Genomic DNA, 48,464 nt, shown 5'->3' on the forward strand with positions numbered 1-48,464 from the left:
GGTCCACTGGGCGTCGCCCTCGAGCGCCTTCAGCGCCGAGACCTTGACGACCGGGACGTCGTCGCCCGGGAACTCGTACTCGGAGAGGAGCTCACGGACCTCGAGCTCGACGAGCTCCAGGATCTCCTCGTCGTCCACCATGTCGGCCTTGTTCAGGGCGACGACGATGTACGGAACGCCGACCTGGCGGGCCAGGAGCACGTGCTCCTTGGTCTGCGGCATCGGGCCGTCGGTGGCGGCGACCACCAGGATCGCGCCGTCCATCTGCGCGGCACCGGTGATCATGTTCTTGATGTAGTCCGCGTGACCCGGGCAGTCGACGTGGGCGTAGTGACGCGCCTCGGTCTGGTACTCGACGTGCGCGATGGAGATGGTGATACCGCGCTGACGCTCCTCAGGAGCCTTGTCGATGTTGTCGAACGGGGTGGCCTCGTTCAGGTCCGGGTACGCGTCGTGCAGCACCTTGGTAATGGCGGCCGTGAGGGTCGTCTTACCGTGGTCGATGTGACCGATGGTGCCGATGTTGACGTGCGGCTTAGTCCGCTCGAACTTCGCCTTCGCCACTGGGGTCCTCCTGTGGAGTGGTTCTGTACGCCTTACTTCATCGGCGCCAGGTGATCTTTGCTGTAAAGGCCCGGAACCCGGGGGCATTCCGTCCGCGATTGCGGGGGAATGCCCCTGGAGGCTCCGGAGTCAAGCCTACGGCGTGGGAACGCGGAGCGTTACTCGCCCTTGGCCTTCGCGATGATCTCCTCGGCGACGTTCCGCGGAACCTCGGCGTAGGAGTCGAACTGCATCGAGTAGCTTGCGCGACCCGACGTCTTGCTGCGGAGGTCGCCGACGTAGCCGAACATCTCCGACAGGGGCACGAGGCCCTTCACGACGCGGGCACCAGCCCGCTCCTCCATGGCCTGGATCTGGCCACGGCGGGAGTTGATGTCGCCGATGACCTCGCCCATGTAGTCCTCGGGCGTGGTGACCTCGACGGCCATCATCGGCTCGAGCAGCACGGGGCTGGCCTTGCGCGCGGCCTCCTTGAAGGCCTGCGAACCGGCGATCTTGAAGGCGAGCTCGGAGGAGTCGACCTCGTGGTAGGCACCGTCGTGCAGGATCACGCGGACACCGGTCATCTCGTAACCGGCGAGGATGCCGAACTGCATGGCCTCCTGCGCACCGGCGTCGACCGAAGGGATGTACTCCTTCGGGATACGACCACCGGTCACCTTGTTCACGAACTCGTACGAGGTGTCGCCACCCTCGAGCGGCTCGATGCCGATCTGCACCTTCGCGAACTGACCGGTACCACCGGTCTGCTTCTTGTGGGTGTAGTCGACGCGCTCGACGGCCTTGCGGATCGTCTCGCGGTACGCCACCTGCGGCTTGCCGACGTTGGCCTCGACCTTGAACTCACGGCGCATGCGGTCGACCAGCACCTCGAGGTGCAGCTCGCCCATACCGCCGATGATGGTCTGGCCGGTCTCCTCGTCCGAGTGGACCTGGAAGGACGGGTCCTCCTCGGCCAGGCGCTGGATCGCGACGCCGAGCTTCTCCTGGTCGCCCTTCGACTTGGGCTCGATGGCGACCTGGATGACCGGCGCCGGGAAGTCCATGGACTCCAGGATGACCGGGTTCTTGTCGTCGGACAGCGTCTCACCGGTGGTGGTCTGCTTCAGACCCATGACGGCGACGATGTCGCCGGCGCCCACCGACTCGATCTCCTCACGCTTGTTGGCGTGCATGCGGTAGATCTTGCCGATGCGCTCCTTCTTGCCCTTGACGGAGTTCAGCACGGCGGTGCCGGACTCCAGGCGGCCGGAGTACACGCGGACGAAGGTGAGCTTGCCGAGGTGCGGGTCGCTCATGATCTTGAACGCCAGCGCCGACAGCGGCTCGTCGTCGGACGGCTTGCGCTTGACGACCTCCTCCGGGTCGTTGACCGCGTGGCCCTCGATGGCCTCGATGTCAACGGGGGAAGGCAGGTAGCGCACGACCGCGTCGAGCAGGGGCTGGACGCCCTTGTTCTTGAACGCGGTACCGCAGAACACCGGGGTGATGGTGGTGCCGGTGCCCTTGCCGGACGCGATGGTGATACGACGGATCGCGGCGTACAGCTGCTCCTCGGTGGGCTCCTGGCCCTCCAGGAACAGCTCCATGATCTCTTCGTCGTTCTCGGCGACGGCCTCGACCAGCTTGCCGCGCCACTCCTCGGCGGCCTCGACATGCGTGTCCGGGATGTCGACGACGTCGTACATCTCGCCCTTGGTCGCCTCGGCGGACCACACGAGCGCCTTCATGCGGACCAGGTCCACGACGCCCTTGAAGTCGGCCTCGGCACCGATCGGGAGCTGCATGACGATCGGCTGCGCACCCAGGCGGTCGACGATCATGTCGACGCAGCGGTGGAACTCGGCACCGGTGCGGTCGAGCTTGTTGACGAAGCAGATACGCGGAACGCCGTAGCGGTCCGCCTGACGCCACACGGTCTCGGACTGCGGCTCGACGCCGGCGACGCCGTCGAACACCGTCACGGCACCGTCGAGCACACGCAGGGAACGCTCCACCTCGACGGTGAAGTCGACGTGACCCGGGGTGTCGATGATGTTGATGGTGTGGTCGACGTTCTCCAGCGGCCAGTGGCAGGTGGTGGCAGCAGACGTGATCGTGATGCCACGCTCCTGCTCCTGCTCCATCCAGTCCATGGTGGCAGCGCCGTCGTGGACCTCACCGATCTTGTAAGACACACCGGTGTAGAACAGGATCCGCTCGGTGGTGGTCGTCTTGCCCGCGTCGATGTGGGCCATGATGCCGATGTTGCGCACCTTGGCCAGGTCAAGCGAAGTGGTAGCCATAAGGCTTCAGTCTTCTCTCGGTCTCGATGTGGACTGCGACTACCAGCGGTAGTGCGCGAAGGCCTTGTTGGACTCGGCCATCTTGTGCGTGTCCTCGCGCTTCTTGACGGCCGCACCGAGGCCGTTCGAAGCGTCGAGAAGCTCGTTGAGCAGACGCTCGGTCATGGTCTTCTCGCGACGGGCGCGGGAGTAGCCGACGAGCCAGCGCAGCGCCAGGGTGTTGGCACGGCCGGGCTTGACCTCGACCGGAACCTGGTAGGTGGCGCCACCGACACGGCGGGACTTGACCTCGAGGGTCGGCTTGATGTTCTCAAGAGCGCGCTTCAGCGTGATGACCGGGTCGTTGCCGGTCTTCTCGCGCAGGCCCTCCATGGCGCCGTAGACGATGCGCTCGGCGGTGGAGCGCTTGCCGTTCAGCAGCACCTTGTTGATCAGGGAGGTCACCAGAGGAGAACCGTAGACCGGGTCGATGATGACCGGGCGCTTCGGGGCGGGGCCCTTACGAGGCATTCTTACTTCTCCTTCTTGGCGCCGTAACGGCTGCGAGCCTGCTTGCGGTTCTTGACACCCTGGGTGTCGAGCGAACCGCGGATGATCTTGTAGCGAACACCCGGCAGGTCCTTCACACGGCCGCCGCGCACGAGCACGATGGAGTGCTCCTGCAAGTTGTGTCCCTCACCCGGAATGTAAGCGGTGACCTCGATGCCACTGGTCAGACGCACACGCGCGACCTTACGCAGGGCCGAGTTCGGCTTCTTCGGGGTGGTCGTGAACACACGCGTGCAGACGCCACGACGCTGAGGGGAACCCTCGAGTGCGGGCGTCTTGTTCTTCTCGACCTTGTCCTGCCGGCCCTTGCGGACCAGCTGCTGGATCGTAGGCACTACTTCTCCGGTTTCTGTGTGCCGATGGGTACAGCTAACCTGGAACGTCGCCGACCCACGCGGTCGGGTGTGTCGAATCCGTCAGGCCCTTGCCGCCAGGCGAAAAGGGGCACGGATTACGGTGGCCGATCACGGCTCGCTGCACGGAGTGAAGGCACGCGCAAGAGCCAGGGCACACCCCAGGCACAAGGTCTGAGCGTACCTACCTCATTCGCTGCGGTCAAAACAAATGGAACCGACCCCGCGCCAGGCTGCGGCCGCTGTCAAGGGCGCGTACCTTAGTCGATCTTCGTTCCGGCCGCCTCAGGCCCCCCGGCCGCCTCAGGCCCCCGGCCGGCCCCGACGACCTCACCGGACCTCCGGGCCGCCCTGGAGCGGCTGGAGGCGGCACAGCGGGCCGTACGGACGTCTCCTGGACGCCCCGGGAGGTCCACCGAACGCCGAAGGGCGGTCACCCCCCCAACGGGAGTGACCGCCCTTCATGCTGCTCGCTTACTGGTTGTACGGACCGTAGTCGTAGTCCTCCAGCGGAACGGCCTGGCCGGAGCCGGTGCCGAACGGCGAGTAGTCGATGTCGTCGTAGCCGACGGCCGAGTACATCGCGGCCTTGGCCTCCTCGGTCGGCTCGACCCGGATGTTGCGGTAGCGGGACAGACCCGTACCGGCCGGGATGAGCTTACCGATGATGACGTTCTCCTTGAGGCCGATGAGGCTGTCGGACTTGGCGTTGATCGCCGCGTCCGTCAGAACTCGGGTCGTCTCCTGGAAGGAGGCGGCCGACAGCCAGGACTCCGTCGCCAGCGAGGCCTTGGTGATACCCATCAGCTGCGGACGACCGGAGGCCGGGTGACCGCCCTCCTGGACCACACGACGGTTCTCGGTCTCGAACTTCGAGCGCTCGACCAGCTCACCGGGCAGCAGCTCGGCGTCGCCGGACTCGATGATCGTCACACGGCGGAGCATCTGCCGGATGATGATCTCGATGTGCTTGTCGTGGATCGACACACCCTGCGAGTTGTAGACCTTCTGGACCTCGCCGACCAGGTGGACCTGGACGGCACGCTGACCCAGGATGCGCAGCACGTCGTGCGGGTTGGTGGCACCCACGGTGAGCTGCTGGCCCACCTCGACGTGCTCGCCCTCGCGGACCAGGACCTTGGCACGCTTCGAGATCTGGTAGGCGGTCTCGTCGCTGCCGTCGTCCGGCGTGACGATGATCTTCTTGGTCTTCTCGGTCTCCTCGATGCGGACACGACCGGAAGCCTCGGAGATCGGGGCGACACCCTTCGGGGTACGGGCCTCGAAGAGCTCGACGACACGCGGCAGACCCTGGGTGATGTCGTCACCGGCCACACCACCGGTGTGGAAGGTACGCATCGTCAACTGGGTACCGGGCTCACCGATGGACTGGGCGGCGATGATGCCGACCGCCTCACCGATGTCCACCAGCTTGCCGGTGGCCAGCGAACGGCCGTAGCACATCGCGCAGGTGCCGACGGCGGACTCGCAGGTCAGGACCGAACGGGTCTTGACCTCCTCGACGCCACGGGCGACCAGCTCTTCGATGAGCACATCGCCCAGGTCGGTGCCGGCCGGGGCCAGCACCTGGCCGTCGACCACGATGTCCTCGGCGAGGCAGCGCGCGTACACGGAGGTCTCGACGTCCTCCGCCTTGCGCAGCACGCCGCCCTCGTCGCGCCCGGCGATGCGGAGACGCAGACCACGGTCGGTGCCGCAGTCCTCCTCGCGGATGATGACGTCCTGGGAGACGTCGACCAGACGACGGGTGAGGTAACCCGAGTCGGCGGTACGCAGAGCGGTGTCCGCCAGACCCTTACGGGCACCGTGCGTGGAGATGAAGTACTCCAGCACGGACAGGCCCTCACGGAAGGACGCCTTGATCGGACGCGGGATGGTCTCGTTCTTCGCGTTCGACACCAGACCACGCATACCGGCAATCTGACGCATCTGCATCATGTTGCCTCGTGCACCCGAGTTCACCATCATCGAGACCGGGTTGGTCTTCGGGAAGTTCGCGTTCATGGCCTCGGCAACCTCGTTGGTCGCCTTGGTCCAGATCGCGATGAGCTCCTGGGTGCGCTCTTCCTTGGTGATCAGACCGCGCTCGTACTGCTTCTGGACCCGCTCGTCCTGCGCCTCGTAGCCGCGGACGATCTCCTTCTTCGCGTCGGGGACGACGACGTCGGAGATGGCCACGGTGACACCGGAACGGGTCGCCCAGTAGAAGCCGGCCGCCTTCAGGTTGTCGAGCGTCGCCGCCACGATGACCTTCGGGTAGCGCTCGGCGAGGTCGTTGACGATCTCGGAGAGCTGCTTCTTGCCGACCTCGTAGTCGACGAACGGGTAGTCCTCGGGCAGCAGCTCGTTGAAGAGCGCGCGGCCCAGCGTGGTGTTCAGGCGGAAGCTGTCACCCTGCTGCCACTCCGGCTCGCCCTCCTCGCGCACCGGCGGAGTCCAGCCGCGCGGCGGGATGGTGCCCACCGGGAAGCGGATGTCCACGCGCGACTGGAGCGACAGCTCGCCGGCGTCGAACGCCATGATCGCCTCGGCCACGGACGCGAACGAACGGCCCTCGCCCTTGACGTTGCGCATCTCGCCGTCGGTGGTGAGGAAGAACAGACCGAGGACCATGTCCTGGGTCGGCATCGTCACCGGACGGCCGTCGGCCGGCTTGAGGATGTTGTTCGAGGACAGCATCAGGATGCGGGCCTCGGCCTGCGCCTCCGCGGACAGCGGCAGGTGCACGGCCATCTGGTCACCGTCGAAGTCCGCGTTGAACGCGGTGCAGACGAGCGGGTGGATCTGGATGGCCTTGCCCTCGACCAGCTGCGGCTCGAAGGCCTGGATGCCGAGGCGGTGCAGGGTGGGCGCACGGTTCAGCAGCACCGGGTGCTCGGCGATGACCTCTTCGAGGACGTCGTACACCACGGTGCGGCCGCGCTCGACCATGCGCTTGGCCGACTTGATGTTCTGCGCGTGGTTCAGGTCGACCAGGCGCTTCATCACGAAGGGCTTGAAGAGCTCCAGCGCCATCGCCTTCGGCAGACCGCACTGGTGCAGCTTCAGCTGCGGACCGACGACGATCACGGAACGCGCCGAGTAGTCGACACGCTTACCGAGCAGGTTCTGACGGAACCGACCCTGCTTACCCTTCAGCATGTCGCTGAGGGACTTCAGCGGACGGTTGCCGGGGCCCGTGACCGGGCGGCCGCGGCGGCCGTTGTCGAAGAGCGCGTCGACGGCCTCCTGGAGCATGCGCTTCTCGTTGTTCACGATGATCTCGGGCGCACCGAGGTCGAGAAGGCGCTTCAGGCGGTTGTTGCGGTTGATGACACGGCGGTACAGGTCGTTCAGGTCGGAGGTCGCGAAGCGGCCACCGTCCAGCTGCACCATCGGACGCAGGTCCGGCGGGATGACCGGGACGCAGTCCAGGACCATGCCCTTGGGGCTGTTGGACGTCTGGAGGAACGCGGAGACGACCTTCAGCCGCTTGAGGGCGCGGGTCTTCTTCTGGCCCTTGCCGGTGCGGATGATCTCGCGGAGCTTCTCGGCCTCCTCCTCGAGGTCGAAGGACTCCAGGCGCTTCTGGAGCGCCGCGGCACCCATCGAGCCGTCGAAGTACGTGCCGAAGCGGTCGCGCAGCTCGCGGTAGAGCAGCTCGTCGCCCTCGAGGTCCTGGACCTTGAGGTTCTTGAACCGGTTCCACACCTCGTCGAGGCGGTCGATCTCGCGCTGCGCACGGTCACGCAGCTGCTTCATCTCACGCTCGGCACCCTCGCGCACCTTGCGGCGCACGTCGGCCTTGGCGCCCTCGGCCTCCAGCTCGGCCAGGTCGGACTCGAGCTTCTTGGCGCGGGCCTCGAGGTCGGCGTCGCGGCGGTTCTCGATCTGCTGGCGCTCGACCGAGACATGCGCCTCCAGGGAGGGCAGGTCGCGGGTGCGGCGCTCCTCGTCGACGTACGTGATCATGTACGCCGCGAAGTAGATGACCTTCTCCAGGTCCTTCGGGGCGAGGTCCAGCAGGTAGCCCAGCCGGGACGGGACGCCCTTGAAGTACCAGATGTGGGTCACGGGAGCGGCCAGCTCGATGTGGCCCATCCGCTCACGGCGCACCTTGGCGCGCGTGACCTCGACGCCACAGCGCTCGCAGATGATGCCCTTGAAGCGGACACGCTTGTACTTGCCGCAGTAGCACTCCCAGTCCCGGGTAGGACCGAAGATCTTCTCGCAGAAGAGTCCGTCCTTTTCGGGCTTCAGGGTGCGGTAGTTGATGGTCTCGGGCTTCTTGACCTCACCGTGGCTCCACTGACGGATGTCGTCAGCGGTGGCCAGGCCGATCCGGAGCTCGTCGAAGAAGTTGACGTCGAGCACTATGCGTCAATCCCTCTCAGGGTCGAAAGTCTGTGGTCTGAAACGGGGGCCTGGGGGTCGGCGGGGGCCTCACACGGTGGCGAGGCCCCTACCGGACTCCCGTCAGACCTCTTCGACGCTGCTCGGCTCGCGCCGGGACAGGTCGATACCGAGCTCCTCCGCAGCGCGGAAGACGTCCTCGTCGGTGTCGCGCATCTCGATGGACATACCGTCGCTGGACAGCACCTCCACGTTCAGGCAGAGCGACTGCATCTCCTTGATGAGCACCTTGAAGGACTCGGGGATGCCGGGCTCGGGGATGTTCTCGCCCTTGACGATGGCCTCGTAGACCTTCACGCGGCCGGTGACGTCGTCGGACTTGATGGTCAGCAGCTCCTGGAGGGCGTACGCGGCGCCGTAGGCCTCGAGGGCCCACACCTCCATCTCACCGAAGCGCTGGCCACCGAACTGCGCCTTACCACCCAGCGGCTGCTGGGTGATCATCGAGTACGGGCCGGTCGACCGGGCGTGCAGCTTGTCGTCGACCAGGTGGTGCAGCTTCAGGATGTACATGTAGCCGACCGAGATCGGGTCCGGGAACGGCTCACCGCTACGGCCGTCGAACAGCCGCGCCTTGCCGGACGGGAGCACCATGCGCTCGCCGTCGCGGTTCGGGATGGTGTGCTGCAACAGACCCGCCAGCTCGTCCTCGCGGGCACCGTCGAAGACCGGGGTCGCGACGTTGGTGCGCGGGGCGACCTTGTCGGCGCCGATCGCCTGGAGGCGCTGGGCCCACTCGTCCGCGAGGCCGGAGACGTCCCAGCCGCGGCTGGCGAGCCAGCCGAGGTGGATCTCCAGGACCTGTCCCGGGTTCATTCGGGACGGCACACCCAGCGGGTTGAGGATGATGTCGACCGGGGTGCCGTCCTCCAGGAACGGCATGTCCTCGATCGGCAGGATCTTGGAGATGACACCCTTGTTGCCGTGACGGCCGGCGAGCTTGTCACCGTCGGTGATCTTGCGCTTCTGCGCGACGTAGACGCGGACCAGCTGGTTCACGCCCGGCGGCAGCTCGTCGCCCTCCTCGCGGTCGAAGACGCGCACGCCGATGACCTTGCCGGTCTCGCCGTGCGGCACCTTCAGCGAGGTGTCACGGACCTCACGGGCCTTCTCACCGAAGATCGCGCGCAGCAGGCGCTCCTCGGGGGTCAGCTCGGTCTCACCCTTCGGGGTGACCTTGCCGACGAGGATGTCGCCGGCGATGACCTCGGCACCGATGCGGATGATGCCGCGCTCGTCGAGGTCGGCGAGGACCTCCTCCGAGACGTTCGGGATGTCCCGGGTGATCTCCTCGGGGCCGAGCTTGGTGTCACGGGCGTCGACCTCGTGCTCCTCGATGTGGATCGAGGAGAGGACGTCGTCCTGCACGAGGCGCTGCGACAGGATGATCGCGTCCTCGTAGTTGTGACCCTCCCACGGCATGAACGCCACGAGCAGGTTCTTGCCGAGGGCCATCTCGCCGTTCTCGGTGGCCGGGCCGTCGGCCAGTACCTGGCCGGTGATGACGCGGTCGCCCTCGTTGACGATGACCTTCTGGTTGACCGAGGTGCCCTGGTTGGACCGGGAGAACTTGGCCAGGCGGTACGTGATGTACGTGCCGTCGTCGTTGGCGGTGGTGATGTAGTCCGCGGAGACCTCCTGGACCACACCGTCCTTCTCGGCCTTGACCACGTCGCCGGCGTCGACCGCGGAGCGGTACTCCATGCCGGTGCCGACGAGCGGGGCCTCCGACTTAATCAGCGGCACGGCCTGACGCATCATGTTCGCGCCCATGAGGGCACGGTTGGCGTCGTCGTGCTCGAGGAAGGGGATCATGGCGGTCGCGACCGACACCATCTGGCGCGGCGAGACGTCCATGTAGTCCACGTCCTCGGGGCCGACGTAGTCGACCTCGCCGCCACGGCGGCGGACCAGCACGCGGGCCTCGGCGAAGTGGAGCTCGTCCGTCAGCGGCGCGTTGGCCTGCGCGATGACGAAGCGGTCCTCCTCGTCGGCGGTCAGGTAGTCGACCTCGTCGGTGACGACACCGTCGACGACCTTGCGGTACGGCGTCTCGATGAAGCCGAAGGGGTTGATCCGGCCGTACGAGGCGAGCGAGCCGATCAGACCGATGTTCGGGCCTTCCGGCGTCTCGATCGGGCACATGCGGCCGTAGTGCGAGGGGTGCACGTCACGGACCTCGAAGCCGGCCCGCTCACGGGAGAGACCACCCGGGCCGAGGGCGTTCAGACGACGCTTGTGCGTCAGCCCCGACAGCGGGTTGTTCTGGTCCATGAACTGGGACAGCTGGCTGGTGCCGAAGAACTCCTTGATGGAGGCGACGACCGGCCGGATGTTGATCAGGGTCTGCGGCGTGATCGCCTCGACGTCCTGGGTGGTCATGCGCTCGCGCACGACGCGCTCCATACGGGCGAGACCCGTACGGACCTGGTTCTGGATCAGCTCGCCGACGTTACGGATACGACGGTTGCCGAAGTGGTCGATGTCGTCGGTCTCGACCATGATCGTGCGACCGCTGGCGGTCACCGTCTCGGTCTCGCCGGCGTGCAGCTGCACCAGGTACTTGATGGTGGCGATGATGTCGTCGGTGGTGAGCACACCGGCGTCCAGCGGCTCGTCCGCACCGAGCTTCTTGTTGACCTTGTAGCGGCCGACCTTGGCCAGGTCGTAACGCTTCGGGTTGAAGTACAGGTTCTCCAGCAGCGTCTGCGCGGCCTCGCGCGTGGGGGGCTCGCCCGGACGCAGCTTGCGGTAGATGTCGAGCAGCGCGTCGTCCTGGCCCTGGGTGTGGTCCTTCTCCAGGGTGGCGCGCATGGACTCGTACTCGCCGAACTCCTCGAGGATCTGCTCGGTGGTCCAGCCGAGCGCCTTCAGCAGAACGGTGACCGACTGCTTGCGCTTGCGGTCGATGCGGACACCGACCATGTCGCGCTTGTCGATCTCCATCTCCAGCCAGGCACCCCGGGACGGGATGATCTTGGCGGAGAAGATGTCCTTGTCGGACGTCTTGTCGATGGAGGAGTCGAAGTAGACACCGGGGGAACGGACCAGCTGAGACACCACGACACGCTCGGTGCCGTTGATGACGAAAGTGCCCTTGTTCGTCATGAGCGGGAAGTCGCCCATGAAGACCGTCTGGGACTTGATCTCACCGGTCTCGTTGTTGGTGAACTCGGCGGTGACGAAGAGCGGGGCGGCGTACGTGAAGTCGCGCTCCTTGCACTCGTCGATCGAGTTCTTCGGCGGCTCGAAGCGGTGGTCCCGGAACGTCAGCGACATCGACCCCGAGAAGTCCTCGATCGGGGAGATCTCGTCGAAGATCTCCTCCAGACCGGACGTGGTGGGGACGTCCTGACCGTTCTCCAGAGCCTCCTCGACCCGACTCTGCCAGGCGGTGTTGCCGAGCAGCCAGTCAAAGCTCTCGGTCTGCAGCGCGAGCAGGTTCGGAACCTCGAGAGGCTCCTTGATCTTTGCAAAGGAGATGCGCAGCGGGGCGGTGCTGGCGCCGTTGTTCGTATTCGCGGTCGAGGCAGTGCGCGAGGCGGCCAAGAGGGGGTCCTTCCGAGGGCTCGGACTCACTACGCGCGTACCGGTCCCTCTCCCGTACGCAGAGACGGAAACCCCAGGTCAGAGGTGCTTCGGTCGTCTGTGCTCGAGTGAGGGCAGACCCCTGGTGACGGGCAGGGGACAGCTAACAGGCAGCGCAAAGGGTCAGTGTAGCCACTTGGCACACTGATGTCCAGTGCGGGTTTTCGAGACCCCTCGTCGTGCTCACCGCTGTTGTCAACGCCCTCCGGCCTGCTGCCCTCAACGCACGTTGATACTGCCCTCTCCGTCGTCGATCCATGCCTCGGATTCGGATCCTTGTGACGACGCGTCCTGAGAATTGCGCGCTGCGTGCGGTTCGTCAAGGGCCCCCAGCCGGAACCGCGCCGTCCGGAGACACGACGAAGATCACCATACCCCTCGCCACAGCGAGCGCAAGGCAACCGCGGTCGGCCTCCCCGAGACGCCGAAGAGCGACCACCCGGATGGATGATCGCTCTTCGGTGCGTTCGCGTTACAGCCCGGCAGGGCCGCTCTCAGCGCGCAGTCGAGTCCGTGGGGACCCGGAAGGTGTTACTTGACCTCGACGGAGGCGCCGGCGCCCTTGAGGGCCTCGGCGGCCTTGTCAGCGGCCTCCTTGTTGACCTTCTCGAGGACCGGCTTCGGGGTGCCGTCGACGAGGTCCTTGGCCTCCTTCAGACCCAGCGAGGTCAGCTCACGCACGACCTTGATGACCTGGATCTTCTTGTCGCCGGCGCCGGTGAGGATGACGTCGAACTCGTCCTTCTCCTCCTCGGCCTCGGCGGCGGCGCCACCAGCGGCACCACCGGCGACGACGACCGGCGCGGCAGCGGCGGCGGTGACGTCGAACTTCTCCTCGAAGGCCTTCACGAACTCGGAGAGCTCGATGAGGGTCATCTCCTCGAACTGGGCAAGCAGCTCGTCCTGGGACAGCTTCGCCATGATGGCGGTCCTTCCACTCAAATCGGCAGGTGCCGGATGTACTGGGTAAGGCGGGCGTACGTCGGCCCGCTGCGACCCGAGCCGTACGGCCGGGTCAGAAAGCGAGCCGAATTACTCGGCACCGCCCTGCTCGGCCTGCTTGGCGCGCAGCGCGTCCACGGTGCGGACGAGCTTCGACGGCAGCGCCTGGAAGACGGAGGCAGCCTGGGACTGCTTCGCCTTGAAGGCACCGGCCAGCTTGCTGAGCAGAACCTCGCGGGACTCGAGGTCCGCAAGCTTCTTGATCTCGTCGGCGGAGAGGGCCTTGCCCTCGAGCACACCGCCCTTGATAACGAGATTCGGGTTTTCCTTGGCGAAGTCACGGAGACCCTTCGCCGACTCCACCGGGTCACCGGTGACGAAGGCGACGGCCGTCGGGCCAGCGAAGAGCTGGTCCTCCAGCGTGATCCCGGCCTCCTGGGCCGCGATCTTGGTCAGCGTGTTCTTCACCACGGCGTACTGGGCGTTCTCACCGAGAGAACGGCGCAGCGTCTTGAGCTGCGCCACGGTGAGACCGCGGTACTCGGTCAGCACGGCGGCGTTCGAGTTGCGGAACTTGTCCGTCAGCTCGGCAACCGCGGCAGCCTTGTCGGGCCTCGCCATAGAGCCTCGGCCTCCTTCCGGGTGATTCGGACCGCGCGGACCCGAAGGAGGACTGGGTAAAACGAAACGCCCCGGCGCAGGCGCTCGGGGCGGACTCGACCGGCCGTACACGCGCTGAGGCGCGCACTCCGGGAGTTCTTCCACTGACACCTGCGCGGGTCGCCCACTTTTCAGCGGATCCTTCGGCCACCGCACCCTCATTCGAGCGCACGGCAACGACCAGCGGTCTTTGGCTTCGGGAAGGAGACTACGGGACCGCCCCACCACAGAGCAAATCGGGCCCTACGGCGCTACGGCGCTACGGTGCAGGTCGGTGGGCAGGGGCAGCCGGCGGGCGGCCCAGGACGTGCCCAGGAGGGCATGGGACGGCCCGTGCGGGCGCGGGAAGGCGCCGGCACGGGCCGCTCTGCGATGCGCCGGGGCGCGGCAGCTCAGGAGCTGAGGCCGGTGCCGCCCGCGGTGGCGCCGCCGGTGCCGCTGCCGCCGCCCGCCGTCATGCCGCCGGACTTCATCAGGTCGGCGAAGTCCATGGTGTCGCCGGCCGGCGGGGCCTCGGCGCTGACCTTGACGCCGTAGTCGCTGTAGTAGGCGGTGTTGACCATGGTGCCCTGGGTCATGTCCGCCTTCTCGGTCTTCTTGACCAGCAGGTTCTGGTCGTTGATCCAGATGTCGACGGTGTCGGTGGTGACGCCGGCCTGGGTCAGCTGCTTCTTCAGGGCCGCCAGCTGGTCGGGCTTGAGGTTGCTGGACTTGCCCGCCAGGTCGGCCACGTTCACCGTGCCGGAGTAGTGCGTGGTGTGGACGCCGGAGAGCGTCTCCTCGCCGACCTTCTTGACGTCCCCGGAGGCCAGCAGCATCTTCACGGACTGGTTCGGCGTGGCGGTGCGCAGCTGGTCCTTCATGTACGAGCCGGAGGCGCCGCCGAACTTGGCGAGGTCGTCGTACGAGTACTTGAGCCAGTGCTTGCCGCCGGTCTGCTGGGCGAAGGCGTCGCTCATCTTCGCGTAGTAGGCGTCCGGCAGATAGCGGGCCTGCATCGACGTGTTGCCGGACTTCTTCATCATCTCGGCCATCTGGCCGCCGGTGTACGTCAGCGTGAGGTTGCCGGTCAGGCCGTGGCCCCAGGTGAGGGAACCGGTCGAGGAGATCGACATGAGGTTGCCCACGGACATGGTGGAGCGCACCTTGGCCGAGTCGGCCTTGTCCGTGGACTGCTCGGCGGAGCGCAGGGCGGCGATGGGGCTGACGTTGATGACGGTGTCGCCGGCCGCCTTGTCGCCCTTGGCGCCCTTCCCGGAGCCGGAGGTGCCGCAGGCGGCCACCCCGGTGAGCGCGGCGACCACCGCGATGGACAGGGTCATCCGGCGCACGGTCGTGCTCTTCATTCTTGTCCCACCCCTATTGCGAGTCCTGTGCCTGCACCGTAACCCAGGCCGCTGACAGTCGTACGAAAGGTCGCACAAAGAAAGGACGGACCCCGCAACCGGAAGGTTGCAGGGCCCGCCCTTTCTTACGCGTTCCTGACGCGGCTACCGGGTGAGCGCAGGGCTCAGACGGCGGCCGGGTCCTCCTCGACGAGGAGGTTGCGGGTGCGGTTCGGGTCGACCGGGATGCCGGGGCCCATCGTGGTGGTGATGGCGGCCTTCTTGATGTAGCGACCCTTGGCGGCGGACGGCTTCAGACGGAGGATCTCCTCCAGCGCGGCGCCGTAGTTCTCCACCAGCTTGTCGTCCTCGAAGGACGCCTTGCCGATGATGAAGTGCAGGTTCGAGTGCTTGTCGACGCGGAACTCGATCTTGCCGCCCTTGATGTCGGTGACGGCCTTGGCGGTGTCGGGGGTGACGGTGCCGGTCTTCGGGTTCGGCATCAGACCACGGGGGCCGAGGACGCGGCCGAGGCGGCCGACCTTGCCCATGAGGTCCGGGGTGGCGACGACGGCGTCGAAGTCCAGACGGCCCTTCGCCACCTCGTCGATCAGCTCGTCGGCGCCGACGATGTCGGCGCCCGCGGCACGCGCGGCCTCGGCACGGTCGCCGGTCGCGAAGACCAGGACCCGGGCGGTCTTACCGGTGCCGTGCGGAAGGTTCACGGTGCCACGGACCATCTGGTCGGCCTTGCGCGGGTCGACACCCAGACGGAAGGCGACCTCGACGGTGGCGTCGAACTTGGTCGTGGAGGTCTCCTTGGCGAGACGGACGGCCTCGAGCGGGGCGTACAGCTTCTCCCGGTCGACCTTGGCGTCCGCAGCGCGGAGAGCCTTGCTGCGCTTGCTCACAACTTGCTCCTGTGTGTTCTGAAAGGAGTCGTGGTCCCTGGGCCGAGCAGGCCCTGCCACGTGCGACCGGCTACGGCCGCATGACTGCTACGAGGTTTGAGGTCAGCCCTCGACCGTGATGCCCATGGAACGGGCGGTGCCGGCGATGATCTTCGACGCGGCGTCCAGGTCGTTGGCGTTGAGGTCGGGCATCTTGGTCTGGGCGATCTCGCGGACCTGCGCCTCGGTGATCTTGGCGACCTTGGTCTTGTGCGGCTCGCCGGAGCCCTTCTCGACGCCAGCGGCCTTGAGGATCATCTTCGCGGCCGGCGGAGTCTTGGTCACGAAGGTGAAGGAGCGGTCCTCGTAGACCGTGATCTCCACCGGGATGACCCAACCACGCTGCGACTCGGTCGCCGCGTTGTAGGCCTTGCAGAACTCCATGATGTTGACGCCGTGCTGACCGAGCGCGGGGCCGACCGGCGGGGCCGGGTTCGCCGCACCGGCGTTGATCTGGAGCTTGATGAGCCCCGTGACCTTCTTCTTCTTGGGAGGCATAGCTCTCCGGGTCCTTTCATTCGGGTCCATGCCCGCGCACGGATCGCGATCCAGACGCAGGCATACCGCACAACGATAACGGGTATAGATGCGCGGCTAAAAACCGAGCAGGTCAGGCGCCCGGTGACGGCCTGCCTGACCTGCTCGGAAGCACGAAGTCCAGCGGAAACTAGTTCTTCTGGATCTGGTCGAAGGAGAGCTCGACCGGCGTCTCGCGGCCGAAGATCTCCACCAGGCCCTTGACCTTCTTCGAGTCGGGGTTGATCTCGTTGATGGTCGCCTGGAGGGTGGCGAACGGGCCGTCGGTGACGGTGACCGAGTCGCCGACCTCGAAGTCCAGCACCTGGACCTCGACCTTGCGCTGCGGGGCGGGCTTGCCCTCGGCCTCGGCGGCCTCGCGGGCGGCCTTCTCCTCGGCCTCCGGGGCGAGCATCTTCACGATCTCGTCCAGGGTCAGCGGGTACGGGTCGTAGGCGTTGCCGACGAAGCCGGTGACGCCCGGGGTGTTGCGGACGACGCCCCAGGACTCGTTGGTCAGGTCCATGCGGACCAGGACGTAACCCGGCAGCTTGTTCTGCTTGATCGTCTTGCGGTCGCCGTTCTTGATCTGGACGACCTCTTCCTGCGGCACCTCGGCCTGGAAGATGTAGTCCTCGACGTTCAGCGAGACGGCGCGCTGCTCCAGGTTGGTCTTCACGCGGTTCTCGTAACCGGCGTAGGTGTGGATGACGTACCACTCGCCGGGCAGCGAGCGGAGTTCCTCGCGCAGGGCCTCGATGGGGTCGACGGGCGCGGCCGGCTCGGCCTCGGCGGCGGCCTCCTCGGCCTCCTCCTCGGCTGCCTCGGGCTCCTCGGCGCTCTCGTCCGCGTCCTCGACGTGCAGGGCGGCCTCTTCGGCCGGCTCGCCCGACTCGGCCTCGGCAGCCTCGAACTCGTCCTGCTCGTCCGCGCCCTCGACGATGTCGAGCTCGTCGTCCACCATCTCGTCCGGCTCGATGGCGTCGTTCAGGTTCGGGTCAGACACGATGGCTGCTTCTTCCTGGATACATAGGGGTGGAACATGCGAAAAGGGGCGCCGGTACCACGGCGCCCTTCGCTCTTGGCTCAGCCGAAAACGTACTTGGCCGCGTGGTTGAGCCCATAGTCAATCACGGTCACCAGCGCGATCATGATGGCGACGAAGAAGATCACCACGGTGGTGTACGACGTCAGCTGGTTGCGAGTCGGCCAGACGACCTTGCGGAGCTCCGCGACGATCTGGCGGTAGAAGGTGGCGAGGCGCTTCAGCGGGCCCTTCTTGGCGCGCTTGCCGCCCTTGCGGGCCTTCTTCTTGGACTCGGGCAGCTCGTCCTGGGCGTCAGGCGTGTCGATGGAGCCCACGGCGTCCGTCATAATCCTCACCTGATCCCGGGTCGTGGCCGTGCCGCGCCCGGTTTCTGAGCCGCACGGCGGTGCATTGCTGTACGTACATGCGCACACATCCTGGCGGTGTGTGTAGCAGGGCCGGAGGGACTTGAACCCCCAACCGCCGGTTTTGGAGACCGGTGCTCTACCAATTGAGCTACGACCCTTTGTGTGTCCCCCAACGTACCGCATCCGACCGGGTGCGGGGTGTGCACCGGTTCCGGCAGCGGCTGTTGGTGGCCAACGAGGTGAGAGTGTACGTGGTCCGCGGCCCTGCGTCGAACAGAAAGTGCCCGCCAGGGCGGTGCCGGGCGAAGATCGTCCTGGCCGGGGCCAAGATTCGGACCCGTGTTCACGCATCGACCCCTGGCTGTTCAGTCCGTGAAACCCGTGTGCCGGGGACATTTCCGGTCTGGAACGATGGGCCGCATGAGCGCTGCAACCCCACCCACCGAGCGCCGGGTCTCCGCCCGAGTCGGCGCGATCTCCGAGTCCGCCACCCTCGCCGTGGACGCCAAGGCCAAGGCCCTGAAGGCAGCCGGGCGTCCGGTGATCGGCTTCGGCGCCGGTGAGCCCGACTTCCCGACTCCGGACTACATCGTCGAGGCGGCCGTCGAGGCCTGCAAGAACCCGAAGTACCACCGCTACACGCCGGCCGGCGGCCTGCCCGAGCTGAAGGCCGCGATCGCCGCGAAGACGCTGCGCGACTCCGGCTGGGAGCCCGACGTCTCCCAGATCCTCGTCACCAACGGCGGCAAGCAGGCCATCTACGAGGCGTTCGCCGCGATCCTGGACCCGGGCGACGAGGTCATCGTCCCGGCGCCGTACTGGACGACGTACCCCGAGTCGATCCGGCTCGCGGGCGGTGTCCCGGTGGAGGTCGTGGCCGACGAGACGACCGGCTACCGGGTCTCGGTGGAGCAGCTGGAGGCGGCCCGCACGGAGAGGACGAAGGTCGTGCTCTTCGTCTCCCCGTCCAACCCCACCGGCGCCGTCTACAGCGAGGCCGAGACCGAGGAGATCGGCCGCTGGGCCCTGGAGCACGGCCTGTGGGTGCTCACCGACGAGATCTACGAGCACCTGGTCTACGGCGACGCCGCCGCCGTCTCCCTGCCCGCCCTGCTGCCCGAGCTGCGCGACAAGTGCATCGTGGTCAACGGTGTGGCGAAGACGTACGCCATGACCGGCTGGCGGGTGGGCTGGGTCATCGGCCCCAAGGACGTCGTCAAGGCCGCGACCAACCTCCAGTCGCACGCCACCTCGAACGTCTCCAACGTGGCCCAGGCGGCCGCCCTGGCCGCCGTCTCCGGCGACCTGGAGGCCGTGGCGAAGATGCGTGAGGCCTTCGACCGCCGGCGCAGGACGATCGTGCGGATGCTCAACGAGATCGACGGCGTGTTCTGCCCCGAGCCCGAGGGCGCCTTCTACGCCTACCCGTCGGTGAAGGCCCTGCTCGGCAAGGAGATCCGCGGCAAGCGGCCGCAGGACACCGTCGAGCTGGCCGCGCTGATCCTGGAGGAGGCCGAGGTCGCGGTCGTCCCGGGCGAGGCCTTCGGCACGCCGGGCTATCTGCGGCTGTCGTACGCGCTCGGTGACGAGGACCTCGTCGAGGGCGTGAGCCGCATCCAGAAGCTGCTGGCCGAGGCGCGGTAGATCCACCGCCCACGCGCGCGTGCGGGCCGTTTCCCTCCGGGGAGGCGGCCCGCTCGTGTGTGCGAGCAAGACCACGTCCGGGGAAACGGCTACCGGGACGGCGGGGGCGTACGGCAGGATCTGGGAATGGAGCCTGTACGTGATGTCTCTGAACTGCCGAAAGCCCATCTGCACCTGCACTTCACCGGCTCGATGCGGCCGGGAACCGTCCTGGAGCTCGCCGACAAGTACGGCGTACGGCTGCCCGAGGCGCTGACGGAGGCGCTGGTCAGCGGGGAGCCGCCGCGGCTGCGGGCCACGGACGAGCGCGGCTGGTTCCGCTTCCAGCGGCTCTACGACGCGGCGCGCTCCTGTCTGCGCACCCCGGAGGACATCCAGCGGCTGGTCCGGGAGGCGGCCGAGGAGGACCTCCGGGACGGCTCGGGCTGGCTGGAGATCCAGGTGGACCCGACGTCGTACGCGCCCCGGCTGGGCGGGCTGATCCCGGCGCTGGAGGTCATCCTGGACGCGGTGGAGACGACCTCCCGGGACACCGGTCTCGGTATGCGGGTCCTGGTGGCGGCGAACCGGATGAAGCACCCGCTGGACGCGCGCACGCTGGCCCGCCTCGCGGTGCGGTACGCGGACCGGGGCGTGGTCGGCTTCGGGCTCTCCAACGACGAGCGGCGGGGCATGGCGCGCGACTTCGACCGGGCCTTCCACATCGCGCGCGAGGGCGGCCTGCTGTCGGCGCCGCACGGCGGCGAGCTGACCGGCCCGGCCTCGGTCCGCGACTGCCTGGACGACCTGCACGCCGCGCGGATCGGGCACGGGGTGCGCGCGGCCGAGGACCCGCGGCTGCTGAAGCGGCTCGCCGACCGGGGGGTGACCTGCGAGGTGTGCCCGGCGTCGAACGTGGCGCTCGGCGTCTACGAGAAGCCGGAGGACGTCCCGCTGCGCACGCTCTTCGAGGCGGGGGTGCCGATGGCGCTGGGCGCCGACGACCCGCTGCTGTTCGGCTCCCGGCTGGCCGCCCAGTACGAGATCGCCCGGCACGCCCACGACTTCACGGACGCCGAGCTGGCCGAGCTGGCCCGCCAGTCGGTACGCGCCTCGGCGGCCCCACAGGACGTCAGGGCGCGGCTGCTGGCGGGCATCGACGACTGGCTGGCCCGCCCGGCCGCCTGACACGGCCGCACGGCGGATACGGCGTCCGACGGCGTCGGGATCATGCCCCGCCCTCCGGTGCCGCGGCCGAGATTCCGCTCAGCAGCGTCCTGGCGAGGCGGGCGGCGAAGGTGTCCACGGGCGGGCGTTCGCCGCTGTCGGTGGCGTCGTAGGCGAAGGCGCGCTGGGCGCAGGCGCCGAGGAGCAGGGAGGCGGCCGCGAAGGTGTCGGCGTCGGCGCGGACCCGGCCGACGGCCTGCTCGGCGCGGAGATAGGCGTCCAGGTCCTCGATGGGCCGGTGCGGGCCGGAGCCGAACTGACGGAGAACTTCGTCGTTACGGCGTTTGAGCTGCGGCTCGGCGTACAGGGACGCGGCGATCGGGAAGCTCTGCTCGTAGAAGAGGGCGGCCTGGCGGGCGATGTGGGTGAGGTTCTCCTCCAGGGTGCCCTGACCGGGCTCGGCGGCGAGGCTGCCGAGCAGCGGGGTGAGGCGGGGCAGCCGTTCGGCGAGGACGCGGACGAACAGCTCCTCCTTGCTGGCGAAGTACTTGTAGAGGGCCGCCTCGGAGCAGCCGGCCGCGCGGGCGATCTCCTTGGTGGTGGCGCGGGCGAGGCCGACGGTGAGCATCAGCTCGTGCGCGGCGTCGAGGATGCGGACGCGGGCCGGTCTGGTCTGCACGGGTCGTCCTCTCGGGCTGGGCCGGGGGCTCCGGCCTGGGCCGGGTGGCCTCCGCTCTTGACGGGTGAGTGAGTGCTTACCCACTATAGATGCCCTGGGGTGAGTGAACACTCACCCACCTCTTCGCAACAGGGGGCGAGGTCATGAAGCTCACCGTTTTCGGCGCTACCGGCGGGGTCGGCAGGCAGCTGGTCCGGCAGGGCCTGGACGCCGGGCACGAGGTCACCGCCGTCGTACGGGATCCGGCCCGGCTCACCGTCACCGGCGACCGTCTGGAGGTCGTCCGCGCCGACCTGACCGACCCGGAGCAGGTGCGCCCCGCGGTCCGGGGCCGGGACGCGGTCCTGTCCGGCCTGGGCGCGCGCAGCATCAAGGACGCCGGGGTGGCCACCCGGCTGACCCGTACGGTCCTGCGGGCCATGGAGGCGGAGGACGTCCGTCGGCTGCTGGTCGTCAGCGCCGCTCCGGTCGGTCCGGCGGCCGAGGACGGCCTGCTGGACCGCGCACTGCGCGGCGTGGTCTCGGCCATCTTCAAGGACGTCTACGCCGACCTGCGCGCGATGGAGGCCGAGCTGGCCCGCAGCAGCACGGACTGGACCTCGGTACGGCCGCCCCGGCTCCAGGACAAGCCGGTGACCGGCCGCTATCGCACGGTCATCGGCGGCTTCCCGCCCAAGGGGCGCTTCCTCGCGCGCGCGGACGTCGCGCACGCGATGCTGTCGATGATCGACGATATGGCGACGGTGAAGCAGGGCGTGGGCGTCGCGTACTGACCGCGCCGGTACGCCTCAGAGGCTGACGCCGACCGTGACCGGCTCGTTGACCAGGGTGATGCCGAATGCCTCGCGCACCCCGGCGACGACCTCCCGCGCCAGTGCAAGGAGGTCCTCGGTGGTGGCCTCGCCCCGGTTGGTGAGCGCGAGGGTGTGCTTGGTGGAGATGCGGGCGGGCCCGCTGCCGTAGCCCTTGGTGAAGCCCGCCTTGTCGATGAGCCAGGCCGCGGAGGTCTTCGTACGGCCCTCCCCCGCCGGGTAGGCGGGCGGCTCGACGCCCTCCCCGAGCCGCTCGCGCACGCGCGCGTGGAAGGCGGCGAACTGCTCGTCGGTGAGGATCGGGTTGGTGAAGAAGGACCCGGCCGACCAGGTGTCGTGGTCCTCGGGGTCGAGGACCATGCCCTTCCCCGCGCGCAGCTTCAGCACGGTCTCGCGGGCGGCGGCCAGCGGCACCCGCTCGCCGGGCTCGACTCCGAGCGCGCGGGCCGCCTCCGCGTACCTGACGGGCGCGGACAGGCCGCCGGCGTCCTCCAGCCCGAAGCGGACGCGCAGCACGACATAGCGCTCGGGGTCGGCCTTGAAGCGGCTGTGCCGGTACGAGAAGCCGCACTCCTCGTTCGTCAGCGTGACGGTCTCGCCGGCGCGCCGGTCGTAGGCGACGACCTCGGTGATGGTGGAGGAGACCTCCTGGCCGTAGGCCCCGACGTTCTGGATCGGGGTGGCGCCGGCCGAGCCGGGGATGCCGGCCAGGCACTCGATCCCGGCGAGCCCGGCCTCGACGGTGCGAGCGACGGCGTCGGTCCACACCTCGCCGGCCGCCAGCTCCAGGGTGCTGCCGCGCAGCTCGACACCGCGGGTGGCGATGCGCAGGGCGGTGCCGTCGAAGCCCTTGTCGCCGATGACGAGGTTCGAGCCGCCGCCGATGAGCAGCAGTGGCGTCCCGTGGTCGTCGGCCTCGCGCACGGCGGCGATCACCTCGGCGTCGGTCACGGCGGTGACGAGCCGCACCGCGGGACCGCCCAGCCGGAAGGTGGTCAGCGGGGCAAGGGGGGCATCGTGGAGTACCTGCACGGCCCCAAGCCTACGAGCTAGCTGCGGGCAGTCGTGCCGCTGGGGCGGCACGGGTGGGCGCAGCGGCACCCGGCCAGCGCCGGCACGCGAAACGCCCCCCGGCCCACACCAGCGCCATAGCCACCGCAGTACCGACACGCATGCCGCCCCGCACCCTCAGCGGGACACGGTCTCCGCAACCGGCGCGGGCACCGCCTCGGCCACCACGGCGGGCCGCACCGTCCGCCGCCCCGGTATCAGCAGGGCCGCGACCGCCGCGAGGGCGACCACCCCCGCCCCCGTGACGAGCGCCGGCCGCAGTCCGTCCACGAAGTTCTGCGGACTGGCGTACCCGCCCTGCGCGGAGAAGATCGACGACATGACGGCGATCCCGAGCGCCCCGCCCACCTCACGCAGCGCGTTGTTCGCCCCGGACGCGATGCCCTGCTCCTCGGGGCGCACGCTGGACATCACCAGGTTGGCGGCCGGCGCGAAGAACAGGGCCATGCCGACACCGTTGACGATCAGGGCGGGCAGCTGGACGGCGTAGGAGGCGTCCGCGGTGGCCACGGCGGCCATCCAGGCGAGACCGGTGGCCTGCAAGAAGAGTCCCGCGGCGACGACCGGGCGGCCGCCGATGCGGTCGGACAGCATCCCGGCGACCGGCGCGACCAGCATCGGCATACCGGTCCACGGCAGCATCCTGAGCCCCGCCTCGGTGGGCGAGTAGCCGAGCACGCCCTGCATGTACTGGCTCAGCAGGAAGATCGAGCCGAACATGCCCACGAACATCAGCAGGCTGGCCGCGTTGATCCCGGAGAAGGCGCGGGAGCGGAACAGCCGCATGGGCAGCATGGGCTGGGCCGCGCGGGTGCTGTAGAGGACGAATGCGACGAGCAGCGCGCCGCCCGCGAACAGCGAGGTCAGCACGGTGGTGTCGGTCCAGCCGTCGGCGGGGCCGCGGACCAGGCCGTAGACGACCCCGAAGAGCCCGCCGCTGGCGAGCAGCGTGCCGGGGAGGTCGAGGCGGGCGCCGGTGCCGTAGGACTCGGCGAGACGCAGCCGGGCGAGCGGCATCGCGACCAGACCGAGCGGAACGTTCAGCCAGAAGATCCAGTGCCAGGAGACATGCTCGGTGAGGCTGCCGCCGATGAGCGGCCCGGAGGCGACGGCGAGGCCGTTGACGGCACCCCAGATGCCGTACACCATGCCGCGCCTGGCGGCGGGCACGGCGGCCGTCAGCAGGGTGAGCGTGAGCGGCATCATCACGGCCGCGCCCACGCCCTGCACCGCGCGGGCGGCGATCAGGGAGCCGATGCCGGGTGCCAGGGCCGCGGCGGCGGAGGCGCCGGTGAAGACGGCGAGCCCGGCGATGAAGAGCCGGCGGCGGCCGAAGCGGTCGCCGAGCGCGGCGCCGGTCATCAGCAGGACGGCGAAGGTGAGCGTGTAGGCGCTCACGGTCCATTCGAGGTCGTCCAGCGCCCCGCCGAGATCCTTGCGGATGGAGGGCAGCGCGGTCGTGACGACGAGGTTGTCGAGGGCCGCCATGAACCCGGCGACGCTGGTGATGGCCAGGGCCCACACGGCTCCGGCCCGGCTGGAGCCGGTGGCCGGTACTTCGGTCGGATGCGACATCGGTCCCCCAGGAGTGCATCTGATTAGTTATTGATGACTAACTTTCTGGCCCGGAAAAAGGGGCCGCGCCCTCCCGGCCCCCGCTACCCCGCGCGGCCCTCCTTGGCCCGGGCCGGCGAGTCGAGCCCCTCCCACACCCGGTGCCCGGGCGGAAAGCCCATGGCGACCAGGCAGTTGATGAGCATGCCGTACGCCAGGAACGTGGTCGTGTCGTTGACGTCGGCACCGAGCGGCACATGCACGGTGTCCCACAGCCGCATCCAGCCGGCCCGGACCTGCTCCCCGAACTCCCGGTCGCACTCCTGCTCGGCGGCCGCCACCGCGATGTACGTCTGCATCTGCATCAGCAGCACTTCCGGCCGCTCCGCGATGACCTTGGTGTACGCCTCGGCCATGGAATGCAGGGCCTCTTCGCCCCGCAGCCCCTGCGAGGCTTCCTCGAAGATGCGGATGATGTCCTCCACGCAGCGGTCCGCCGCCGCGAGGAAGATCGCCTTCTTGCCCGGGAAGAGCCGGAAGAGGTACGGCTGCGAAACCCCCACGCGTCTGGCGATGGCCTCGGTGGAGGTGCCGTGGTAGCCACCGCGGGCGAACTCGGCGGTCGCCGCGCGGATGACACTCTCGCGTCGCTCCGCTGCACTCATCCTGGGCATGCGGCCAAGTTAGTACTCAATCACTAACTTGGCAAACGGCAGATGTAAGGGGCGCTTCGCCATGGAGAACGCCCCTTACCCGCGTGGCCACCGGCGGTGCCGTCAGGCCAGCCGTACGACGGCCCGGGACATGCCGAGCACCTTCTGGCCGGCGCTGGTCGCCACCAGGTCCACCCGCACGGTGTTGTCGTCCAGCTTGGCCGCGACCTTGCCGGCGACCTCGATCAGCGCACCCGTGTCGTCGTTCGGGACGACGACGGGCTTGGTGAAGCGGACGCCGTACTCCACGACCGCACCGGGGTCGCCCAGCCAGTCGGTGACCACGCGGATCGCCTCGGCCATGGTGAACATGCCGTGCGCGATGACGTCCGGCAGGCCCACCTCCTTGGCGAACTTCTCGTTCCAGTGGATCGGGTTGAAGTCCCCGGAGGCTCCCGCGTAGCGCACCAGCGTCTCGCGGGTCACCGGGAAGGTCTGGGCCGGCAGTTCCGTGCCGACCTCGACGTCGCTGTATGCGATCTTCGCCGTCATCGGTTCCTCACGCCTCCCCGGCCGCGCGGGCCACGAGCTTCGTCCAGGCGGTCACGACGTGCTCGCCCGCCTCGTCGTACACCTCACCGCGGATGTCCAGGATGTCGTTGCCCGCGAGGCTCTTGATCGCCTCGATGGTCGAGGTGACCGTGAGCCGGTCGCCGGCGTGGACGGGGCGCTTGTAGGCGAACTTCTGGTCGCCGTGCACCACCCGGCTGTAGTCCAGGCCGAGCTGCGGGTCCTGCACGACCTGCGCGCAGGCACGGAACGTGATGGCGAACACGAAGGTCGGCGGGGCGATCACATCGGGGTATCCGTACGCCTTGGCGGCCTCGGGATCCGTGTACACCGGGTTGGTCTCGGCGACCGCCTCGACGAACTCGCGGATCTTCTCCCGGCCTACCTCGTAAGGGGCGGTGGGCGGGTAGGTCCGTCCCACAAAGGACTGGTCGAGCGCCATGGCCCGGCACCTCCTGGATGTTTGCTGTGACGGCCCCAAATTAGCCGGAAGCCGACAGGTGAAACGCCGAGAGGCCGCCCCCTCGGAAGGGGACGGCCTCGCGAACGAGCCTTTTTATCGCGTTTCGCGGTGCGCGGTGTGCGCGTTGCAACGCGGGCAGTGCTTCTTCATCTCAAGACGGTCCGGGTTGTTACGCCGGTTCTTCTTGGTGATGTAGTTCCGCTCCTTGCACTCCACGCAGGCCAGCGTGATCTTCGGGCGGACGTCGGTGGCAGCCACGTGAGTGCTCCTAAGACGAACGGGTGGACTGATTCAACGCAAGAAAGAGTAGCCGATTGAAGGACCGACCCCGCAATCGGCTACTGTCAGTAGCGGTGACCGGACTTGAACCGGTGACACAGCGATTATGAGCCGCTTGCTCTACCGACTGAGCTACACCGCTTTGATGAGATCAGTCCCCGCCTTGCGGCGGGAACCTCTCACACCAGAGCCCCAAAACGGAATCGAACCGTTGACCTTCTCCTTACCATGGAGACGCTCTGCCGACTGAGCTATTGGGGCGAGCGAGGAAGACATTACACGGTCCGCAGCCGTTCACCCAAATCCGTATCCCGGCCCGGCCCGCATCACGATCACCAGCCCTCCCGGCGGCCCCTCGCGCCGCGCCGGACGTCCCGGAATCCCGCGGCGCGACCGCCCGAGCCGGCGTCCGCAGAGGCGGTGTACGCCGCGTCCACGGAGGCGGTGTGCGCCACGCGCGCGGGCGACACGTGTACCGCCTGGGGCGGACCACACCGGTACGACTATTGCGCTCCTACGGGCCCCGCACGGCTCTCCACCCTAGGCTCGACTCGCTCTGCGTGATCTTGGGCGGCGCACGGGCTCGCGCCCCTCACGCCGCCGCCCGTCCCGAGCCGTCCCGAACCAGCCCCGGCCCCACCCTGGAGCGCGATGCCCGACAGCCAGCCACAGCCGCAGCCGCCGTCGAACCCGTCGGGCTCCTCCGGTTTCCCGGGCCCGTCCGAGCAGAGCGCCCTGCTGTTGTGCGGGGCGCGGCTCACCGACGGCCGGACGGTGGATGTACGGCTGGGCAGCGGGCGCATCGAGGCGGTCGGCACGGCCGGCAGCCTCGCGCGGGGCTCGCTGCGCACCGGCGCGTCCCGCGTGGATCTGAGCGGCTACCTGCTCCTGCCCGCCCCGGCCGAACCCCACGCCCACGGCGACACCGCCTTGTCCGCCGAGCACCCCGGCCCGGTCTCGTACGCCGCCGAGGACGTCCAGCGGCGGGTCACGGAGGCCGTGCTGCTCCAGCTGGGCCACGGCGCGACGGCGGTACGCGCGCACGTGCGGGTGGGCGACGTCCAGGGGCTCGGCGCCCTGGGCGCGGTCCTCCAGGCGCGGCGGTCGCTGCGCGGGCTCGCGGAGCTGACCACGGTGGCGATGCCGCGGCTGCTGACCGGGGTGGCCGGGGCCGACGGGCTCGCGGTGCTGCGGGACGCGGTGAAGATGGGCGCCTCCGTGGTGGGCGGCTGCCCGGACCTGGACCCGGATCCGACCGGCTATGTGGAGGCGGTGCTGGAGGTGGCCTCCGAGCACGGCTGCCCGGTCGACCTGCACACGGACGCCGCCGACCCGGCCCGGCTGTCCCGGCTCGCGGCCATGGCGGGGGGCCTGCGCCCCGGCGTGACGATCGGGCCCTGCGCCGGTCTCGCGCGCCTGCCCGCCGAGGCGGCCGCGCGCGTCGCGGACCAGCTGGCGGCCGCGGGCGTGACGGTGGTGTGCCTGCCCCAGGGCGGCTGCTCCGGCACGGACCGGCGGGGCACGGCTCCGGTACGGCTGCTGCGCGCCGCCGGGGTCCGGGTGGCGGCCGGCAGCGGCGCCCTGCGCGATGTCTCGAATCCCGTCGGCCGCGCCGACCCCCTGGAGGCGGCCTACCTCCTCGCCTCCGCCCACGGCCTGCGCCCCGAGGACGCCTACGACGCCGTGAGCGCCTCCGCGCGGGCGGCGCTGGGGCTGCCGGACGTACGGCTGGAGGCGGGCTTCCCCGCCGAGCTGCTGGCCGTCCGCGGCGACCGCCTGGCCGGCGCCCTGTCCCTGGCCTACAGCCGGATCGTGGTGCACCGGGGCCGCGTGGTGGCCCGCACGAGCGCGGTCCGGGAGTACTGCAACTCGACGACGACAGCAGAACTGGGCCTCCCCCGCCAGGGCCGCGGCGAGCCGTCGTAGGCGGGGCGGGAGGTCGTGAGCGGGATTTCTGCGCCCTCCCGTCACGGCGATCAACTCATGCGGCGAATGCGGCCATTCGGGCGTACGGTCGGAAACATGCGCATTGTCATCGCTGGTGGTCATGGTCAGATCGCGCTGCGGCTGGAGCGTCTCCTCTCCGCGCGCGGGGACGAGGCCGCGGGGATCATCCGCAAGCCGGAGCAGGGCGACGATCTGCGGGCGGCCGGGGCCGAACCGGTCCTGCTCGACCTGGAGTCCACCACGGTGGAGGGGGTCGCGGCGTACCTCCAGGGCGCGGACGCGGCGGTCTTCGCGGCCGGCGCCGGTCCGGGCAGCGGCACGGACCGCAAGGAGACGGTGGACAAGGGCGCGGCGGTGCTGTTCGCGGACGCGGCCGTACGCGCGGGCGTGCGTCGCTTCCTGATCGTGTCCTCCATGGGCGCGGACCCGGCACACCAGGGCGACGACGTGTTCGACGTGTATCTGCGGGCGAAGGGCGAGGCGGACGCCCATGTGGCCCGGCAGCAGGCCCTGGACTGGACGATCCTGCGCCCCGGTTCGCTGACGGACGAGGCGGGGACCGGCCTGGTCCGGCTGGAGGCGCACACCGGACGCGGCGAGGTCAGCCGGGACGATGTGGCGGCCGTTCTCGCGGAGCTGGTGGACACGCCGGCGACGGCGGGGCTGACGCTGGAGCTGATCGGCGGCTCGACGCCGGTGTCGGTCGCGGTGAAGTCGATCGCCGGGAACTGAGGGCGGCCGTCGGCCGTTGCACGGGTAGGCCCCCGCTGCCGGCCCGGCGGGGCGTCAGATGTCAGAACAGCGGCAGCTGTCCGGGGAATTCGGGCACGGCGTATCCGTCCAAGGACGGCTGGACCGCGCCCAGTTGCGCCTGCCGGCGGGACCCGGCGCAGGAGACGAGTTCTGCGTGTTCCCGTGCCCCGGGCGGGTCGTGCCGTGCGAAGCGGCCCGCGACGACGGCGATGTCTCTTCGGCACACGGGGCAGGTTCGGCGTCGGGAGGACATGCCGCCAGTGTGCCCCGTACCCGCGCGCGGGTGAACCGCCGTCAGGTCCGCGTCTCCGCTTCCCATCGGTCCGGACCCACCCCGCGCCAGTCGATCAGGGGCGAGTCGGCCACCTGCTCAGGTTCGATCTCCAGCCCGGCCCGGCGCAGGAACTCGACCAGGTCCCGCACGTTGTGGGCCAGGCCGAGGATCTCGCCGTCCACCCGGACCCGGCGGCCGCCGGTCGGGGAGGGCAGGTGCACGATGATCGGACGTTTCCCGGCCATGGCTCCAGCATCGTCCGGACCGCCCGGCCCCGCACCCGGGCCGGTCAGGCGAAAAGTCCCAGCACGGTGTCCGGCCGGCGCGGCTCGGCGCGCCTTCGGCGCGCGGGCGGGGAAGGCCGGTGGCACGCTGGAAATGCTTCCGCCTGCCCTGACGGCCCTCCGCACAGGTGCAGTCTCTCGTCACCGTTCTGTCACAAGCAGCCGCCGCACGAAACGCCGCCGCTCTCCCGCCCTGTCTGGACTCACGTACCACGACCACCCATACCGCGGGCGACAACCAACGACCGAAGCCCGCGGACTGACACCACTCAGGGGGACGACACCATGCGTTACAGCAACGGCATTCGCAGGGCGGCTCTGGCGACGACGGCGGCCGCGGGCGTCGCGGCGGCGGTGACCGGCATCCTGCCCGGCACCGCCATGGCGGCGAGCACCAGCACTTCCACCCCGCCGCCCGCCTGCTCGGCCTCCGCACTTCAGGTCAGCGCCTGGCAGGCCGCCCACCGGCCCGTCGGGACCGGGGTCGGGGCGGCGGTCGTGCAGTTCACCAACGTCTCCCGGACGACGTGCACCCTGAAGGGCCACCCGTCGGTCGCGGGCGCCGGCAACGGCTCCCCCGACCGTAACGCCCCGCTCAAGGTCACCCCCACCGGCAAGGCGACCACCGTGACGGTCAAGCCGCACGGCAAGGCGTGGCTGAAGCTGACCTTCGTCCAGGTCCAGGGGGAGGCCGACGGCTACTGCGTGTCGGGCGCGAAGCCGGTGGCGTACCCGACGATGGTCATCGGGCTGCCGCACGCCGGGAAGCACCAGGTCGGCCTGAAGGACGGGGGGCTGTGGGCCGAGTGTGACAACAAGGTGACCGCCACCGCGGTCTCGTCGGTCAAGCCTTCCTGACCCCAGCGCCGATAAGTGCGGGTCGGCGACCCAGTGCACCTTCGGTGCGGTGAGTCGCCGACCTGTGGTGATCACACTCCGAGCGCGGACAACGACGAAGGCCCCGTGACCTGCTCTCGCAGGTCACGGGGCCTTCGTTCCCGTGTGGCGGCGCCAGGATTCGAACCTGGGTAGGCTTAGCCGACAGATTTACAGTCTGCTCCCTTTGGCCGCTCGGGCACACCGCCGGGTTGTGCTGCCATTCGAACCCGCTTTCGCGGTGTTCCCCGGCAACGACGTAAACAATACCCGATGCACAGGGGTGCTTCGCCACCTGGTTGATCTCCGCCTCACGGGTCGCGGGGTGGCTAGGCTGGTGCGGATGCGGACCGGCATGTCGCCGGGCTCGGCGACTGCCGCCGCGCACGCCGGACCGCACCCGATACACACCCCGATACAAGGAGCCACAGGACATGGCCGACTCCAGTTTCGACATCGTCTCGAAGGTCGAGCGGCAGGAGGTCGACAACGCCCTCAACCAGGCCGCCAAGGAGGTCTCGCAGCGCTACGACTTCAAGGGCGTGGGCGCCTCGATCGCCTGGGCCGAAGGCGACAAGATCCTGATGCAGGCGAACTCCGAGGAGCGGGTCAAGGCGGTCCTCGACGTCTTCCAGTCCAAGCTGATCAAGCGCGGTATCTCGCTGAAGGCGCTGGATGCGGGCGAGCCCCAGGTCTCCGGCAAGGAGTACAAGATCTTCGCGTCGCTCCAGGAGGGCATCTCCCAGGACAACGCGAAGAAGGTGGCGAAGATCATTCGCGATGAGGGCCCCAAGGGCGTCAAGGCGCAGGTCCAGGGCGATGAGCTGCGGGTCAGCTCCAAGAGCCGTGACGACCTCCAGACCGTGATCGCCCTGCTGAAGGGCAAGGACTTCGACTTCGCGCTTCAGTTCGTGAACTACCGCTAGCGACGCCGTCGGTTCAGGGAGGCGGCCGCCCCGGTCCGGGTGGCCGCCCTTCTCGCTCCGGCCGGTTGCGCCGCTCAGTAGGGTGCGGGCCATGTCAGCGACCGAGAACGGCCTGCGCCGCACCCTGGGCCTGCGCGACGCCGTCGTCGTCGGCCTCGGCTCGATGATCGGTGCCGGGGTCTTCTCCGCCTTCGGGCCGGCCGCGCACGCGGCCGGTTCGGGCCTGCTGCCCGCGCTCGCGGTCGCGGCCGTGGTGGCCTACTGCAACGCGATGTCCTCGGCCCGGCTCGCCGCCCGCTATCCGGCCTCCGGCGGGACCTATGTGTACGGGCGGGAACGGCTCGGCGCCTTCTGGGGCTATCTCGCCGGCTGGGGGTTCGTGGTCGGCAAGACGGCCTCCTGCGCGGCCATGGCGCTCACGGTGGGCAGCTATGTGTGGCCGGGGCAGGCGCACGCGGTGGCGGTCGCGGCCGTGGTCGCGCTGACCGCCGTGAACTACGGCGGCATCCAGAAGTCTGCGTGGCTGACGCGCGTGATCGTGGCCGTGGTGCTGGCGGTTCTCGCCGCCGTGGTGGCCGTCTGCCTGGCCTCCGGGCAGGCGGACGCGGGACGGCTGGACATCGGGCTGTCGTCCGGCGCCGGCGGGGTGCTCCAGGCGGCCGGGCTGCTGTTCTTCGCGTTCGCCGGGTACGCGCGGATCGCGACCCTCGGCGAGGAGGTTCGGGACCCTGTGCGCACCATCCCGCGCGCGGTCCCGCTGGCCCTGGGGATCGCCCTGGTGGTGTACGCGTGCGTGGCCGTCGCGGTGCTCGGCGTCCTCGGCGCGGGACGGCTCGGGCAGGCGTCGGCGCCGCTGGCCGACGCGGTGCGCGCGGCCGGGGTGCCGGCGCTCGTGCCGGTGGTGCGGGCCGGGGCGGCGGTGGCGGCGCTGGGTTCGCTGCTGGCGCTGATCCTGGGCGTGTCCCGTACGACGCTCGCCATGGCCCGGGACGGCCATCTGCCGGGCGCGCTGGCGGCCGTACATCCGCGTTTCCAGGTGCCGTACCGGGCGGAGCTGGCGGTGGGCGCGGTGGTCGCCGTACTGGCCGCCACGGTGGACGTGCGCGGCGCGATCGGCTTCTCCTCCTTCGGGGTGCTGGCCTACTACGCGGTCGCCAACGCCTCCGCGTGGACGCTGAGTCCGGCCCCGGCGTCCCGGGCGGTTCCGGTGGTGGGGCTGCTGGGCTGCGCCACGCTGGCGTTCGCCCTGCCGGCGGTCTCGGTGGCCGTCGGCGCGGGTGTGCTGGCGCTGGGTGCGGCGGCCTACGGCGTACGGCGCTGGCGGGCGGGCCGGCGCGGGCGCTGACGCGTCCTCAGCCCGCGAACGGCTGGTCCGTGCGGACGATCTCGCGGCCCAGCGGCAGCAGCGAGACCGGGATCAGCTTGAAGTTGGCGATGCCGAACGGGATGCCGATGACCGTGATGCACAGGGCGATGCCGGTGACGATGTGGGTGAGCGCCAGCCACCAGCCGGCCAGGACCAGCCACAGGACGTTGCCCAGGCAGGACGGGGCGCCCGCGTCCCGGCGTTCGACCGTGGTGTACCCGAAGGGCCACAGGGCGTAGACGCCGATGCGGAAGGCGGCTATGCCGAAGGGGATGCCGATGACCGTGATGCACAGCAGGACACCGGCGAGGAGATAGCCGAGGAAGAGCCAGAAGCCGCTCAGCACGAGCCAGATGAGGTTCAGGATGGTCTTCACTGGTAACGACCTGCCATTTTCTCGAGCCGGGCGATACGGTCCGCCATCGGCGGGTGCGTGGAGAACATCTTCGACAGCCCCTGACCCGCGCGGAACGGGTTCGCGATCATCATGTGGCTCGCGGTCTCGATACGGGGCTCCGGCGGCAGCGGAAGCTGCTGGGTGCCCGTCTCCAGTTTGCGCAGGGCACCGGCGAGGGCGAGCGGGTCGCCGGTGAGCTGGGCGCCCGAGGCGTCCGCCTCGTACTCGCGGGAGCGGCTGATGGCCAGCTGGATGAGGCCGGCCGCGATCGGGCCGAGGATCATGATCAGGAGCATGCCGAGCAGGCCGGGGCCGTCGTCGTCGTCCGAGCGGCCGACCGGGATGAGCCAGGCGAAGTTCACCAGGAACATGATCACCGAGGCGAGGGCCCCGGCAACCGAGGAGATGAGGATGTCGCGGTTGTAGACATGGCTCAGCTCGTGGCCGATGACGCCGCGCAGCTCGCGCTCGTCCAGCAGGCGCAGGATGCCCTCGGTGCAGCACACGGCCGCGTTGCGCGGGTTGCGGCCGGTCGCGAAGGCGTTGGGCGCCTCCGTCGGGGAGATGTACAGCCGGGGCATGGGCTGGCGGGCCTGCGTGGACAGCTCGCGCACCATCCGGTAGAGCGCCGGCGCCTCGAACTCGCTGACCGGGCGGGCGCGCATCGCGCGGAGCGCCAGCTTGTCGCTGTTCCAGTACGCGTACGCGTTCGTGCCGAGGGCGATGAGGACCGCGACGATCAGTCCGGCGCGTCCGAAGAAGCTGCCGATGACGATGATGAGCGCCGACAGTCCCCCGAGGAGGACTGCGGTCCTGAGCCCGTTGTGCCGGCGGTGCACGGTACGCCCTCCAAGTGGTGCGGCAGGGGACCCTCTGCCTGCGGATGTGCTTGCTCGGGTCGCGTTGCTCGTGTCCTTGGCCCACCGGTGCCGTGGTGCCGACTCCAGTGGACCCTCCCGCAATGGTCAACGCCAGGCGGGCGGCACGAGTTCCCTGGTGCGGGCGGTGCCGTGGCTCGGCCGTCCGGGTGAGGCGGCTCAGAACAGGCCGGTGGCCGCGAAGCGCAGGACGAGCTGGGGTGCTCCGGACAGGACGACGCCGAGGACGCCGGTGAGGGCGATCGCGGCCGTGAGCGGGGCCGGGACGCGGTGCCGGGCGGCCTCTCCCTCGGGCGCGCGGAACAGCAGGGCCGTCCACTGGAGGTAGTAGAACAGCGCGATCACCACGTTGACGGCCATGACGACGGCGAGCCAGCCGAGGCCCGCGTCGACGGCCGCCGAGAAGACGGTGACCTTCGCGAACAGGCCGATGACGCCCGGCGGCAGCCCGGCCAGGCAGAGCAGGAAGAAGGCCAGCAGCAGCGCCGTCAGCGGGTTGGTGGCGTACAGGCCGCGGTAGTCGCTGATCCGGTTGAGCGGGCGGCCGCGGCCCACCACGGCGGCGACCGCGAAGGCACCCAGGTTCACGGCGGCGTACATCAGGGCGTACGCGACGGTGGAGCCGACCGCCTTGTGGGGGTCCCTGGCGTATCCGGCGGCGGCGATCGGCACCAGCAGGTAGCCGGCCTGGCCGACGGAGGACCAGGCGAGCAGCCGTACGGCGCTGTACGCGCGCGTGGCCTGCTGGCGCAGGGCGCCGACGTTGCCGACGGTCATGGTGAGCGCGGCCAGGGCGGCGAGCGCGGGCCCCCAGACGTCGGCGTACGACGGGAAGGCGACGACGGTGACCAGGATCAGCCCGGAGAAGCCGACCGCCTTGCCGACGACCGACAGATAGGCGGCGACGGGCAGCGGCGCGCCCACATAGGTGTCGGGAACCCAGAAGTGGAAGGGCACGGCCGCCGTCTTGAAGGCGAAGCCGACCAGGGTGAGGACGACGCCGGTCTGCGCGAGGGTGTGCAGCTGTCCGTCGACGTGCGGCAGCCGCTGGGCGACCTGGGTGAGGTAGAGGGTGCCGGTGGTGGCGTAGACGAAGCTGATGCCCATCAGGCTGACCGCGGTGGCGGTGACCGAGGACAGGAAGAACTTCAGCGCGGCCTCGGAGGAGCGCTTGTCCCCGTGCCGGATGCCGACGAGCGCGAAGGCGGGCAGGGAGGCGACCTCCAGCGCGACGACCAGGGTGGCCAGGTCGCGGGAGGCGGGCAGCAGGGCGGCACCGGCGGCGGAGGACAGCAGCAGGAACCAGAACTCGCCCGCGGGGACGCGGCGCCGGTCGTCGGCGAGGTTCGTGACGGACAGCAGGGCGGCCAGCAGGGCGCCGCCGAGGACCAGGAACTGGATGACGAGCGTGAAGTGGTCGGCGGTGTAGCTGCACGCGCGCGCGTGGCCGCCGGTGCAGAAGGTGCTGCGGTCGCCGTGCAGGAGGGGCAGCAACAGCAGCGCGGCCACGGCCAGTCCGGCGACCGAGACCCAGCCGAGGACGGCCTTGCGGGCCTCGGGCAGGAACAGGTCGGCGACGAGAACGGCGAGCGCCACGACGGCGGCGACGGTGGGCGGGGCGATGGCGAGCCAGTCGACGGACTGGACCGCCGAGGCGGCCAGCGGCTGGGCCAGGGCGCTCATCGGGTGCCTCCTGCGAGGAGCTGGTGCACGGCCGGGTCGGTCAGGCCGAGCAGGGCCCGGGGCCAGAGTCCGGCGACGAGGGTGAGGGCGACGAGCGGGGTCCAGGCCGCGAACTCGTACCCGTGGACGTCGGCGAGCGCCGGGACCTCCCGCTCCGCGCCGCCCATGCAGACGCGGCGGACCACGATCAGCATGTACGCGGCCGTGAGCAGGGTGCCGAACGCGCCGATCGCCATGAAGGTGAGGAAGGCGGGCCGGCTGAGGTCGGCGGCGGGCTTGAACGCGCCGAACAGGGCCAGCATCTCGCCCCAGAACCCGGCGAGCCCGGGGAGGCCGAGCGAGGCGACCGCGCCGAAGGCGAGCAGCCCGCCGAGCCGCGGGGCCCTGCCGTACAGCGCGGCGCCCGACTCCTCGGCCAGCGTGTCCAGGTCGGTGCTGCCGGTGCGGTCCTTGAGGGCGCCGACCAGGAAGAAGAGGAGGCCGGTGATGAGGCCGTGGGCGATGTTGGCGAACAGGGCGCCGTTCACACCGGTCGGGGTCATGGTGGCGATGCCCAGCAGGACGAAGCCCATGTGGCCGACGGAGGAGTAGGCGATCAGCCGCTTCAGGTCGCCCTTCGCGCCCCGCTTGGCCAGGGCGAGACAGGCCAGGGACCCGTAGATGATCCCGACCACGGCGAAGGCCGCGAGGTACGGCGCGAAGGTGTGGAAGCCGTCGGGCGCCACCGGCAGCAGAATCCGGACGAACCCGTACGTACCCATCTTCAGCAGGACGCCGGCCAGCAGGACCGAGCCGACGGTCGGCGCGGCGGTGTGGGCGTCGGGCAGCCAGCTGTGCAGCGGCCACATCGGGGTCTTGACCGCGAGCCCGATCCCGATCGCCAGAACGGCGATGACCTGCACGGACATGGTCAGCGACCGGCCGTTGTCAGTGGCGAGTGCCACCATGTCGAAGGTGCCCGCCTTGATTCCGATCAGGAGCAGGCCGAGCAGCATGACGACAGAGCCGAGCAGTGTGAAGAGGATGAACTTCCACGCGGCCCGGGTCCGCCCCTCGCCGCCCCAGCGGGCGATGAGGAAGTACATCGGGATGAGCACCGTCTCGAACGCCAGGAAGAACAGCAGCAGATCGAGGACGGCGAAGGTCGCGAGGGTGCCGGACTCGAGCAGGAGCAGCAGCGCGACGAACGCCTTCGGGGACGGGCCCGTGGGCGGCTTGAAGTAGGAGTACAGCGCGCACAGGAAGGTCAGCAGCGCGGTCAGGACCAGAAGGGGGAGGGAGATGCCGTCGATGCCGAGGTGGATCCGCACATCGAGTGCGGGGATCCAGCTGATGTCGGTCGTGGCCTGCATCTTCGACGGATGGTCGTGGTCGAAGCCGAGCGCCAGGGCGATCGCGGCGGCGAGGATCACGCCGGTCACGGTGACACCGTGCCGCAGCACGGCCTGGTCGGGCGACTTCCCCTTCAGCCCGGGCGGGGCGGGGAGCAGAGCGGCGGCGGCGCCGAGGAGCGGGCCGACGACGACGAATGCCAGAAGGAACTGCATCACGGACTCGTTGATATCGATCACGCCTGCTCACGCTCCCGTGGCGACGAGGACGACGGCGACCGCCAGGACGACGGTGCCGGCGAGCAGCGCGCTCACATAGGTCTGCACATTGCCGGTCTGCGCGCGCCGCACCGCGGCCCCGAGCAGCCGGGGCAGGGCGGCGCCCCCGCGGACGTAGGTGTCGACGACCTCGCGGTCGAGGAACCGGACGAGACTCGCCCCGGCCTGGACCGGGCGGACGAACAGCGCCGTGTACACCGCGTCCAGGTGGAAGCCGGCGGCCGCGTGCCGGTGCAGCGGGCCGAGCAGCAGCCGTGCGGGGTCCGCCGGGTCGGGGGCGTAGGCGATGTCGCCGTAGGCCGGCTCGTGGGTGGCGATGGCCTCGGCCTCGACCAGGCCCGCGTCGCCCTCCGGGTGGGCGGCGACCGCGCCGAGCGGGGCGCGGGCGGCGAGCCCGCTGGTCCGCTGCCAGGCGCCGTAGGCGAGCAGTCCGCCGACCAGGGCGAGGCCCGTGCCGAGGATGGAGGTGAGCAGTGTCGGGGTGAGGTCGCGGCCGTCGAACCAGTCGGGCAGCGCGCGGTAGGCGAGCCCGCCGAAGGCCAGGGAGGGCACCGCGAGGACCCACAGGACGACGGTCATGGTCAGCGGCTGGCGGCCGTGGTCCGGGGCCTCGGCGCCCCGGCCGCGGAAGGCCAGCAGCCACAGCCGGGCGGCGTACGCGGCGGTCAGCAGGGCGGTGACCAGGCCCGCGACGAGGACGATCCAGCCGGCGGCGCCCGGCACCCCGGCGGTGTGCCCGTGGGCCGCCTGCTCGGCGGCGCCGAGGACGGACTCCTTGGAGAAGAAGCCGCTGAAGGGAGGGATCGCGGCGAGCGCGAGCAGCGCCACGGTCATCGTCCAGTAGGCGTCCGGGATGCGGTCGCGCAGGCCGTGCATGCGGGACATGGCGGCCAGCGAGTTGGTGCCGGCGGCGTGGATGATCACGCCGGCCGCGAGGAAGAGCAGCGCCTTGAAGGCGCCGTGGGACAGGAGGTGGAAGACGGCGGCACCCCGGTCGCCGGCGGCGAGGGCGCCGGTCATGTAGCCGAGCTGGCCGATCGTCGAGTAGGCGAGGACGCGCTTGATGTCGTCCTGGGCGAGCGCGGCGAGACCGGAGCCGGCCATGGTCACTGCGGCCATCACGGCGAGGACGATCATCGCGGCCGCGGAGGCCTCGAAGACGGGAAGGAGCCGGGCGACGAAGTAGACACCGGCGGCGACCATCGTCGCGGCGTGGATCAGCGCGGAGACGGGCGTCGGGCCCGCCATCGCGTCCGGGAGCCAGGTGTGCAGCGGGAACTGCGCCGACTTGCCGGCCACGCCCGCGAGCAGCAGCAGCGCGATCAGCGTCGGCTGGTGCAGCTGGCCGCTCGCGACGGCGCCGAGGACCCGGGTGATGCGGAAGGAGCCGGCGGCGGTGCCGAGGGCGAACAGACCGATCAGGAACGGCACGTCACCGAGCTTGGTGACGAGGAAGGCCTTCAGGGAGGCGGCGCGGGCCTCGGGGGTCTCCCAGTAGTGGCCGACCAGGAAGTAGGAGCAGATGCCCATGACTTCCCAGCCGACCAGCAGCACGATCAGGTCGCCGGAGTAGACGACCAGGAGCATCGCGGAGGTGAACAGGGAGACGAGCGCGGCATAGGAGGGGTAGCGCGGGTCGTCGCGCAGATAGCCCGTCGAGTAGATCTGCACGCAGGTCGCGACGAAGGCGACCAGGATCGCCACGAGCGCGGCGAAGCCGTCGATGTGCAGGGCCAGCTCGATCGGCACCGAGCCGGTGGGGGTCAGCTCCGTGTGGGCGTCCACGGCCCGGCCACCGCCCTGGTGGACGGCGACCAGCGCGGCCAGGACGAGCGAGACCAGCGGCGGGAGCACGGCGAGCGGCCGGACGAAGCCGGGGGCGGTGCGGCCGAGCAGCAGGCCCGCCGCGGCACCCAGGAACGGCAGAAGGGGGACGAGGACGGCGAGGGTGGTCGTGGTCACGCGGTGGCCTCAGCCTTCTCGGCCGCGGAGGTGCCGGGACCCTCGGTGTCGGGGCCCTCGGCGGTGTCGCGGAGCTTGTCGATGTCGGAGGTGCCGCGGTTGCGATGGACGGCGAGCACGATCGCCAGGCCGATGCCGATCTCGGCGGCGGCGATGGCGATGGTGAACAGGGTCAGCGCCTGGCCGGAGTGCAGGGTCTCCCGGGCGGCCCGGCTGAGCCAGACGTCGAAGGCGACCAGGTTGAGGTTGACGGCGTTGAGCATCAGCTCGACCGACATCAGGACCAGGATCGCGTTGCGGCGGGCGAGGACGCCGTACAGGCCGGTGCAGAACAGGAGGGCGGAGAGTACGGCGGGGTAGGCGAGGTGCATCAGCGGGCGCCTTCCTGGTCACCGGACGGGGAGTCACCGGACGGGGCAGTGCCGTTCTCGCCGGCTGCCGTCCCGGCCTTCGCCTTGCGGGACAGCACGATCGCCCCGACCAGGGCCGCGAGGAGCAGCACGGACAGCGCCTCGAAGGGCAGCACCCAGTGCCGGAACAGGCTCTCGCCGGTGACCCGGGTGCTGCCCGCGGCCGGGCCGTCCAGGTCGATCCAGGTGGTGCGGAAGGCGTCGACGACCACCCAGACCAGGGCGACCGCGGCGGCCACCGCGACGGTCAGGGCGGCCCAGCGGTTGCCGGAGTCGGCGTCCGGGGAGCGGCCGATGGGGGCCTTGGTGAGCATCAGACCGAACAGCAGGAGGACGACGACGGAACCGACGTAGATCAGGACCTGCACCCAGGCGATGAACTCGGCCGTGAGCAGCAGGTACTCCACGGCGAGCCCGCCGAGCGCGACCACCAGCCACAGGGCGGCGTGCACCAGCTGCCGGGTGGTCACGGTGACGAGGGCGGCGCCGAAGGTGGCCAGGCCGACCAGGACGAAGGCGATCTCGACGCCGGTCGGGGACAGGAAGCCGGGCTGGGCCGCGGCGAGGCTCACGGTCGCGGCGGGGCTCACGGGGCGCCCTCCTGGGGTTCGGCCTGGGCCGCCGCCAGCTTCTCGGCGGTCTTGCGGGCGGCGGCGATCTCCTTGGGCTCCTCCGCCGCGGGGTCCAGGGCGGGCGGGGCCGGGACGGTCCACATCCACTCGCGGAGCTTGTCCCGCTCATGGGTCAGCTCGCGGATGTCGGTCTCGGCGTACTCGAACTCCGGCGACCAGAACAACGCGTCGAAAGGACAGACCTCGATGCAGATACCGCAGTACATGCACAGCGAGAAGTCGATCGCGAACCGGTCGAGGACGTTGCGGCTGCGCTCGCGGCCGCCCGGGGTGGCGGCCGGGACCGTCTCCTTGTGGGAGTCGATGTAGATGCACCAGTCCGGGCACTCGCGGGCGCACAGCATGCAGACCGTGCAGTTCTCCTCGAACAGGCCGATCACGCCGCGGGTGCGGGGCGGCAGCTCGGGCAGGGTGTCCGGGTACTGCTCGGTGACCGTCTTCTTCGTCATCGTGCGCAGGGTGACGGCCAGGCCCTTGGCGAGGCCGGATCCGGGGATGGGGGCCATGGTTAGCCGATCACCACCTTGACGATGCCGGTGAGGGCGATCTGGACGAGGGAGAGGGGGACGAGGAGGGTCCAGGACAGCTTCTGGAGCTGGTCCTCGCGCAGCCGCGGATAGGTCACGCGGAGCCAGATGACGACGAACGCGAGGAGCGCGGTCTTCAGCAGGGTCCAGACCCAGCCGAGGCCGTCGGCGCCCCACGGGCCGTGCCAGCCGCCCAGGAAGAGGACGGTGGTCAGCCCGCACAGGACGACGATCCCCGCGTACTCGGCGAGCAGGAAGAGGGCGAAGCGCAGACCGGTGTACTCGGTGTAGGCGCCGAAGATGATCTCCGAGTCGGCCACGGGCATGTCGAACGGCGGGCGTTGCAGCTCGGCGAGTCCGGCGACGAAGAAGACGAAGGCGCCGATGAGCTGCCAGGGCACCCACCACCAGTGGAAGGCGTGCAGCACGCCGGGCAGCGAGACGGTGCCCGCCGCCATCGCGACCGAGGCGGCGGCGAGCAGCATCGGCAGTTCGTAGGCGAGCAGCTGGGCGGCCGTGCGCAGGCCGCCCAGCAGGGAAAACTTGTTCGCGCTGGCCCAGCCGGCCATGAGGGAGCCAAGCACGCCGACCCCCATCACCGCGAGCACGAAGAACACGCCCGCGTCGACGACCTGGCCGACGGCACCCTCGCCCGGGCCGATCGGGATGGCGAGCAGCACGAGGAGGTACGGCAGCAGCGCCACGGCGGGGGCGAGCTGGAAGATCCGGCGGTCGGCGCCGGCCGGGACGACGTCCTCCTTCTGCGCGAACTTCACGCCGTCCGCGACGAGCTGGGCCCAGCCGTGGAAGCCGCCCGCGTACATCGGACCGAGGCGGCCCTGCATATGGGCCATCACCTTGTGCTCGGTCTGGCCGACGATCAGCGGGAAGGTGAGGAAGACGACGAAGACGATCAGAAGTCGCAGGGCGACGTCCAGCGCGCCGTTCACTGCGGGCCTCCTGCGGGATCTTCGGGGGTGGGGTCGGGGGCGGACTCCGTGGCCGGGTCGGGGGCCGGCTCGGGGGCGGACTCCGTGGCCGGGTCGGGGGTGTCCCCGGCAGGGCCGGGCTCCGGCTCGTCGAAGGCCGGGCGGGCGTGGTGCCAGGGCGCGTCCGAGCTGCGCGGGGCCGGGCTCCGGCGGGCGGGACGGTCGGTGCCCTCCCCCTCCGTGGGCTCGGCGGGGGCCGGCTCCGCCGCCTGCCTGCGCTGGGAGGCGGAGCCCTGCGAGGCGCTGCGCGCGCGGCGCGGAGGCGCGGCCGACGGTGCCGGGCCGGGCTCGTGCGCGACCGAAGCCTCGGCGGCGGGCCCCTCCTGGGGGGCCGCTGCCGCGGCCCGGGTCGCGTCGCCCTCGGTGGCGGCCTGCTGGAGGTCCGCCGCGTCCTCGGCTCCGGACGCCGCCGTCTGGCTCACCGAGCCCTGACTCGCGGTCCGCGCCCGACGCGGACGCGCGGGGGCAGCGGCACCAGCACCGGCCACCTCCGGCGTGCCGGCAACATCGGCACCGGCGGCAGCCCCCTCGGGCGTCTGGCTCGCCGAGCCCTCCGCCGCCGTACGGGTGCGCCGTACCGGACGCTCCCCGGCCGCGCGCGCCGCCGCACCAGCGGCACCCGCCGCCCCCGCCGCTCGTCCGGCACCCGCCGCACCCGCGGCGCGGGCCGGACGGGCCGGGCGGGCCGGGGCCGGGGGCAGCTGGCCCTTGAGGGGGCCCCATTCGTTCGGGTCCGGGACGCCGGGCGGCAGCATCTGGCGGCGCTTGGGGCCGCCGTGGTCGGACTCGCCGGGCTCCTTGGCGCCGGGCCAGGCCTTGGCGACCCGGGCGGCGAGGACGAAGTCCTTGCGCAGCGGGTGGCCCTCGAAGTTCTCGGGGAGCAGCAGATGCTCCCGGACGTTCGGGTGGCCCTCGAAGACCACCCCGAACATCTCGTGGGTCTCGCGCTCGTGCCAGGCCGCGCCCGCGAAGACGCCGACGGCGGACGGCAGGGCCGGCGCCGTGTGCGGGACCGTCGTACGGACGAGCAGCCGGCGGACCGGGGACAGGGCGACCAGGTGCGCGGAGACGCGGAAGCCCGTGCCGGGTTCGTCGACGGCGCTCAGCCAGTCGAAGTAGGTGCAGGACAGGCTCGTACGGGCGGTCTCCAGGGCGGTGAGCCAGGAGGACGGCGGGACGTCGACCGTCAGCAGCTCGTACGACTCCTCGGCCGTGGCGTCCGCGCCGAAGAGTTCCTCGGCGGGGGCGGGCAGCCAGCCGGGCGCGCTCATCGGGCGCCCTCCCCGGCCGGCGGCTTCACCAGGCCGCTCTGGAGGGCGGCCGCGGAGGGGCGGGCCGCGGGGGTGCCGTACCGCTCGCCCAGGGACTCGCGGGCGATCTTCTCCTGGAGCTTGAGGATGCCCTGGAGCAGCGCCTCGGGCCGGGGCGGGCAGCCGGGGACGTACACGTCCACCGGGATGATCTGGTCGACGCCCTTGGTGACCGAGTACGAGTCCCAGTAGGGGCCGCCGCAGTTGGAGCAGGCGCCGAAGGAGATGACGTACTTCGGCTCGGGCATCTGCTCGTACAGGCGCTTCACGGCCGGGGCCATCTTGTCCGTCACCGTGCCGGACACCACCATCAGGTCGGCCTGGCGCGGACCCGGGGCGAACGGGATGACACCGAGCCGGATGAAGTCGTGGCGGGCCATCGACGCGGCGATGAACTCGATCGCGCAGCAGGCGAGGCCGAAGTTGAAGACCCAGAGCGAGTAGCGGCGGCCCCAGTTCAGGACCACCTTCATCGGCTCCGGGGCCAGCCTGGCGAGCGCGCCCAGCCGCTTGGGCTCCGGCAGGTAAACGGGATCCGGGTTCACGTCCATGCCATGACGCCCTTCTTGTATGCGTACAGCAGGCCGACGGCGAGGAAGCCGAGGAAGACGAACATCTCCACGAGGGTCGTCGCGCCGTAGCCGGGGGCGGCGAAGACCGTCGCCCAGGGGAACAGGAAGATCGAGTCGACCGCGAAGATCACGTACAGGAAGGCGTAGACGTAGTAGCGGACCTGGGTGTGGGCCCAGCCCTCGCCGACGGGGTCGACGCCGCACTCGTAGGTCAGCAGTTTCTCGGGTGTCGGCACGACCGGGCGCAGCAGCCGGCCGGCACCGAAGGCGACCGCGACGAACAGCACGCCGACGAGGGCGAGCAGTCCCACGGCCGAGTAGGACCGGAAGTAGCCGGCCGCGATGACGTTCGCCGCGGCGCTCGTCGAGTCCCCCAACGTCTCCCGCACCGTCCGTCCCTCGCTCCCTGACCTCGTGACTTTAGTGAACCCCGTGACGCGATGATTCGGGGATCTGTACGGACGGGAGTCTAGGCCCTGATAAAGAAGCGGTAAGCAGCCAGTCACGGCGTGAGACAGCCGGGCGGGCCGCGTGGGACAGCCGGGCGGGCCGGAGGAGCCCCCAGGGGAAGCCCCGGGGAGAAGTCGGGGTGGGGGTGTCCCCACCGGCGGAGGGCGGCATACCGCATGGCGCGAAGGACGCGGCGCACGGCACGCTGACCGGCATGACCGTTCTCCGCTCCGCCGCCGGCGCCGATCGCACCGACGGCGGCCCCGCCGCCCTGCCGCCGCCCCGGTTCGCCTACGACACGCGCACCTGGAAGGAGATCGCGCATCTCCTGCTGAACCTGCCGGTGACGGTGTGCGGCTTCATTTACGCGGTGACGGTCGTGGTCACCGGCGGGATCCTCAGCATCACGGCGATCGGCCTGCCGCTGCTCGCGTTCGCTCTGCTCGGCTCCCGGCAGCTGGGCAAGCTGGAGCGGGCCCGGGCCCGGTGGCTGCTCGGGGTGCGCGTGGAGGAGCCGACGCCGCTGCCCCTGACGAAGGCCGGGAGCCCGATCCAGCGGCTGTGGCTGGCGCTGAAGGACCCGGTGGGCTGGCGGACCCTCCTGTACGACGTGATCCGGCTGCCCTGGGGCGTCCTCACCTTCTGCACGGTTCTGACCTCGCTGTTCGTGCTGTGGCCGGTGCTGCCGTACCTCGCGCGCGGGATGGCGAACGTGGACCGGGCCATGGTGCGCGGGCTGTTGTCGCCCTCCGACGAGCTGGAGCGGCGGATCGCCGAGCTGGAGTCGGACCGCGGGATCGTGGTGGACACGGCGGCGGCCGACCTGCGGCGCATCGAGCGGGATCTGCACGACGGGGCGCAGGCCCGCCTGGTCAACCTGGCCATGGGGCTCGGCCTGGCCAAGGAGAAGCTGCTGGAGGATCCGGACGCCGCCGCGGAGATGGTGGCGGAGGCGCACGGCGAGGTGAAGCTGGCCCTCCAGGAGCTGCGCGATCTGGCGCGGGGCATCCATCCGGCGGTCCTCACCGACCGGGGCCTGGACGCCGCGCTGTCCTCGGTCGCCGCCCGCTGCACGGTGCCGGTGCGGGTGACCGTGGAGCTGTCCGCCCGGCCGGCCCCGGCCATCGAGGGCATCGCCTACTTCACCGTCTCCGAGCTGCTCCAGAACATCAGCAAGCACAGCGGGGCCCGGTCCGCGTCGGTGGACGTGTGGCGTTCCGCGGACCGGCTGCTGATGCAGGTCCGGGACGACGGCCGGGGCGGGGCCCGGCTGGACGGCGGCAGCGGCATGCGGGGCCTGGCGGACCGGCTCGGCGCGGTGGACGGCCTGTTCGCGGTCGACTCACCGGACGGCGGCCCGACGGTGATCACGGCGGAGCTGCCGTGGCGGGACCGCACGGAGTAGCGGAGTGGGGGCGGGAGGTGGGGAAAACCCCCCTTCCGAGACGCCGACGGTCTCCATGGCCCGGGCCCGCCGCGCCGCACGATCCTGGGGACACGGCCGAACCGCCGCCGCACGAGGAGAGACGGGGACGACATTCCATGCCCAGCACCTACCAGCACGAGGACGGACAGCCGTACCGAGACCTCGGACGGAGCCGATCCCGGACCGGAAGCGGAATCGGAGCCGGGACCGGCTCCGGCCCCCGGCTGCCGCTCGCGCTCCGGGCCCCCCTGGAGGCGCGCAGCTGGCGCGAGTTCGGCTATGTCCTGCTGAGCCTGCCGGTATCGATCGCCCTGTTCAGCTGGGCGGTGACCATGGTGTCGCTCGGGGCGGGCCTGCTGGTGACCTTCCTGGGCGTGCCGGTGCTGGCGGCGGCGCTGGCCGGCTGCCGCGGCTTCGGCGCGCTGGAGCGGGCCCGGGCGCGCGGGCTGCTGCGGCTGGACGTGGCCGAGCCGGAGCCGCTGCGCCCGCGCAAGCGGAGCGTGGCGGCCTGGGTGGGCGCGGTTCTGCGCAGCGGCACCTCCTGGCGGCAGCTGCTGTACGCGCTGGTGCAGTTCCCCTGGGCGGTGTTCTCCTTCTCGGCGGCGGTGACCTTCTGGACGACCGGCTGGTCGCTGCTGACCTATCCGCTGTGGTTCTGGGCCTTCCCGATGTACGGCGGCCAGGGCGGCCTTCAGCTGTACGGCGACGAGCACCACCGGATCTATCTCGACAACCCCTTCGAGATCACCGTGACCGCGCTGGTCGGACTGCTGTTCACGCTGGTCGCGCCGTGGCTCGTACGGGCTCTGACGACCGTGGACCGGGTGCTGGTGCACGGGCTGCTGGGACCGTCCCGGCTGTCGGCGCGGGTGGTGGAGCTGGAGTCGGACCGGGGGGTCGTGGTGGACACGGCGGCGGCCGACCTGCGGCGCATCGAGCGGGATCTGCACGACGGGGCGCAGGCCCGGCTGGTCGGTCTCGCCATGGATCTGGGGCTGGCCAAGGAGAAGCTCCGGGAGGACCCGCGGGCGGCGGCGCGGATGGTCGAGGAGGCCCACGGCGAGGTGAAGACCGCGCTCCAGGAGCTGCGTGATCTCGCGCGGGGCATCCATCCGGCCGTCCTCACCGACCGGGGCCTGGACGCCGCGCTGTCCTCGGTCGCCGCCCGCTGCACGATTCCGGTGACCGTCGAGGTGGACCTGCCGGGCCGCCCGGCGCCGGCCATCGAGGGCATCGCCTACTTCACCGTCTCCGAGCTGCTCCAGAACATCAGCAAGCACAGCGGGGCCCGGTCCGCGACGGTGGACGTGTGGCGCTCCGCGGACCGGCTGATGCTCCAGGTCACCGATGACGGGGTGGGCGGTGCGGACGCCTCCGGCGGCTCGGGCCTGGCCGGGCTGGCCGGCCGGCTGAAGGCCGTGGACGGCATCCTTGTGATCGACTCCCCGGCGGGCGGCCCCACCCGGGTCACCGCGGAACTGCCCTGGCGCACCGCCTTGTGAGCCCTGGCGCACCGCCGTGTGATCCGCGCGGCGCCCCCCGCCCCCGTGGAATGCTGGTCCCGCGCAGACAGCAACGGACAGCGAAGGACGCCGGCACGGGCGGCGGGGGGACGGGGGATCGTGGAGAACAGGGTGCGGGTACGGGTCGTCATCGCCGAGGACTCGGTGCTGCTCAGGGAGGGCCTGACCCGGCTGCTGACGGACCGCGGGCACGAGGTGGTGGCCGGTGTCGGGGACGCCGAGGCGCTGCTCAAGACCATCGCCGACCTGGACGCGCAGGGCGAGGTGCCGGACGTCGTGGTGGCGGACGTACGGATGCCGCCGACCCACACCGACGAAGGCGTCCGGGCCGCCGTACAGCTGCGCAGGACGCATCCGGGACTCGGGGTGCTGGTGCTCTCGCAGTACGTGGAGGAGCGCTACGCCACCGAGCTGCTGGCCGGTTCCAGCCGGGGCGTGGGCTATCTGCTGAAGGACCGGGTCGCGGAGGTCCGCGAGTTCGTGGACGCGGTGGTGCGGGTCGCCGAGGGCGGTACGGCGCTCGACCCGGAGGTCGTCGCGCAGTTGCTGGGCCGCAGCCGCAAGCAGGACGTGCTGGCGGGGCTCACCCCGAGGGAGCGCGAGGTGCTCGGTCTGATGGCCGAGGGCCGTACGAACTCGGCGATCGCCCGGCAGCTTGTGGTCAGCGACGGCGCCGTGGAAAAACACGTCAGTAACATCTTCTCGAAGCTGGGGCTGGCTCCGAGCGACGGCGACCACCGGCGGGTTCTGGCCGTTCTGACGTATCTGAACTCCTGAACTCTCACCGTCACCCGGGTACTCGGCCGAAGAGGACGCACGGAAAGACGCACGGAAACGTGCCGGACCACCGAGGCCGGGGCACGACGGGGGAACGCGCGACGGATTCTTGATCGGAATTTCAGCGGCGCAGGCCCCCGGTGAGGGACAGTGAGAAGCAGCGCGACAGGCCATCCCGAAACGCCGCCCTAATCTTCGGATCGGCTCGGGAAGGCGACCCTAACCGACGTAGGGTTGATCCAGGGATGGTCCGTGGTACGACCACCCACGGACAGCCGCCTCGAAGGAGGTCCAGTTCAGTGACCAGCCAGGTCAGCAGCCCAACGGAGCAGACCGACGGAACGGTCGTCGGAGAGCAGCGGAAGCCCGGCGGCGCGAAGGACGTGCGGCGTCTGGACCGGGTGATCATCCGGTTCGCGGGGGACTCGGGTGACGGTATGCAGCTCACCGGTGACCGGTTCACCTCGGAGACCGCTTCTTT

The 48,464-nt window shown here is 70.3% G+C and carries 46 protein-coding genes and 4 tRNA genes (1 of these 50 only partly in view); 12 read left to right on the forward strand and 38 right to left on the reverse strand.

Annotated elements, in window-relative coordinates; translation table 11 throughout:
• The 14 genes from tuf to ACWCV9_RS21655 all read right to left on the reverse strand — a co-directional run.
• Positions 1–564: the 5' portion of an elongation factor Tu gene (gene tuf / locus ACWCV9_RS21590; protein WP_385843348.1), read on the reverse strand. Its footprint begins 630 nt before the window's first position; only the first 564 of its 1,194 coding nucleotides appear in the window; its start codon is at positions 562–564; its stop codon lies off the left edge, out of view.
• A gap of 158 nt (positions 565–722) precedes the next feature.
• On the reverse strand, positions 723–2,849 hold the full coding sequence (gene fusA, locus ACWCV9_RS21595) for an elongation factor G (protein WP_385843347.1): 2,127 nt from the start codon (positions 2,847–2,849) through the stop codon (positions 723–725).
• A gap of 39 nt (positions 2,850–2,888) precedes the next feature.
• The gene (rpsG, locus tag ACWCV9_RS21600) at positions 2,889–3,359 is read right to left on the reverse strand and encodes a 30S ribosomal protein S7 (protein WP_003998848.1); all 471 of its coding nucleotides are present in this window, start codon (positions 3,357–3,359) and stop codon (positions 2,889–2,891) included.
• Positions 3,360–3,361: 2 nt separating this feature from the next.
• The gene (gene rpsL / locus ACWCV9_RS21605; RefSeq protein WP_003948652.1) at positions 3,362–3,733 is read right to left on the reverse strand and encodes a 30S ribosomal protein S12; all 372 of its coding nucleotides are present in this window, start codon (positions 3,731–3,733) and stop codon (positions 3,362–3,364) included.
• Between the two features lie 492 nt (positions 3,734–4,225).
• On the reverse strand, positions 4,226–8,125 hold the full coding sequence (locus ACWCV9_RS21610) for a DNA-directed RNA polymerase subunit beta' (protein WP_450788702.1): 3,900 nt from the start codon (positions 8,123–8,125) through the stop codon (positions 4,226–4,228).
• 102 nt (positions 8,126–8,227) lie between these two features.
• Entirely contained in the window at positions 8,228–11,713 is a 3,486-nt protein-coding gene (gene rpoB / locus ACWCV9_RS21615) for a DNA-directed RNA polymerase subunit beta (RefSeq protein ID WP_385843345.1), read from the reverse strand.
• Between the two features lie 570 nt (positions 11,714–12,283).
• The gene (gene rplL / locus ACWCV9_RS21620; protein ID WP_086697259.1) at positions 12,284–12,673 is read right to left on the reverse strand and encodes a 50S ribosomal protein L7/L12; all 390 of its coding nucleotides are present in this window, start codon (positions 12,671–12,673) and stop codon (positions 12,284–12,286) included.
• 111 nt (positions 12,674–12,784) lie between these two features.
• Entirely contained in the window at positions 12,785–13,315 is a 531-nt protein-coding gene (gene rplJ / locus ACWCV9_RS21625; RefSeq protein WP_385843344.1) for a 50S ribosomal protein L10, read from the reverse strand.
• 431 nt (positions 13,316–13,746) lie between these two features.
• The gene (locus tag ACWCV9_RS21630) at positions 13,747–14,700 is read right to left on the reverse strand and encodes a hypothetical protein (RefSeq protein WP_450788704.1); all 954 of its coding nucleotides are present in this window, start codon (positions 14,698–14,700) and stop codon (positions 13,747–13,749) included.
• Between the two features lie 164 nt (positions 14,701–14,864).
• Positions 14,865–15,590 (reverse strand): 50S ribosomal protein L1, encoded by a 726-nt coding sequence (gene rplA / locus ACWCV9_RS21635; protein WP_450788705.1) that lies wholly within the window; start codon positions 15,588–15,590, stop codon positions 14,865–14,867.
• 102 nt (positions 15,591–15,692) lie between these two features.
• Positions 15,693–16,127, reverse strand: a complete 435-nt coding sequence (rplK, locus tag ACWCV9_RS21640) for a 50S ribosomal protein L11 (RefSeq protein ID WP_031167035.1) — start codon at positions 16,125–16,127, stop codon at positions 15,693–15,695.
• 169 nt (positions 16,128–16,296) lie between these two features.
• Positions 16,297–17,151 (reverse strand): transcription termination/antitermination protein NusG, encoded by an 855-nt coding sequence (gene nusG, locus ACWCV9_RS21645; protein WP_450788706.1) that lies wholly within the window; start codon positions 17,149–17,151, stop codon positions 16,297–16,299.
• 80 nt (positions 17,152–17,231) lie between these two features.
• Positions 17,232–17,519, reverse strand: coding sequence for a preprotein translocase subunit SecE (gene secE / locus ACWCV9_RS21650; protein WP_385843340.1), 288 nt, complete (start codon positions 17,517–17,519; stop codon positions 17,232–17,234).
• A gap of 106 nt (positions 17,520–17,625) precedes the next feature.
• Positions 17,626–17,698 (reverse strand) — tRNA-Trp (locus ACWCV9_RS21655).
• A gap of 262 nt (positions 17,699–17,960) precedes the next feature.
• Here ACWCV9_RS21655 and ACWCV9_RS21660 point away from each other — a divergent pair.
• Both ACWCV9_RS21660 and ACWCV9_RS21665 read left to right on the forward strand, forming a co-directional pair.
• Positions 17,961–19,184, forward strand: a complete 1,224-nt coding sequence (locus ACWCV9_RS21660; protein WP_450788707.1) for a pyridoxal phosphate-dependent aminotransferase — start codon at positions 17,961–17,963, stop codon at positions 19,182–19,184.
• 126 nt (positions 19,185–19,310) lie between these two features.
• A complete protein-coding gene (locus tag ACWCV9_RS21665) occupies positions 19,311–20,351 on the forward strand; it encodes an adenosine deaminase (RefSeq protein WP_450788709.1) in 1,041 nt (346 codons plus the stop codon).
• 40 nt (positions 20,352–20,391) lie between these two features.
• On the opposite strand, the gene ACWCV9_RS21670 is transcribed toward ACWCV9_RS21665, so the two are convergent.
• Positions 20,392–21,009, reverse strand: a complete 618-nt coding sequence (locus ACWCV9_RS21670) for a TetR/AcrR family transcriptional regulator (protein WP_450788710.1) — start codon at positions 21,007–21,009, stop codon at positions 20,392–20,394.
• Between the two features lie 143 nt (positions 21,010–21,152).
• Here ACWCV9_RS21670 and ACWCV9_RS21675 point away from each other — a divergent pair, with 143 nt between their 5' ends.
• Entirely contained in the window at positions 21,153–21,782 is a 630-nt protein-coding gene (locus ACWCV9_RS21675; RefSeq protein WP_450788711.1) for an NAD(P)-dependent oxidoreductase, read from the forward strand.
• A gap of 15 nt (positions 21,783–21,797) precedes the next feature.
• On the opposite strand, the gene ACWCV9_RS21680 is transcribed toward ACWCV9_RS21675, so the two are convergent.
• The 8 genes from ACWCV9_RS21680 to ACWCV9_RS21715 form a co-directional block, all read right to left on the reverse strand.
• The gene (locus ACWCV9_RS21680) at positions 21,798–22,853 is read right to left on the reverse strand and encodes a UDP-N-acetylmuramate dehydrogenase (protein ID WP_450788713.1); all 1,056 of its coding nucleotides are present in this window, start codon (positions 22,851–22,853) and stop codon (positions 21,798–21,800) included.
• 156 nt (positions 22,854–23,009) lie between these two features.
• On the reverse strand, positions 23,010–24,467 hold the full coding sequence (locus ACWCV9_RS21685; RefSeq protein ID WP_450788715.1) for a DHA2 family efflux MFS transporter permease subunit: 1,458 nt from the start codon (positions 24,465–24,467) through the stop codon (positions 23,010–23,012).
• Positions 24,468–24,550: 83 nt separating this feature from the next.
• A complete protein-coding gene (locus tag ACWCV9_RS21690; protein WP_450788717.1) occupies positions 24,551–25,120 on the reverse strand; it encodes a TetR/AcrR family transcriptional regulator in 570 nt (189 codons plus the stop codon).
• 102 nt (positions 25,121–25,222) lie between these two features.
• Entirely contained in the window at positions 25,223–25,651 is a 429-nt protein-coding gene (locus tag ACWCV9_RS21695; RefSeq protein WP_385843332.1) for a MaoC family dehydratase, read from the reverse strand.
• 7 nt (positions 25,652–25,658) lie between these two features.
• Positions 25,659–26,111 (reverse strand): FAS1-like dehydratase domain-containing protein, encoded by a 453-nt coding sequence (locus ACWCV9_RS21700; protein ID WP_450788718.1) that lies wholly within the window; start codon positions 26,109–26,111, stop codon positions 25,659–25,661.
• Between the two features lie 114 nt (positions 26,112–26,225).
• Complete coding sequence (gene rpmG / locus ACWCV9_RS21705; protein WP_003948671.1) at positions 26,226–26,390, reverse strand: 50S ribosomal protein L33; 165 nt, start codon at positions 26,388–26,390, stop codon at positions 26,226–26,228.
• 90 nt (positions 26,391–26,480) lie between these two features.
• A tRNA-Met gene (locus tag ACWCV9_RS21710) sits at positions 26,481–26,553 on the reverse strand.
• Between the two features lie 46 nt (positions 26,554–26,599).
• Positions 26,600–26,672 (reverse strand) — tRNA-Thr (locus ACWCV9_RS21715).
• A 390-nt stretch (positions 26,673–27,062) separates the two neighbouring features.
• Here ACWCV9_RS21715 and ACWCV9_RS21720 point away from each other — a divergent pair.
• Entirely contained in the window at positions 27,063–28,337 is a 1,275-nt protein-coding gene (locus ACWCV9_RS21720; RefSeq protein WP_450788719.1) for an amidohydrolase family protein, read from the forward strand.
• A gap of 96 nt (positions 28,338–28,433) precedes the next feature.
• Entirely contained in the window at positions 28,434–29,090 is a 657-nt protein-coding gene (locus ACWCV9_RS21725; RefSeq protein ID WP_450788721.1) for an SDR family oxidoreductase, read from the forward strand.
• 61 nt (positions 29,091–29,151) lie between these two features.
• On the opposite strand, the gene ACWCV9_RS21730 is transcribed toward ACWCV9_RS21725, so the two are convergent.
• Entirely contained in the window at positions 29,152–29,364 is a 213-nt protein-coding gene (locus ACWCV9_RS21730) for a hypothetical protein (RefSeq protein ID WP_450788723.1), read from the reverse strand.
• Positions 29,365–29,405: 41 nt separating this feature from the next.
• The gene (locus ACWCV9_RS21735) at positions 29,406–29,630 is read right to left on the reverse strand and encodes a hypothetical protein (RefSeq protein WP_356940795.1); all 225 of its coding nucleotides are present in this window, start codon (positions 29,628–29,630) and stop codon (positions 29,406–29,408) included.
• Between the two features lie 324 nt (positions 29,631–29,954).
• On the opposite strand from ACWCV9_RS21735, the gene ACWCV9_RS21740 reads away from it, so the two are divergent.
• Positions 29,955–30,527, forward strand: a complete 573-nt coding sequence (locus ACWCV9_RS21740; protein WP_450788725.1) for a DUF4232 domain-containing protein — start codon at positions 29,955–29,957, stop codon at positions 30,525–30,527.
• A 145-nt stretch (positions 30,528–30,672) separates the two neighbouring features.
• Here ACWCV9_RS21740 and ACWCV9_RS21745 read toward each other — a convergent pair.
• A tRNA-Tyr gene (locus tag ACWCV9_RS21745) sits at positions 30,673–30,754 on the reverse strand.
• Positions 30,755–30,979: 225 nt separating this feature from the next.
• Here ACWCV9_RS21745 and ACWCV9_RS21750 point away from each other — a divergent pair.
• Positions 30,980–31,471 carry a YajQ family cyclic di-GMP-binding protein gene (locus ACWCV9_RS21750; protein ID WP_450788727.1) on the forward strand — a complete coding sequence of 164 codons (492 nt, stop codon included), beginning with the start codon at positions 30,980–30,982 and terminating at the stop codon, positions 31,469–31,471.
• A gap of 91 nt (positions 31,472–31,562) precedes the next feature.
• Complete coding sequence (locus ACWCV9_RS21755; RefSeq protein WP_450788729.1) at positions 31,563–32,816, forward strand: APC family permease; 1,254 nt, start codon at positions 31,563–31,565, stop codon at positions 32,814–32,816.
• A 7-nt stretch (positions 32,817–32,823) separates the two neighbouring features.
• Here ACWCV9_RS21755 and ACWCV9_RS21760 read toward each other — a convergent pair whose 3' ends face one another.
• The 12 genes from ACWCV9_RS21760 to ACWCV9_RS21815 all read right to left on the reverse strand — a co-directional run bounded on the left by ACWCV9_RS21760 (position 32,824) and on the right by ACWCV9_RS21815 (position 44,196).
• Positions 32,824–33,213 carry a YccF domain-containing protein gene (locus ACWCV9_RS21760; protein ID WP_450788730.1) on the reverse strand — a complete coding sequence of 130 codons (390 nt, stop codon included), beginning with the start codon at positions 33,211–33,213 and terminating at the stop codon, positions 32,824–32,826.
• Positions 33,210–34,073, reverse strand: coding sequence for a zinc metalloprotease HtpX (htpX, locus tag ACWCV9_RS21765; RefSeq protein WP_450788732.1), 864 nt, complete (start codon positions 34,071–34,073; stop codon positions 33,210–33,212). Before htpX ends, ACWCV9_RS21760 begins: the two co-directional genes overlap by 4 nt.
• 198 nt (positions 34,074–34,271) lie before the next feature.
• Positions 34,272–35,795 (reverse strand): NADH-quinone oxidoreductase subunit N, encoded by a 1,524-nt coding sequence (locus ACWCV9_RS21770; protein WP_450788733.1) that lies wholly within the window; start codon positions 35,793–35,795, stop codon positions 34,272–34,274.
• Entirely contained in the window at positions 35,792–37,366 is a 1,575-nt protein-coding gene (locus ACWCV9_RS21775) for an NADH-quinone oxidoreductase subunit M (protein WP_450788734.1), read from the reverse strand. Before ACWCV9_RS21775 ends, ACWCV9_RS21770 begins: the two co-directional genes overlap by 4 nt.
• 6 nt (positions 37,367–37,372) lie before the next feature.
• Complete coding sequence (locus tag ACWCV9_RS21780; RefSeq protein WP_450788736.1) at positions 37,373–39,367, reverse strand: NADH-quinone oxidoreductase subunit 5 family protein; 1,995 nt, start codon at positions 39,365–39,367, stop codon at positions 37,373–37,375.
• On the reverse strand, positions 39,364–39,738 hold the full coding sequence (nuoK, locus tag ACWCV9_RS21785) for an NADH-quinone oxidoreductase subunit NuoK (RefSeq protein WP_450788738.1): 375 nt from the start codon (positions 39,736–39,738) through the stop codon (positions 39,364–39,366). Before nuoK ends, ACWCV9_RS21780 begins: the two co-directional genes overlap by 4 nt.
• Complete coding sequence (locus tag ACWCV9_RS21790) at positions 39,738–40,367, reverse strand: NADH-quinone oxidoreductase subunit J family protein (protein ID WP_450788739.1); 630 nt, start codon at positions 40,365–40,367, stop codon at positions 39,738–39,740. The genes nuoK and ACWCV9_RS21790 overlap by 1 nt, the downstream gene beginning before the upstream one ends.
• Positions 40,364–40,915, reverse strand: a complete 552-nt coding sequence (locus ACWCV9_RS21795) for a NuoI/complex I 23 kDa subunit family protein (protein ID WP_450788740.1) — start codon at positions 40,913–40,915, stop codon at positions 40,364–40,366. Before ACWCV9_RS21795 ends, ACWCV9_RS21790 begins: the two co-directional genes overlap by 4 nt.
• A gap of 2 nt (positions 40,916–40,917) precedes the next feature.
• Positions 40,918–41,886 carry a complex I subunit 1/NuoH family protein gene (locus tag ACWCV9_RS21800; RefSeq protein ID WP_450788742.1) on the reverse strand — a complete coding sequence of 323 codons (969 nt, stop codon included), beginning with the start codon at positions 41,884–41,886 and terminating at the stop codon, positions 40,918–40,920.
• Positions 41,883–43,196: an NADH-quinone oxidoreductase subunit C gene (locus tag ACWCV9_RS21805; RefSeq protein WP_450788744.1), complete on the reverse strand. Its 1,314-nt coding sequence runs from the start codon at positions 43,194–43,196 to the stop codon at positions 41,883–41,885. Before ACWCV9_RS21805 ends, ACWCV9_RS21800 begins: the two co-directional genes overlap by 4 nt.
• Positions 43,193–43,786, reverse strand: a complete 594-nt coding sequence (locus tag ACWCV9_RS21810; protein WP_450788746.1) for an NADH-quinone oxidoreductase subunit B — start codon at positions 43,784–43,786, stop codon at positions 43,193–43,195. The genes ACWCV9_RS21805 and ACWCV9_RS21810 overlap by 4 nt, the downstream gene beginning before the upstream one ends.
• Positions 43,777–44,196: an NADH-quinone oxidoreductase subunit A gene (locus ACWCV9_RS21815; protein ID WP_450788748.1), complete on the reverse strand. Its 420-nt coding sequence runs from the start codon at positions 44,194–44,196 to the stop codon at positions 43,777–43,779. The genes ACWCV9_RS21810 and ACWCV9_RS21815 overlap by 10 nt, the downstream gene beginning before the upstream one ends.
• A gap of 275 nt (positions 44,197–44,471) precedes the next feature.
• On the opposite strand from ACWCV9_RS21815, the gene ACWCV9_RS21820 reads away from it, so the two are divergent.
• From ACWCV9_RS21820 to ACWCV9_RS21835, 4 genes are all read left to right on the forward strand, one after another.
• Positions 44,472–45,662 carry a sensor histidine kinase gene (locus tag ACWCV9_RS21820; protein ID WP_450788749.1) on the forward strand — a complete coding sequence of 397 codons (1,191 nt, stop codon included), beginning with the start codon at positions 44,472–44,474 and terminating at the stop codon, positions 45,660–45,662.
• A 137-nt stretch (positions 45,663–45,799) separates the two neighbouring features.
• Entirely contained in the window at positions 45,800–47,185 is a 1,386-nt protein-coding gene (locus tag ACWCV9_RS21825) for a sensor histidine kinase (RefSeq protein ID WP_450788751.1), read from the forward strand.
• 117 nt (positions 47,186–47,302) lie between these two features.
• Positions 47,303–47,983, forward strand: a complete 681-nt coding sequence (locus tag ACWCV9_RS21830; protein WP_450788767.1) for a LuxR C-terminal-related transcriptional regulator — start codon at positions 47,303–47,305, stop codon at positions 47,981–47,983.
• Between the two features lie 299 nt (positions 47,984–48,282).
• Positions 48,283–48,464 (forward strand): hypothetical protein (locus ACWCV9_RS21835; protein WP_385843308.1); only part of this gene is annotated, 182 nt, incomplete at its 3' end.

The organism is Streptomyces sp. NPDC001606 (assembly GCF_053596835.1).

What these genes read in the sequence shown, in the direction of transcription:
- ACWCV9_RS21750 (WP_450788727.1), top strand. Translation starts at nt 30,980, where the DNA reads ATGGCCGACTCCAGTTTCGACATCGTCTCGAAGGTCGAGCGGCAGGAG.
- ACWCV9_RS21725 (WP_450788721.1), top strand. Translation starts at nt 28,434, where the DNA reads ATGCGCATTGTCATCGCTGGTGGTCATGGTCAGATCGCGCTGCGGCTG.
- ACWCV9_RS21685 (WP_450788715.1), bottom strand. Translation starts at nt 24,467, where the DNA reads ATGTCGCATCCGACCGAAGTACCGGCCACCGGCTCCAGCCGGGCCGGA.
- ACWCV9_RS21820 (WP_450788749.1), top strand. Translation starts at nt 44,472, where the DNA reads ATGACCGTTCTCCGCTCCGCCGCCGGCGCCGATCGCACCGACGGCGGC.
- ACWCV9_RS21770 (WP_450788733.1), bottom strand. Translation starts at nt 35,795, where the DNA reads ATGAGCGCCCTGGCCCAGCCGCTGGCCGCCTCGGCGGTCCAGTCCGTC.
- ACWCV9_RS21675 (WP_450788711.1), top strand. Translation starts at nt 21,153, where the DNA reads ATGAAGCTCACCGTTTTCGGCGCTACCGGCGGGGTCGGCAGGCAGCTG.
- ACWCV9_RS21695 (WP_385843332.1), bottom strand. Translation starts at nt 25,651, where the DNA reads ATGACGGCGAAGATCGCATACAGCGACGTCGAGGTCGGCACGGAACTG.
- ACWCV9_RS21665 (WP_450788709.1), top strand. Translation starts at nt 19,311, where the DNA reads ATGGAGCCTGTACGTGATGTCTCTGAACTGCCGAAAGCCCATCTGCAC.
- ACWCV9_RS21825 (WP_450788751.1), top strand. Translation starts at nt 45,800, where the DNA reads ATGCCCAGCACCTACCAGCACGAGGACGGACAGCCGTACCGAGACCTC.
- ACWCV9_RS21660 (WP_450788707.1), top strand. Translation starts at nt 17,961, where the DNA reads ATGAGCGCTGCAACCCCACCCACCGAGCGCCGGGTCTCCGCCCGAGTC.
- ACWCV9_RS21735 (WP_356940795.1), bottom strand. Translation starts at nt 29,630, where the DNA reads ATGGCCGGGAAACGTCCGATCATCGTGCACCTGCCCTCCCCGACCGGC.
- ACWCV9_RS21795 (WP_450788740.1), bottom strand. Translation starts at nt 40,915, where the DNA reads ATGGCCCCCATCCCCGGATCCGGCCTCGCCAAGGGCCTGGCCGTCACC.
- ACWCV9_RS21690 (WP_450788717.1), bottom strand. Translation starts at nt 25,120, where the DNA reads ATGCCCAGGATGAGTGCAGCGGAGCGACGCGAGAGTGTCATCCGCGCG.
- ACWCV9_RS21805 (WP_450788744.1), bottom strand. Translation starts at nt 43,196, where the DNA reads ATGAGCGCGCCCGGCTGGCTGCCCGCCCCCGCCGAGGAACTCTTCGGC.
- rpsG (WP_003998848.1), bottom strand. Translation starts at nt 3,359, where the DNA reads ATGCCTCGTAAGGGCCCCGCCCCGAAGCGCCCGGTCATCATCGACCCG.
- ACWCV9_RS21810 (WP_450788746.1), bottom strand. Translation starts at nt 43,786, where the DNA reads ATGGACGTGAACCCGGATCCCGTTTACCTGCCGGAGCCCAAGCGGCTG.
- rplK (WP_031167035.1), bottom strand. Translation starts at nt 16,127, where the DNA reads ATGCCTCCCAAGAAGAAGAAGGTCACGGGGCTCATCAAGCTCCAGATC.
- secE (WP_385843340.1), bottom strand. Translation starts at nt 17,519, where the DNA reads ATGACGGACGCCGTGGGCTCCATCGACACGCCTGACGCCCAGGACGAG.
- nuoK (WP_450788738.1), bottom strand. Translation starts at nt 39,738, where the DNA reads ATGCACCTCGCCTACCCCGCCGTACTCTCCGCCCTCCTGTTCTGCACC.
- ACWCV9_RS21700 (WP_450788718.1), bottom strand. Translation starts at nt 26,111, where the DNA reads ATGGCGCTCGACCAGTCCTTTGTGGGACGGACCTACCCGCCCACCGCC.
- ACWCV9_RS21730 (WP_450788723.1), bottom strand. Translation starts at nt 29,364, where the DNA reads ATGTCCTCCCGACGCCGAACCTGCCCCGTGTGCCGAAGAGACATCGCC.
- ACWCV9_RS21630 (WP_450788704.1), bottom strand. Translation starts at nt 14,700, where the DNA reads ATGAAGAGCACGACCGTGCGCCGGATGACCCTGTCCATCGCGGTGGTC.
- fusA (WP_385843347.1), bottom strand. Translation starts at nt 2,849, where the DNA reads ATGGCTACCACTTCGCTTGACCTGGCCAAGGTGCGCAACATCGGCATC.
- rplL (WP_086697259.1), bottom strand. Translation starts at nt 12,673, where the DNA reads ATGGCGAAGCTGTCCCAGGACGAGCTGCTTGCCCAGTTCGAGGAGATG.
- ACWCV9_RS21740 (WP_450788725.1), top strand. Translation starts at nt 29,955, where the DNA reads ATGCGTTACAGCAACGGCATTCGCAGGGCGGCTCTGGCGACGACGGCG.
- ACWCV9_RS21755 (WP_450788729.1), top strand. Translation starts at nt 31,563, where the DNA reads ATGTCAGCGACCGAGAACGGCCTGCGCCGCACCCTGGGCCTGCGCGAC.
- rplJ (WP_385843344.1), bottom strand. Translation starts at nt 13,315, where the DNA reads ATGGCGAGGCCCGACAAGGCTGCCGCGGTTGCCGAGCTGACGGACAAG.
- ACWCV9_RS21720 (WP_450788719.1), top strand. Translation starts at nt 27,063, where the DNA reads ATGCCCGACAGCCAGCCACAGCCGCAGCCGCCGTCGAACCCGTCGGGC.